Here is a 57,450-nt window from a genome sequence, read left to right as displayed (position 1 = left end):
GCGGTTTGGCACCTCGATGTCGGCTCGTCGCATCCTGGAGCTGGAGCAGGTTCCAAGGGTTGGGCTGTTCGCCCATTAAAGCGGTACGTGAGCTGGGTTCAGAACGTCGTGAGACAGTTCGGTCCATATCCGGTGCAGGCGTTCGAAACTTGAGTGGAGTTTTTCCTAGTACGAGAGGACCGGAAAGAACAGACCTCTAGTGTACCAGTTGTCATGCCAATGGCAAACGCTGGGTAGCTATGTCTGGACGGGATAAGCGCTGAAAGCATATAAGTGCCAAGCCCTCCACAAGATTAGGTTTCGTTTTAGATTCCATGTAGACTACGTGGTTGATAGGCTGGGGGTGTAAACGCAGTAATGCGTGAGCTGACCAGTACTAATAAATCGAAATTCAGGCGAGGAATTAATTCTTGTATATCAAGTTCCGGTAGCCATACCGAGAGGGTCACACCCGTTCCCATTCCGAACACGGTCGTTAAGCCTCTCAGGGTCAATGGTACTTCTTACCTTCGGTCTGAGGGAGAGTAGAACGCTGCCGGATTATATGAAAGCCTCTTCGAGAAATCGGAGAGGCTTTTTCATTTATTATTAATATTTAATTCCGAATGACGAAACAAATTCAAATATAATTTAATATTTTAATTTATAAATTAATATATTGTTTCGGGATTCGAGCTTTAGATTTAAATTCTTTTAACAATCGGAGGTTTTTTGTCGGGGGTTTGTGGAAATCCGTCTTTTGGGTACCCAAATATTATAGGGCCGTATACTTTTTCTCCATCTTTTAGTTCTAGCGCTTTCTTTATTTCTTCATCATTGACGGGGAACGATCCGAACAGCACCCAGCAACTTCCTATATCAAGCGATCTTGCCGCAAGCATCATATTTTCGCAAACCATTGGGCAATCAAGATCAACTGTAATTCCTTTGGTGCCGATCACAAAAATAATTAATGGTGCCGAATAGTAAATGGAATCCGTTGTTACTTCGTCAACTTTTTTTCTTCGTTCTTTAAAAGCATCAGACGCCGCTTCCATGTAGTTCTTATATTTAGGCATTGCTGCTTTAACCAGTTTTTCTCTGAAAGATTTATCTTGTACTACAACAAATCTCCAAGGCTGCATATTTGAGCCTGATGGCGTCATATTGCCGGCATTGATGATCTCTTGGATCAGATCTTCAGGGATAGGTTTGTCTAAGAATGATCTTATCGCTCGGCGAGAATAAATGTTTTCTATAATTTTGTTCATGAGGATATTATATATCAAAATTCGAATAAATTCGAATGGGATCGGCGTCGCTAATTGATCGAATTTCCGGAGTTTTCGCAAATTTCTCGAATTATTTTGACGATTTTATGTTTCAACTGACGAAAAGTGAAGCAAAACAACTGGTCGCAATCTGCGACTATGAACAGAGGATTGGCTTGATAATTGCTTAAAGTCTAATAGAGGTGTGATCATGAATAATTTGATACCGGTTGAGAGGATCGAAGGGAAGATATATTTTCTTCGCGGGCAAAAGGTGATGATAGATCGGGATTTGGCGGAGCTTTATGATATTCAAACTAGAGACTTGAATAAAGCGGTAAGCCGCAACTTGGACAGATTCCCTAAAGATTTTATGTTCCAATTAAATGAAAACGAATTCGACAACTTGATGTTCCATTTTGGAACATCAAAAATGAAGCCACAAAATAATAGATCAGGTTGGGGAGGAACACGAAAGCTTCCAAGGATGTTTACCGAGCAAGGAGTTGCGATGTTGTCTTCTATTTTGCGAAGTAAGAAGGCGGTTGAGGTCAATATTGTCATTATGCGTGCCTTTGTTAAACTTAGACAAATTATTACAAAAAACAAAGACCTGACTTATCTTTTTAGGGAGCTCAAGCATAAAGTCGATCAGCACGATGTTGAGATCGGGTTAATAATTAAAACGATCGAGAAAATGATCGTAACCGAGAAAAAACCGAGGAAGAAGATGGGGTTTGTTTAGATAGATCACGAATGGGATAGGCGTCGCTAATTAATCGAATTTCCCGAGTTTTCACGAATTTCACGAATAAATACAATTAATCCTTAATTCGAGCAATTCGAGATATTTCGAAATATTCGCAAAATTCGAGTCGCCACTCCCATTCGAGCCCAACCGTGGCATGCTAATTGCTATAACCTTGTTGTGGGTGTAGAATAAATCATCACCCCGAAGGAGAAAAGGCTATGACAGAAGAAGTACGAAGAACGGAAATCTTGCTTGAGGGAATCAGATGCGATTTTAGAGCGGTTGCAGAAGGGCATCAAATATTAAGAAGAGAAATGCAAGAAATACGAAGTGAATTAAAGGGTGAAATCAAAGATACTAATGATACAATCAAATTTGTGGCCAGCACACTTAAAGATGTTGCCAGAGAGCTGGGAGATAAAATTGATAAAGTTGGCCATAAACTAGACGCGCATATTCGTCAGCCCGCCTAATAATCGTCAAATCGAATGGGAAATCGTCGCTAATTAATCGAAGCCCAATTCGCGCAATTTGAAATATTTTGAAAGATTCGCATAATTCGAGACCTGCTTGCCGGCAGGCAGGCGCAACTTCCATTCGAGCCACAAGAAACGGATCGTTGTTAAGGTCTTAGGCGAGTAATCCTAATTAGTTAGTGCCTTTTTAAATCGCTTGTTTCGATCGGCTTGTTATACTAAAATGCGGTCATGGGAGTGATGAAATGAAAAAAAGCATTTTAGTTTTCTGTGCAATAGCCTGCTTTACTTTTCTGATGCCTATTCCGTGCCATGCAATAAAATTCCCATTTCTTGGCGGGACGATTGTGAGCGATCTTATTGTGGATGCGATGAGCATTTCGCTTTTGGACAACGCAGATTCAATATACGTCGGGACCATAAACAGCGATCGGCATATCGGTATCGGCAATGAAACCTCCTTATATTATCCTATAGGACCGAACCTGAACGTAGGGCCGCATTTTATTTTTGATTACAATAACCTGCAGGCTCTTTTGCCGGCGGATTGCAGGGCTTTATCTTCGGGATCGGAACCCACACAATGTTCACCGATACGATAGGGTTGGGCGCGCATTTTGAGATAGGCTCCGTGGCCCTGACCGGAATTAAATACAAAAATAGCAGCGGGCAAAATAACTGGATGAACGCATACGTTAATTTCAGCCAGGCCGGCGCTACAATATATTTCTAAGAAATCGAAAATAGTGCTATAATTTCTTCTAAGAATGAAGCCGGTTAAACAATTATTTGTTCCGATAATATTTTTTATTTTATCTGGTAAATCATTAAAATATGCCACTAACTCTTCAGGTAGCTTTGCGACATCGACTGTTCATACCGAATACACATTAAAAGATGTTGGCGTCGGCAGTTCTATCAAGGTTGACAGCAGCGGCAAGGTCTATATCAGTTATTATGATGCTACATATCCCGAAGGCGCTTTAAAATTTGCCGTCTCAAACTAAGTATTGTATAATATCCAAACATGTCAGGATTTGTACCAGATAAAATATTTTTAACTAAAGGCGTTGGACGCCACAAAGAAAGATTAGCAAGCTTTGAGATGGCGCTTCGCGATGCAGGAGTACAAGCCGTAAACTACGTGCAGGTATCTTCAATCTTCCCGCCAGGCTGCAAATTGATTTCAAAAGAACAAGGCGTTAAACTTATAAAGCCTGGCCAGATAGCATTTATTGTCATGTCCCGCAACGAAACAAACGAACCGCACAGATTAATATCATCATCTGTCGGCATGGCCATTCCATCCGATCCTAATTCATACGGATATTTGAGCGAACATCACGCATCAGGACTAACAGACGAAGAATGCGGTGATTACGCGGAAGATATGGCGGCTCAAATGCTAGCAACAACTCTCGGCCTTCCATTTGACGAAAACGCCAGCTGGGATGAGCGCCAAGAGTCATGGAAATTATCGAACGAAATAGTTCGAACGACAAATATCACCCAAAGCGCTATAGGACAGAGAGGCGTTTGGACAACCGTTATTGCATCAGCTGTATTGCTTATCGATTCCGATCAAGCTATCGGGAAATAATGAGGCCGGCAACTTGGGCCATTATAGGCCTTTGCATATTATCTGTACCAATCGCTGCTGAAGAGATTGCAAAAGAAAGATTGCCTTATAGCAAATACGAAAAAGTTAAGATAATCGCATCAACTTATTACGCGCATCTTTGGAGCGACACAGGCCGCTACAGAAGAGTTTCAAAAAATGGAAAACGCCTTGGCGACTTTGTGGCTCTTAACTTCCTTCCCGGAGGAAGCGTGATCATGATCCCGGAATTATTTAAGACCACAACGCTTGAAGTTGCCGATACTTTCGGAGGATCGGGATATACGACATTTAAAGGCAAGAAATATTGGAAAGTCGATATCTTGAGAAATAAAAATGAATTCTATGACGATTTCGATTATCCTTTGGATATGTATATTATTAAATTAAACAAGTGCGGCGCAGTAAAGAATAAAGAAGTCAGGCAAAACTGTATTAATTTTAGATCACTGGGGAAAGGTCTTTAGCCGAATCAACGATCGAAAAAAGTTCTTCCATGCTTTGGGCATTATTAATCTCTCCCCTGATCCTTGCCGCGTGCGGGAAAGATTTCATGTACCAGATAGCCATTTTTCTCATGAATCCAATTTTACAGAAAGTTTTCTTTTTGTATTTATCGATATAATAGAGGTGTTTTTTTAGCGTTAGTTTCTTTGTTTCGATATTTGGCTCCAGAATAACTGCTCCCGTTTTTAGATAAGCATCGATACTTTTAAATATCCATGGCCTTCCAAGAGCTCCACGAGCGACGAGAATTCCATCACATCCGGTTTTATTAAGCATTGATTTTGCATTTTCGGGGGACAATATATTTCCCGAGCCAAAAACAGGAATTGTTACGCTTTCTTTAATAACTTTGATCGCATTGTAATCGATCTCGCCTGAATATCCTTGCGCCCTTGTCCTGCCATGGACAAAGAGGGCAGAGGCTCCATTCTTTTGACAATTCTTTGCAATAGTTGCTATTTCTTTTAAGTCCACGCTTTCATAGCCGATACGGATCTTCACTGTTATCGGCAGAGAAAGGTTCGATGAAAGCTTTTTAATTATTTTGTAAAGAAGCTTGGGTTCTCGAATAAGATGCGCGCCTGATTTCTTTTTTGTCATCTTGTTGACGGGGCAGGCGGCGTTAATATCCATGAAAGATAGCTTTAACTTTTCAACAAGTATTTTCGCGGCCTTAAGCATAACGTCTGGATCAGAGCCTATCAATTGTCCCGCAATAGGCAAGTCTTCTTCAGTTGTATTTATTATGTCAGGATCTTTGTTCGGGCTATGTATTAAGGAGTTTGAATCGATCATTTCAAAGAAGCAGAATTTTGCGCCGTTTTCACGAGCTATCAATCGAAATGAAAGGTCAGTACAACCTGCCATTGGCGCAAGGAAGATATTTGTATCGATTTTGAAGCTACTGATTATTATTTGGGCTGATCTTCTTCCGCGACGAATTTTTTAATCTCTTCGATGCTTTCGAGGATCATTTTCGCCTTGGTCAATCCGAACGAAAAAGGGAATTTTTCATCTTCGCTTCTTTTCAACACGAGCATCGGCTTGCCTTTATACTCTGATCTTTCAGCAATCATTTTTTTCTCCTCTTTATTTATTTGAACTTGATGATTATATCAGTTATAATTGATTAAGACAACGTTATGGGCATAAACAAGATCATTATTGCAATTTTAATTATCATCGTTATGTTTTCGACAAAAGCCTTTGCAGTTGTGGAAGCATCAGATCCCGCTCTTCGTTCTCCAAATGCCAGGGTAGTAGGGATGGGCCGCGCATATGCTGGGCTCTCGGATGACACTTCCGGCATTTTTATCAACCCATCCGGGCTTGCCAGAAAGACCGATTGGCAGATATCGTCAATGTCTTCAAAATTTCTCGATGCGTATAATTATCTTTCCCTTTCAGGGTATTATTCCACAAATTTCGGAGTGATCGGCCTAGGCTTTGGAAGTTATAATATTGGCGGAGCTTATGCCACAACTATTGACGCAACTTCAAATCCTCTGGATCCGATCTACAAAGTTGATTTTACTAAGCCCAACATCAATAATTACAATAACGTCTTTATCTTAAATTATTCAAATACCGCAGACAGCCTTATCGGCAAATTTATTAAATTGGGATGGACAGACAAAATTGATGTTGGCATTAATTATAAACTGTTCAATGCGGGATTGTCCGGCGGCGGGCTCGCAGGGGCATCAGGGACAGGGAACGAGATCGATCTGGGGGCAATGTACCGGCTTTCTCCGTCGATGAAAATTGGCATAGCTGTGCAAGACATCTTGCCAGCCTCATGGGGCGGGAAGATCACTTATATGTCCGGCCATTATGAGATATATCCCGCGTTGTTTAAGCTTGGGACAACCATGGCGTTATTAGGAGAAGAAAATTCACTGTTGAAATTCAGGAAGCAGGAGCTTATTTTTGCTGCGGACCTTGATAATTATCTGATAGGCAAGGCCCCGTTAACTTATCATCTTGGGCTTGAATGGAATCCGAATATAGGGCTTAATTATCTTGGATTCAAATGGAACCCGTATAATATGCTTTTTGTAAGGCTTGGGATCGACCAGACAACAGGCGATGACGGCACGGGCCGCGTTGTCGCAATATCGTATCCAACGTTTGGTGTAGGGTTCTATTACGGGGGGTTCAAGTTCGATTATGCATATCATCCATTGCCAGTGGTCAATTTGGATAGTTCATATTTTTCGGTTTCTTATATTCCACCGCTTAAGAAGCTTGAAGCGCCAAAGGAAAAAGATAGGATGAGAATAGATTCTCCGAGCGATAAGAATATCGCTTTTGACCAATCAATAAAAATCAAAGGAAAAATATCGGATCTGCAGGCGCTTGAGATCAATAATAATAATGTACAATTCTCAACTTTGGGTTCATTTGAAGCAGAAGCTCCGGTTAATATCGGCAAGAACAAGATATCAATTAAAGGTTATTCCAGTAAAGCAAAGACCGGCAAGCCAACCGATGAGAAACTTTTACGCGTTTTAAGGCTTGCGGCATTTCCGGATGTTACCGAGGGCTATTGGACAAGGCAGCAGGTTTCATTGGTATCAATGCTTAATATTGTTACGGGATATCCTGACGGAAGTTTCAGGCCTGAAGGGAATATTACTCGCGCCGAAATGGCTGCACTGCTCATGCGGGCAGAAATTCCAAATCCAAATGGCAAAATCCAAAATAATGGAATTAAATTCATAGATATAAAGTTCAAACATTGGGCGTCAAAGTTTATAGCGGATGCCGCTGCGGCAAAAGTTGTCGAAGGTTATACCGACAAGACCTTTAGGCCGAATGGGAATATTACGCGGGCCGAAGGCGTTGCCATGATTTCTAGGTTCGCGAAAGTGCCGCTTGAAGCTTATGGAGGGCAGTTCCCTGATATTAATGATAAGCACTGGGCTTCATCGATCATTTCAGGCTCATTCAAAGCAGGATTGCTAGGGTATTTGAGCGGGAAAGCTTTTGAGCCGAAAAGGATGTTGACTCGAGCTGAAGCAGTTGAGATACTATACCGTACGCAATTTGTTAAGAATTTGCTTGATAAAGATCTGCTCGATTGGGAGAGTTACTGATGATTAAATTTTTCTTGCAAGTATAGCCAGAAACAGCGGGAATTCGTCTCTTGAGCGGTTATCCACTTTTTCATTGGTTCTCCTGTGTGTTGTCCATTCTTCCATTCGAACGATCGCCATATTATTTTGACCAAGCGCATTTATGTAAGTTGATATTGGGCGGTGGAAGGTCCATGTTATTTTCGATTGGTCATATCCAGGGTTCATTTGGATCGGTATCTTTTTCTCCGATAAATACATATCGACTCTTCTGTACTGTATTTTTCTGGTTTCATCAAATCCCCAGCCGGATTGCCTTGGTATCCTGAAGGCCGGATGGCTTATTACAATGAGAGCGCGTCCATTAACTTTTATCACGCGGCTCATTTCATGGATCACTTCAAATAAAAGATCCATGTTTTGCATGGCCATAATGCTTGTTGCCGCATCAAAACTTTTATTCTCGAACATATTCAGGTTTTGCGCGCTTGCAACAAGATACTTTATTTCCGGTGATCTTTTTTTTGCGGCATCGATCAAATTCTTTGAAGCGTCGATCCCAAGAACTTTAATGCCCAGCGTATGAAGTTCTCTGCAAAAAACTCCCTGTCCGCATCCGATATCTATTATCTTTTCGTTTTTTTGCGGCTTTAGAAGTTTTAATGCATTTGGGATGATGACATTTTGATGATAGTCGGAACCTTTTTCACCCACAAGTGAATCGTACCAGCTTGCGGATTTATTCCAGCTAGTATCCTTGCCGGTTTTTTTTCGTTTGTTGAAGTTCATGAGTTATATTATAATACAAATATATGCCAAAGATCGGTATAATCGGCGGGTCAGGATTCGATGATCCGCAAATACTAAAAAATCCTGCTTCCAAAGAAGCCGATAACAAGCATGGACAGCCGTCTTCTTCTTTGACCTGCGGAAAGATCGAAGGTGTTGATGTTGTAATTCTTGCCCGCCACGGAAAAGACCACGGCATCATGCCAACCAAAGTTAATTATCTAGCGAATATTTGGGCGCTTAAAGAAGAAGGCTGTACTCATATCCTCGCGGCAACCGCCGTTGGTTCATTAAGAGAGGATGTCAAACCGGGAAATATTGTGTTTCCGAACCAATTCATTGATTTTACCCGCCACAGGAATTTAACTTTTTTCCACGATAAAGTAGTCCACACACCGATGAGCGAGCCTTACGATGAGAACTTGACCGAAATATTGGCAAAGGCATGCGATGAATTTGGATACAAATATAATCGCGACGTCACTGTTGTTACTATTGAGGGACCCAGGTTTTCAACAAAAGCCGAAAGCCATATGTTCCGCCAATGGGGCGCGGATATAATCAATATGTCCACTTGCCCCGAAGTGATCCTTGCCAATGAAGTAGGAATCCCATATCAAACGATCGCAATGTCTACCGATTACGATTGCTGGAAAGACGATGAAGCTCCCGTCACTTTTGAAATGGTTTTGGAGCGAATGAAGGATAATGCGGATAAAGTGAAAAATCTTTTGATAAAGGTTATCCCGAGGATCAAATAATGTCAATTAAATCAAGAATTCGAACGGTTCCTCACTGGCCCAAAAAAGGGATCATGTTCCGCGATATCACGACTCTTCTAAAAGATCCTGTCGGCCTCAAATTATGTATTGACGATTTCTACATTCGATATAAAGATAAAGAGATCGATATCGTAGTGGGTATCGATTCAAGAGGATTTATCTTAGGCGGGGCTTTGGCTTATCTTTTGAATAAAGGTTTTGTCCCTGTAAGGAAAAAAGGAAAGCTTCCGGCTGAAACCATTAAAGAAGAATACGCGCTTGAATACGGAACGGATATAATTGAAATACACAAAGACGCGATCATTAAAGGCCAAAAAGTCCTGATAATTGATGACCTTCTTGCAACAGGGGGAACCGCGACTGCCGCCGCAAACCTAGTTAAAAAACTTCAGGGAGAAATAGTTGAATTGGCGTTCATTGTCGATCTCCCGGATATTGGAGGCCGAAAAAAATTGGAGCAAGCTGACTATTCCGTTTATGCGCAAACAGAATTTGAAGGGGATTAGAATATGGGCGGCAACCAGATATCTAAAAAAGGATATGACGAATTAAGCAGGCAGTTAAAGCATTTAAAGACCGGCAAGAGAAGGGAGATCGCAAAGGCGGTCAATGAGGCAAGAGAGCAGGGGGATTTGAGGGAAAATGCCGGCTATCACGAAGCACGCAAAGAACAGTCGCTTATCGAATCAAAAATAAAAGAACTCGAATCGCGGCTCAAAATGGCGGAGATCGTAGAAGACGAAGAAAAAGTAAAAGATATTGTTTCTCGGGGGTCAAAGGTCAAGTACATGATACTGGATACAAAAGATGTCAGGGAATATACCATTGTTTCAGAGCTTGAGGCTAATGCTTTAGAAAAGAAGATATCTGAAACGACTCCGGTTGGAAGCGCGCTTATGGGAGCAAAAAAAGGCGATGTGCTTGAAGTTTTGGCCCCAATGGGGGTCATGAAGATAAAGGTCATGGGTGTGGATTGATCGACTTTACGAAAAAGTAACCGATTATCGCTATGGTGAACAACGGTGATATTATTTCGGGTATTTCATGCCCAAATGACCGAGCAAGCATTATTATTCCCAGCACAAATACCGAATACATTGCGCCGTTCTTTAAAAAAACATAATTTTTGATCTTATCGATCCCTCTTATCGTTAACTGCCTTACTACGACAGCCCCAAGGCCGTTGCCTAAAAGGATCAAGGGTATTGAAAGTGTAAAAGCAAATGCGCCCAGAACTCCGTCGATCGAAAAAGTTGCGTCGATTATCTCAAGATAGAATATTTTGCTTATATTCGTCAGATTTGAGGTTAACAGTTTTTTTTCGTTCTCTTCGGCGTTCTGCTTGAACCCATGGGTGATGAAGAAAGCGGTCGATCCGATCGTTGCTCCCAAGGCCATTAATTTGTTTGTATTTAACGATTGCCAAACAACAAAAGTAAGAAGAATAGATACTATCGCGTAAAACCAGACGCCTTGTTTTAAGAAGAACTTTTCGGTCCGCGGGAGCCCAAAATGTTTTGGTTCAAGGAAAAGCCAGTGCAAGAACAGGAAAACCAAGAATATACCGCCGCCTGACAACAATATAGGGGCTGATTGCTCGATAGAATGTTTGACCGACGGGTCATTTGAGAATGTAGCCATTAAGGAATTGATCGGCCCAAGGGAAGGATTGACCGCCCAAATGATAAGCCAGGGAAGAAATCCTCGTATGACGAATACCGCGATAAAGATTCCCCAGACAAGGAACCATCTTCTGGCTTTTTGGCCCATGGTTGCAAGGATTTCGGCGTTGATGATCGCGTTATCGATGCTTGATATTATTTCAAATAAACAAAGCCCGAGAACAATGATTATTATTGTAAAGATATCCATTGGTATAAACCTTTATGGTCCGTACAAAAAAATGGCTCCCCGGGCAGGATTCGAACCTGCGACCAATTGATTAACAGTCAACTGCGCTACCACTGCGCTACCGGGGAATACCTTGTTTTTTGTAAGATATTAATATTTTAACAGAAGATAAATGGAAAATCTACTATGCGTATTTGCACGATGGTGCTTGCCCGCCTATGGAGAGTTAGGTATAATCAAAGAGATGGAGCGGCTTGCCCTGAGCGAACCTGTCCCGAGTTCCATCGAGGGAGCCGAAGGGCTGGTTGGAGGAAAAATCACTGGCCGAGCCATTCTTTGAGTACGAACCTTAACAAAATGATCTGCCTATTACGAAAAACGTCGCAAGGATAAGAATGGACGCGAAGTATAAAATATCAGAGTTTGGCCCCGCCACCACTTGATTCCCTGCCGTATCTTTTGATTCCATCTTATTCCCCTCCTGTTATTCATCGTCAAACAGAAGGCTGAATTTCTACAATATTCCTCAGCTCAATTTGTGTCATTATCGCAGATTTCCTAGGTTGCGTTTTAACTGTTTTTGCGGCAAATGATGCGGTCGATAATGCTAACAATATAACCATTAAACAGATAATTGATCTTTTCATTTTTTCTCCTATTTTACTAAATAAATCGAAGCCATAAATATAAGCGCGATAATTATACGATAAATTCCAAACGGAATAAAGGTATGTTTTTTAATGAAGTTCATTAGGAAATTGATGCTTAAAAGCGCCACTATAAATGAAATGATGAAGCCGATCGCCAAGATGCCAAATTGATCCATCGTGAAACTGCTGCCGCTTTTCACTATGTCCAGAACTGATGCCGCAAGCATTGTTGGTACCGCAAGTAAAAATGAGAATTCAACTATTGTTTGCCTCTTGAGATTTATAGCCAAACCCCCGATTATTGTCGCGGCAGATCTTGACACCCCCGGGAACATTGCAAGCGATTGGAAAAGCCCGATCGCCAAACATTTTGAATAGGGGATCGTGCTAATATCGTCGTGAGCCGTATCTTTTTCTTTATGGAACAATTCAAACGCGATAAGGACGATGCCTCCGATAAGAAGCGCCCAAATTATAATGATCTCGCTGCTGATCAGATATTTTTTGATAATTTTATAAAGAAGGAACCCAAGAATGGCGGTTGGAATGAATGCGACGATGATTCTCTTCAAACTTTCTAAGTCCAATAGAAATTGTTTCCAGTAAAGGACTATTACAGACAAGATCGCCCCGAATTGAATCATTATCTCGAAGCTTTTTACGAATTCGCTTTGGGCAACCTTGAGAATGTTTGCTGTAAGGACTAGATGCGCGGTAGATGAAATGGGAAGAAATTCTGTAATGCCTTCAACGACGCCTAAAATGATCGAGTGTAATAAGTTCATATGGCGTATTATAGCACGGAAACCGCGACGCTTGTCCCGATTCCCACATCGGGATTTAGTCGCTGGTTTCCGATTTGCTTATTAGACGAAAAATATATTATAATTAATATAATGCAGCTGAATTTCGCCTATTCTCCATGTCCAAACGATACTTACACATATTTTGGTATTATGTCGGGGAAAATAGTCCTTGAAGATCACAAAATAGAAATTCATCACCACGACATCGAAACATTAAATAAGCATGCAATTGCCGGCACTTACGAAATAACAAAAATGTCTTTTTTCACTTGGCTTAAATTGAAAGATAAATATGGGTTGCTTAGGGCGGGAAATTCTTTGGGCTTTGGATGCGGTCCGATATTGATCTCAAAGAAGAAAGAAATCAAGGCTTCCGATCTTCCGTTCCTGCGGATCGTGCTTCCGGGGGAATTAACAACCGCAAATCTTTTGTTCTCGCTATATAGCCCGAGATCAAAGCATAAATCCTATGTTCAATACGATCAAATATTCAATGAGATGAACTCTAGACGTGCCGATTGCGGTGTCGTAATTCATGAAAGCCGATTCCTTTATGAAAAAGAAGGGTTTTATAAAGTATGCGACTTGGGCGTGTGGTGGGAGGAAACTGCCAAGGTGCCGATTCCACTTGGAGCAGTTGGTATAAGATCTGATCTGCTAAAAGAATTGGATGGGAAGATCGAAGGGTTAATTAAGCAAAGTCTTGATCTATCCAAATCATCACCTCAAATAGCAATGCCGTATATCAAAAAAATGGCTATTGAAATGGAGGATCAAGTTATCGATCGGCATATTAAAACATTTGTTAATTCTTTTACTTACGATCTAGGCGATAAAGGAATGGAAGCTATTAACAAGTTGGAAGAAATGGCGAGATCGGCAGGAATTATTCAATGATAGGGATCATATTTGCGACTATTAGAGAAGCGCGTCCGTTTCTCGAGAAATTTGGCCAAAATGTTGAGGATATCGATCAGCATCCCTTACTTGTAGAAGTTTCAAACGAGAATCTCGTAGTTTGCATATGTGGTATGGGTATTGAAAGAGCGGCGAATGGAACCGAAGCGTTATTAGAGAACAAGAAAGTTGGCTCTATCATTAATGCGGGGATAGCCGGAGCTTTGAATAACAACTTTAATATTGGACACGTTGCATCAGTCTCCAAGGTTGTTAATAGGATCTCAAACAGTTATTATATACCTTGTGGAGCAGACCTCTGGACCGCCTTGCCGGCCGCAGTTCTCGTCACATCACCGGAGCCTGTTTTTGATGATACTGCTCGTATTGAGCTTTCAAAAATTGCCGATATTGTCGACATGGAATTTGCGGAAATAGCCAGGGTTTGTCGGGATCATAAAATAAAGTTTAGCGCGATCAAGGCGATATCAGATCTTGCCGGAGGCGGCGATAGGGCAAGGCTTTATAAAAATATCGATCGATTATCCGATATAATAGGAGAGCTTTTGTACCTGCGGCTAAACGCCGCGGTTAAGTAGAAGTATGCTAAATAAAATCACTAACTTTATAAAAATTGAACATACGATCTTTAGTTTGCCCTTGATATTTGCGGGAGCTTATCTTGGGGCAAGCAGGCATATTCCAAGCCTTTATACTCTAGCTTTGATCATAATGGCGGGTGTCGGCGCTCGTACATTTGGAATGTCGATGAACAGGATATTGGATAGGAAGATCGATTTATTAAATAAAAGGACTAAGGGAAGAGAATTGCCATCGGGGAAATTATCTTTGAATAATGCAATTGGCATTGCTGCGGTAGGCTTTGGCCTTTATATGTTAGCTTGTTATTTGCTTGGTCCATTTATTCTTATGCTTTCGCCTTTACCTCTTTTTATTTTAAGCACATATTCGTTGCTAAAACGCTTTACTTGGGCATGCCACTTTGGGATCGGTCTCGTTTTGGGTTCTTCTCCATTGGGTGCATATGTGGCGGTGACGCAAAGTTTGAATTTTACTCCGGAGATCCTATTGCTTGCGGGGTTTACTATCTTTTGGATGAGCGGCTACGATATTATTTACTCTCTTCAAGATATAGATTTTGATAAAAATAATAACATATATAGCATCCCAAGCAGTTTTGGCGGTAGCACTGCTTTAGTAGTCGCGGCGATTACCCATGTAATTTCATTCATATTTTTATTCTCTCTCTCTTATTTTTTATATTTTTTTATTATTTTGTTTTTTGCGCTTTTTGCTTGTGGGATTTTTTATTTACTTTCGCATATGCCTTTTGTTCCACTTGAAACAAGGTTCTTCCCACTATCCGCAATAACGGGGATATTGGGAGCAATGGTCGTCTTTTTATAATGGAGGGGGAAATGGATAATATTATATTGGCGGTAACTGGAGCTACGGAAGCTGCCGCCGCGAAAATCTTTATAGAAAAATCCCCGGCTCCTATTTCTCTGGTTTACAGCAAATGGGGGAAAGAGGTTTACGAGAGAGAATGCGGGCCGATATCCGATCTCGAAAAAAAAGCCGCAAAAGTATTTGATAACAACGATCTTGCAGCTTCAATTTCGTCAGGATCTGTAAAGTCTGCGGGTATGGTAATACTCCCAAGTTCCGCAAATACTTTAGCAGAGATCGCATCGGGTATTTGTTCAACCCTCATCACTCGCACAGCTCATTGCCAATTAAAAGAGCGGCGCAAATTGATACTTTGCCTTCGAGAGTCGCCGCTTTCTTTTATCGACCTAAGAAATGCGAAGATCGTTACTCAGGCGGGAGGCATAATCATGCCGATGAGCCCGCAATTCTATATGTTCGGGAAAAAAGACACAAAGGATATTAGCCTCTATAATCTATTGGATTCATTTACAGATCGTGTTTTTTCACTTCTTGGATTCCAAACCGGAAAAACTTGGGAGGATGTAGTTGATCTATAAGAATTTAAGAGATTATATCGATGATCTGGCAAAGCGGGGAGAACTTGTTCGCATAACCGAGGAAGTTGATCCCGATCAGGAAATAACTATTATTCAGCATAGGTTTTTGGCTGAAAAAGGGCCTGCTTTATTGTTCGAGAATTTGAAAGGCTATCCGGGCCGTCGGCTTGTTTCAAATCTTTATGGAACACAGGAGCGCACTAATTTGGTTTTTGGGAAACATCCGGGTGAGATAGGCAACGATCTTGTAAGCCTTGCAACAGACCTAATGCCCCCGACGATAGGGAAATTGTGGGAAAATCGAAATAAAATATTTAGAATAATAAATTCTAGAATGCGATCAGTTAGTTCATGCCCTGTACTCGAAAATATAGAAGAACCCGCACACTTAAACCAATTGCCTGTCTTAACTTGCTGGCCGCTTGATGGCGGACCGTTTTTTACTCTGCCTCTTGTTCATACCGAACACCCGGAGAACGGCACCGGGAATTTGGGAATATATAGGTTGCAAAGGTTTGACGATACAAGTGCCGGAATGCATTGGCAGATCGAAAAGGGCGGAGGTTTTCATTTTAAAGTCGCTTCCGCTTTAAATCGGAAACTTCCGATAAGTGTTATTTTAGGCGGACCACCGGCACTTACTATGGCGGCTATAGCGCCTCTTCCTGAAGGGATCGATGAGCGATTGCTTGCAGCACTCATTTTGGGCGCGCCGCTCAATATGATCAAAAGAAAACAGACAGGGCATAGAATTCCATCTCAAGCGGAATTTGTTTTAGAAGGAAGTGTAACTCCCGGAGATGTAAGAAAAGAAGGTCCGTTCGGCGATCATCTTGGGCATTATTCTCATTCCGCTAATTTCCCTGTATTTAGAGTTGATCGAATTCTAAGTCGCAAAGATGCAATTTATCCAGCAACAGTTGTTGGAAAACCTCCGCAGGAAGACTATTACATTGGATGCGCTCTTCAAGAAATGACGATCCCTTTGTTAAAATTCATGCACAAAGGAATTTCGGATCTTTGGGCTTATCCTGAAACAGGGTTCCATCCTCTAGCTGTTGCATCAGTTAACGAGCGTTATACACATGAAGCGCTAAAACATGCATTTGCGATATTGGGTGAAGGCCAGCTCTCGCTTACAAAAATACTGATGGTCGTAGGTTCTGATTGCAAAGATATAAAGGATTTTCGCAATGTCAGCCGAAGCCTTTGGCGGAATCTGGATCCTATAACTGGAATTCATCTTATTGCGCCAACGGCTCAAGATACTTTGGATTTTACAGGACCCACTATGAACATTGGGAGCCGGTTGATACTTATAGCTCCGGACCGTGGAAATCCGATCAGGACTAATCTGCCTCCAAATCCTCCAAAGGCAACTGATGTACATAAAAATATTAAAAAGATCGTGGCACTGGGCGAATCCTTTTTGATCGCCCAAGTTGACCGATCTTTTGATCGTGAGAGTGTTATAGCGGCTTTGAAAGCTAATGGCGCTTCTTTGAAATATCTTTTCCATGTGCTGGTCTCCGATGATGTTGATCTTGAATCTACTATGAGCATGCTTTGGGGATGGTTCACGCGCTTTGATCCTCTAAAAGATATTCACCCTGACGGAATAAAACTTGATGGCAATAGGGCGGTATTCCAATTCCCTATATGCATCGATGCTTCCTGGAAAACAGGGTATCGCAAGCCCGTAGAATTTGATCCCGAAATAGTTAAAAATGTCGATAAGAAATGGGACAAGATATTGAGTCAGAGTAAAATTAAATGATCGATCGCATCTTGGAAAAAGGATCAAAGGGCTTACGCTTGAGCCTAGATGAAGCTCTAAAGTTAGCCGCGTTTAAAGATGTCGATCAAGTCCATGCGTTAGGAAAAGCCGCCATGCGGAATAGATTGAAAAGATTCTCTCGGAATGCCACCTTTGTCTTGAATCTTATGGTTAATCCATCAAATATTTGCGACAGCCAATGTAAGTTCTGCCACTATCATGCGCTTGAAAATGATCCAACCGCTTATACAATGTCCAAAAAAGAAATATTGGGTCAAGTAAGTAAATACAATTTGAAAGAAGTCCACATTACGGGCGGGATGAATAAGCATTGGCCATATAAGAAATCGCTCGAACTTATCTCAAGTATTAATAAATTATACCCCGCTCTATATATCAAAGCTTATACTGCGGTTGAGATAGACAGATTTGCAAATGATGAAAAACGATCTGTTGAAGGCATATTGACCGAGCTTAAGCAAGCAGGATTGAATTCTCTGACCGGCGGCGGTGCTGAACTTTTTTCTACAAGAATGCGAGCTAAATATTGTCCAAACAAGATAAGCCCTGAAACATGGATCTCAATTCATCACCTCGCTCATAAGCTTGGTATCAGATCAAATGCGACCATGCTTTATGGGCTTGATGAAACAGATGAAGAGATCGTTGACCATTTGATCGCTTTAAGAGATGCACAAGACGCAAGCGAAGGTTTCTCGTGTTTTATTCCTCTCGCATATCAGCCTTCAACAAATGATCGGTCCGGAACAGGTCCTTCGCCGCTTGAAAACTTGAGGATGGTTGCTTTGTCTCGATTGCTACTTGATAATTTCGCACATATTAAAGCATATTGGCCGATGATAGGGGTTGATACTGCGGCTGCCGCATTGTCATGGGGCGCGGATGATCTTGATGGGACATTAGGGAAAGAGAGGATTGCGCATTCGGGCCTTGCATCAAGCCCTGAATCTCTTAGCCGAAACATGATGATCGATATTATAAAATTCGGGGGATTTATCCCTGCTGAGCGAGACGGGAATTTCAATGAACAATAATATATCTATCTATCATTACGCAAATCTATCGCCTGTAAGAGAACTTGGATGCCCCGAGGGATTCAATTTTCTATATCAAAATCCATTTGAAGCAGCAAAAGCATTTGAAAATAACATTGTTGTATCAGCTCCAGTACCTATCGGGGCAATGCCAGGCTTAACGGTTAAGTTTGAATATTTGGGAACATACGGTGTTGCGGCCAGTGAAAAAGTCGGGTCAGTAATGTTTTATTCAAATATTAAATTTGAAGAGTTAAACAAAAGTTCCAAGATCTATTTAACAGGGCAATCGGCTACATCTATTCAACTTCTTTTTGTTCTATTAATAAATCGGCTAGGCACCCCAAATCGCGTAGGCACCCCAAATCGCGTAGGCACCCCTTTAGGGGTGCTATGCACAGAGGCTAAAGCCTCTGCTGCGCGTTGTTATTCTAATTTGCCGCAGGTCACCAAAAATATTAACGAAGCCGATGCGGTCTTGATAATAGGTGATGAAGCACTGACTTTTAGAGATAAAGAAAATTATTCAAAACATTACGATCTGGTTACTCTCTGGCATAATGCATTTGGTCTTCCATTCGTCTTTTCAAGATGGATCGTAAGATCAGACGCCTCGCGGCCCGAAAAAAATGCTCTTACAAATTGGCTTAAAGAGCTCGATCTGCGAGACGATGAATTGATCCTTAATTCGGCAGGAATTGAAGCTCGTCGATTGAATATCAAAAAAAAAGAAATGGTCCAATATCTGAAAGGCATGAGAAGAAAATTGACAGAAGCCGATCTTAAAGGCCAAGATTTCTTTATGAATAAAATTAAAGAAGTGGATGATCAATTTAAGAAGTGGAGAGATTCTGGTATCCGCGTAGAAGGCCCTTTAGGGTCGTTCGGGGCTAAAGCCCCTCCTACGCGTAGAAAAGCTGAATGTATAAGCTTGTTAAAAGATCTCCCACTAGGCGAGATTATGAGGATGGGGCATGAAGAAAGAATGAAGCGCCATCCGGGCCGACTTGTTACATATGTAATGGATACAAATCTAAATTATACGAATGTCTGTACGGTTGAGTGCAGTTTTTGCGCCTTCCATAAAAGAGCCGGCGAGAAAGATGCTTATACGATGGCCCCTGGTGAACTTGCCGATCGAGTAAAGGTCGCGGAGGAAAAAGGAGCTTCGACCGTATTATTGCAGGGCGGATTGAATCCAAAAATAAAATTTGATCAAATATTATCTTTTATCAGGACAATAAGAGAAAGATCTCCGAATATCCATATCCATCCATTAAGCCCGTCAGAAATAGATTATTTGGGAAAGCTCGAAGGGAGATCGGCTGAATATATTTTAAAATCCATTTGGGATGAAGGTATTCACACTATGCCTGGCGGTGGTGCGGAGATCTTAGTTTCAAGTGTCCGAAAACAAATAAGCCCGAGAAAATGCAGTGCAGACCGGTGGATCGAAATAATGGAGATCGCGCATAAAATCGGATATAAAACCACAGCGACCATGATGTATGGGCATGTTGAAACGATCGAAAATATTGTCGATCATCTATTGGCATTGAGGGAATCCCAAGACAGGACAGGGGGATATTCGTCCTTCATTGCATGGTCATTCAAATCCGGTAATTCAAAGTTAGGTGAACAGGTTAAAAACCAAGCTCATCCTGCTTTTTATGTGCGATTGGTCGCGGCATCTCGTTTGATCCTCGATAACTTTGACCATATTCAATCTTCTTGGTTCTCTGAAAGCGAAAATGCCGGGTGTTTGGGCCTGATATCGGGTGCCGATGATTTTGGCGGCGTATTGGTTGAAGAAAGTGTTTTAAAAACTGCCGGGCATGAGCGAAAAACGACCGAAGATCGGGTAAAAACTTTGATAAGAAAAAGCGGCTTTACTCCTGCAAAAAGAGATTCCAATTATCAGATTGTGGAAGTTTATGAATAATCACAATAAAGCCTTGATGCGGCCTGCGAGCAATATATCTATGTTTGACAAGATATCCAAACGATACGATCTTTTAAATAAGTTGCTATCTTTCGGCCGCGATAAATATTGGAGGGAGCAAGCTGTCGATCTCCTGCGAATAAAAGATGGCGGATCGTATGTTGATGCAGGGTGCGGAACGGCCGACTTGTCGATCGAAATTGCCGGGCGATTTAAAAATAAGTCCGGCAAAGTTTTGGGTGTAGACCACTCCATGAACATGCTTGTTATCGGAAAATCGAAAATTGCGGATGCAAAACTTTCATCTTTAGTTACATTAGTTCATGGAGATGCATTAACATTGCCAAATGGATCGGGGTCAGTAGATGGGGTCATAAGCGGATTTGTAATTAGAAACATCGATGACAGGATAGGGGCCCTAAAAGAATGGTTTCGTGTGTTAAAGCCGGGCGGGCGCGTTGTCATATTGGAACTGTCAAAACCTGACAACGTCTTTTTTCTTTTGGGATATTTGTTATTAACTAAGCTTCTTGTCCCATTCCTAGGCCTATTCTTATCGAAACATCAGCCTTATAAATATCTAATTGATTCCATTGATGCATTCCCGAGCCCACAGATATTCATGGGAATGATGCGCGATTCGGGTTTTAATGATGTCGAGATGGGGCCTATGACTTTCGGCGTTGCGAAGACCTATTGCGGAATAAAACCTTGCAGCGCATGCTCCGGGCATAAACATAATCGTCATCGTCATTGCTTTCTTTCCACTATGTCAAAAGCTAAAGGCTTCGCTTGTATTGCCAATATATACTCTTCCGCCGGAACTTGTGGCCTCAAGAGTTCCGATCAATGTGCCAGCGCTGTTGAATAGCGATCCGGAAGGCAGACCTCCGGTTGAGGGATTCATTGAGACGGAAACTGTAATTGCCGGTGAACTTTCGGTTGTCGCAATGATCGTAACGCTGGTTGGCGGCCCCGACGAGCCAAATACCATGCTCATTACAGCATCAAGAGTTGCTACCGCAGTGGTCAGCTTGCCCGATCCCGAATATGTGCCGCTAGTCGGCCGGCCGGTAGGAGCTGTGTTAACATTAACGACTATTTCTCCTGTCGCTGTTTTTGAGAAAACCATTTTAACTGCCATTGATCCGATTTTATTGGATGCAGTTACTTCAGGAGTTATAAGATGTTTTCCGTTCATACTAGTGGCCGCCCCCCCCCCTGCAGATATTATGCTGGACTCCATCGAAGGAAAAATAAACGCCCAGCACAGATATTCCGCTTCTGTTGTTATTGCATGAAAAATGCTTGCGCTGGCATAAGCCTCTTGTGTACTGGCTGTACCTTCAAAATTGTCCATAAAACTCATCAATCCAGCATTAAAACCTGCAGGCATTGATCCTGGACTTCCAGATAAAATGCTCTTCGCGTCGACCGTTCCTATAATAGCAATTTTCTTTCCTGATAAAAAAGCAGCATCTATTGTAGTTCCGCCCACTGTGATCAACTTTATATATGGAGTCATATTCCCGCCAAGGCTTTCGGTTGTCGGTGAAATATAACCATCTGCAGGAAGCGGTGTAAAAAATGAATCTGGCGGGCCGCCGGCTGCAAGAGCCATGATTGAATTAATCGATAAAATTGAAAGAGATGAAACTGCTACGGATGTTCCTGAAGCATTTCCAACTGTTCCTGTTGATGTCCCGGCAGATGATCCTCCGTTCGCCAAAATAGAAGCTGCTCGCGCGGCGCTAACTTGAGTTGAGCTGATTGTAACCGTGGTAGTTGTTGTGGTTGTCGTTGTGGTTGATGATGTTGACGACGTTGAAGTTGTTGTCGTACTGGTTGTAGTTGTTGTTGCCGAAGTAGTCGTTTGGCCGCAACCGACCGCAAGAGCGGTAAATCCAAAAATCAAAATCCCAATGGCCAAATAAATTCCAAGACCCAAAGACCAATTTCCAAACATCTTTTTCATTTTAGCCTCCTGATAATATCCTAAACTGATGCAATTATTTACCTTTTGGGTTTTATTGTCAATAGGGCGAATAATTAATTTAGTAAAGCCTTGATTAATGTCCTTTTTCCAAGGACGGTCAACGCTTTGATAACTTGCCTCTTATTCTTTTCCAAATGAGGCTGGAGAAGCGCCTTTTGGAAACTGCGTTCTTCGCCTTTTGGCACATGGATTGCTTTCCCTGTAAAAGGATCGATCCCGGTATAATACATGCATGTTGACGGTGTCATGGGGGATGGCAGAAAGTTTTGCACTTGCTCTATCTTCATGTGATTTTTCTTTAGGAAGAGGCTTAACTCTAAGGCATGTTCCAATGTTGATCCTGGATGAGATGAAATGAAGTAAGGGATCAGATATTGTTCTTTGCCCGCGGCTTCGGAATGTTTATGGAATTCGTTCTTGAACTTTTCAAATACACCGATCTTTGGTTTTTTCATAAGCATCAAGACTTCTTCGCAAATGTGTTCCGGCGCGACCGATAATTGGCCGCTTACATGGAATTTTGCAAGTTCTTCTATGTATTCAGGATCTTCGAGCGCTAGATCGTATCTGACCCCCGAATTTGAGAATACGTGTTTTATTCCCGGAATATTCCTAATTGCTCTTAGCATCTTTAAGACTGGTTTGTGTGAAGCGTCTAGATTTTGGCATTTAGTCGGAAAAATACAGCTTATTCTTGTGCAGCCATCTTCTTTTTTGCATTTCATCTGGTACATATTTGCCGACGGCCCACCAATATCTAAAATGTTTCCGGTAAAGCCTTTTTGCTTCATGATGATATTTTTTATTTCATCTTCGATCGATTTTTGGCTGCGGCTGACGATATATTTTCCTTGATGCGAAGCTATTGCGCAAAACGAGCATCCTCCAAAACATCCGCGGTGCGAGATTGTTGAAAACTTTACGAAGTCCCATGCGGGAATAGGTTTTTTATAAACAGGGTGGGGTTCCCTCATAAAAGGAAGTTTAAAAATAGTTTCCAGATCTGCTTGCGTCATCATCTTTGCAGGATATGCCACGAGATATCGTCCTTGGCACGGCTCAATAGTAATTTTTGGTTCTTTCTTTTGGATCTCATTGCTATAAAGTTTGAACGCTTCAACGAATTTCTTTTTATCGGTCGATACTTCTTCAAACGACGGGAGCATAACGTAGTTTTTTAGAGCAGAGATATCTTTCAATATGACGCAGGTGTTGTTTACCCCCTCTATAATCTCCCCCTTGTTAAGGGGGAGATGGCGCGAAGCGGCAGAGGGGGTAGAAAGTTTTCGTGCAATTTGAACGATCGCATTTTCCGCCATGCCATAAACCAATATATCTGCTTTCGAGTCGAATAGTATCGATCGTCTAATTTTATTATCCCAATAATCATAATGAGAAAAACGACGTAGGCTTGCTTCCACCCCGCCCAATACAATAAAAGAATCGGGAAAAAGTTGTTTTATCTTATTTGTGTAAACAATTGATGCGCGATCGGGCCTGCCCGCCGAGGCGGGCCTATGGCCAGGCTCGTTGCCGGGGGTATACATATCGGTCCTTCGGACTTTTTTATCGGATGTGTAATTCGCAACCATGGAATCGAGATTTCCGGCTGCTATTCCAAAGAATAATTTGGGTTTGCCGAGTTTTAAAAAATCTTCGTCTTTTTTCCAATCCGGTTGTGCGATAATGCCTACCGTAAATCCATGAGATTCCAGATATCTTCCGATTAAAGCAGTACCGAAGCTTGGGTGGTCAATATACGCGTCGCCTGATACAAGGATAATATCGAGCGGTTCTTTGATCTCCGATTTGTTGATTGGAAGAAATGGCATGATTAATTATAGCATTAAGTATTTATATGCAGTATCTTCGCCTTATCGAACCCGTTGAAATTTGTAGCTGATGCGCTTGAATATGCGCCGATGTTCTTGACATAAAGAAGATCGCCGATGCTTAAATTCGGCAGCATTTCGGAAGTTGAGATCGAATCAAATGCGTCGCAAGTAGGGCCAACGACCGCGCATGCCGATCTTGCCCCTCGCTTGAATGAATTGAAATGATAGGGGATGTGATCAAAAATTACACCCGATAACGTCCCGTAAACCCCGTCGTTTACATAATATACTGTTTTTCCGTCCCTATCCGATTTCCCGATTATTTCAACAACAAGCGTTGCAGATTCTGCAACCATAAATCGGCCGGGTTCCGCGACGATCTCGATTTTCTTCGGGAATAGGCGGTCGATCTCTTTCCTAAGTTTTTCGGCAAGTTGTTTAAATGAAACATTTGCGCTATCATATGGGACAGGGAAACCGCCGCCGATATTCAATAATCTCAACTGATGCTCGCGCTTGCCGACCTCCTTGAATATTTCAGACGATGCGTTTAACGCGTTTACATAATTATCGATATTCAGGCATTGGCTTCCTACATGGAAACTTATTCCTTCAACGCTTAGCCCCATGTTGAATGCGGATGAAATAAGATTTACCGCATTTCCCGGTTCAACGCCGAATTTTGACGATAATTCAACGACCGATCCGACATTCGCGACTTTTATTCGGCAAATGAGCCCCGCGTCAGGGCAATATTTTTTGATTTTCCTTAGTTCTTCCGGATTATCGAACGTCATGAGGGTTTGCTGGTTTGCCAATTTCTTCAAAGTATCGATCGGCTTAATTGTATTTGCGAGAATGATCTTGTCGTAAATAAAATTTTTGTAATCCTTTTTTTCTTCGTCGGGGACGTTATCTATCACTTGGAGGAATTCATTATATGACGCGACATCGTAACCGGAATTCATAGGCGCCAAGGTTTGTATTATTTCCACTTCGGGATTCGCTTTTATCGCGTAATAGAGACCAATCCGAGGCAAATGCTTTCTCAAAGCCTTATATTGCCTGCGAATAATATTGTGGTCGATTATTAAAAGAGGGGTCCCGAATTCTTTAGCGAGTTTTTTTAAGTTAGGCATTTTTCTCCGGCTTCACGCCGAAAACTTTTCCATAAATTTCCGGGTATGAATCTTTCCCGCCGATAGTTAGCATTGTGAGAGGCATTATTTCTTTTGCGAGCCTCGACATTTCTCGCGAGATGTTTTGTATGTCCCATTGCGCGTGCCCGTCTTCGCGGAGGCGGCTTATATGATAGAGCTCTCGCGCATTGCATTTAAACAATACTCTCTTGCGATGAGCGTTCGTTAAAACATATGGAGCTGCAATTTTATTTTTTGCTAAAATTTCTTCATACGCTTTTTCTGTTTGGCGGATAACTTTCATAAATTCTTTCTTCAAGCCTTTTTCGATAATAGACTTTGGAATAGTCACTCCAAGCTTTGGATCGTATGCTTGAGAAGTAGTTGTCGCTATCCTATGCCTTTTTAACTGGCCGAAGCACGCGGCGGAGATCGTCAGCTCAAAAATCATATCCGCATATTCAAATTCCCTTATAGGTGAATCGTAGAATTCAAGATTTTTAAGAGAAGTTTTGATCAATGTTTCTTTCTGTTCCGGCGTCATTGACTTAACCATTTTTTGGCACTGTTTGAAATTGTTTGAAGTTGTTGTATGGAGCATCGCGGCGAGAGTTAACTCATCAGACCTCTTATTGAAATCAACAAGCAAAACTTCATTTTTTGGTTTTTTAAATCCCTGCTTCTCCATGCTCCTCCCTGCTACTCCTTCTATTTCCCTGTATGTATCCCTGTCAAGCGGCGTTGCTTCAGTAAATAGGATGATCGATGGCGCGATGTTCTTTACTTGATCGTAAATTCCGCGTCCGATCTGTTGGATCTCTTGGAGCGGATGAGAAGCAAATCTTCTAAATAGAAGTTCCAGATTTCGCGCATTTAGGGTCATTCCAACTTGGCCAAGGGTCGCAAGGGAGGTTATATATCTTGCGTCTTCTGGCGGAATTTCTTTTGAAACCATGTCCTGATAGAAATTGTTTTGCGCTTCGATCGTTTTTGTAAATAGAACATCAAGTCCGATAGCTTTTATTTCTTCCGGTACTAGATCATGGTTTTCGAGCTTTTGGTACCTTTGAGATTTTTCCGTATAAGAACACAGCCTGAATTTTTCTATTTCTTCAAAAGAAAATCTGGTTACATCGATGATATCGAAATTGAATACGGCATGTTCTGCAACTGAATGATGTCCCATTTTGAAAATTATAGTGGAGTTCGATTTCCTTGCTTTCTCAACTTCTCGCCTTGCGTCGGCGCGTAATTCGTCGATAGGGCGGGAATCGCGGGAAATTCTGGCGTATGATGCGGATAAAACTTCAGGAGTGACATCCGACCTGTTCGTTTCCCCTTTCTTTAATCCTTCGATAACTGTTGAATCCAAATTATATCCGGCTAATAATATCTTCATATGTTATTTTTTTCTTTTATGCTCGGAACCTGCTCATGAATTCACCCTTCGCAGCAGCACTGCTGCGGAGAACGGGCTTCGCGGTTCCTCGGATTATTAAACTCAAGCCATTCTATCAGATGATTAAATCTTTTTCATCACCAATTGTTGTGGGGTCGCCGTGCCCGGGATAAACTCTGGTTTCGGGCGGGAGTTTTTGTAATTTCTTAAGCGACTCTTCCATTTGATCTTGCGAACTTCCGGGAAGATCGATTCTCCCATAATCATTTTTAAAAAGTGTATCGCCGGAAAATAAAACATGTTCTTTTTTATTATAAAGGCAGATGCCGCCTAAAGTGTGTCCGGGAGTGTGAATAATGTCAAATGTCAAATTTCCAATGACAAATGTCGAATTATCTTTCAAAAATTTGTCCGCTCTAAGTCCAGTTGTATAAGCCATCATGGCGTCATCGTCTTTGTGAATATAGATGGGAAAGTTGATGCCTTCTTTTAACTTGAAGGCTTCTGTAACATGATCATAGTGGCCGTGGGTTAAGATAATTGCCAACACTTTTACATCGCCTAAATGAGGCAAAATTTCTTTCGCTTCAAATCCCGGGTCAATGACTAATGCCTCATTGCCGTCTTTTACGATATAACAATTTGTCTGCAGGTGTCCGACTTTTATTGTTTCTATTTCCATAAGTTTGAATTATAATATAAAGATGCAATTCAATCCATCAAAAATAATTTGCGTAGGTTTAAATTATAGCGATCACGCCAATGAGATGAAAGAAACGCTTCCTGAAGATCCGATAATATTCTTGAAACCGCCAACTTCTCTTATTCAAGATGGAGATCCGATAATTTATCCATCAAGTCATATTTGAATGGCGAGTTGAAGCAGAGTTCAAACACTTCAAATATGATCTATAAAGTTGATCATTTGGTATCTTTTATTTCCCAAGTGATGACATTAATGCCCGGAGATATAATTTTGACCGGGACCCCTCCCGGGGTTGGGCCTATGCAAATTGGGGATACTATTGTTGTTGAGATCGAAAAAATAGGAAAACTGACGAATTTTATTGTTTAAGCCCATAAATTTGATATAATATACACAGGTGATAAAAAATGGTTCCAGAGCAAAAAAGGATACATAAAGATTTTGTTTGGTTAAGCAAGAATATGGTTAAGCTGCAAAAAAAATATGCCGGATTATTTTATGCGATTGTAAATGAAAAAGTTAGTGTCGGAAAATCAGCGGTTCAAGCATATAATAAATCAAAAAAGTTATTCCCCGATAATGAGCCCCTAATGGGAACGATCCCTACGATGGATTCCTTGATACTGTGATCGAATGCCGCTGGCTTGAAGAATACTCTGAGTCGTTTGGATCGGTTTATCGCCCTGTCGCTGAAGTTTATATGAAAGACAAGTCGAAGGTTTGGCGAGCGATCAACATGTATGTGGATTCTGGCGCAGATATCAGCATAATGACGAAAGATCATGGCGAATTGTTTGGCCATGATATAAATAAGGGAAAGAAAATAAGATTAAAGGGGATCGGATCAGGCCATATAAATGCATATATCCACAAAATGGAGCTGTTAATTGGCAAGCATGAAATTGAGGTGGATGTTGCTATCGCTGAAAACAATGAAGTGCCAAATGTTCTGGGCAGGAAAATAATATTTGATCTTTTTGAGATCCAATTCAAAAATATAAAGAAACATACTTGTTTTATAAGGAAAGCATGACAGAAATAACATTAGAAATTAAAGTAATAGCGAACGCGAGCCGAAATGAGCTCAAGGGCAATAGGTTGTACACGACAGCACCCGCTGTCGATAACAAAGCAAACGTTGCCATGATCGAAATGCTTGCCGAAGAATACAATGTCAAAAAGAACAGGATCAAGATCATGCGCGGATTGCACTCTAACCTCAAAGTGGTAAAGATCTTGTAATTTTACTCTTCAAATAAATATTCCTCAAAAGTGAAATTTTCCCTAATACCTCACGAGATATTGGCAGAAGGTGGAACGATGGGTATGCGAATGGATTTTACGAGAAGTGTTCGATCGATTGGAATGGCTCTTCCACGGCTTGCTCTAGCAGGGTCAACTCTTCTTCCACATTTTGGGTGCGGTAATTCGGCGATAAGCGGAATTTCTGCCAGAGCTACAATTGACGCAAAAGCTGAAGCGGGCGATCTTTTGCGCGCACAAGATTCAATTATTTTTAAGCCGGAAATATCTGGAGTGGACATTCCTACGCCTGTTGATATCAGATCAGATGTGCCAGCTGATATATCTATGCCAATAGACGCCAGCATTGCTGATGCTTCAGGTGATGCGGAAAATCCGCCTGTCTGCAGTTTGTACATCCCTCCCAAATGCCAAAATATCGATGGCATAGATATAACAACAATGTTTGACGGGAAGCCATCTCTTAATACAAAAGTTTATAATAATGGCTCAACGATAGAAAAAATCGATAATCTTGGCAATTCATATGTTTTTGATATTGCATCGGGAACTCTCGCAATTTATGATTCGAAAGGTAAAATTACTGCTGTTTACACGCCAAACCAAAATGATTTTGCCGGCAAAGTATCTAATAGTTTGTTGTTGTGGCTTTATGGAGAAGCCGAAATTGATCCAAGTAAAAAAGCCCTACTTGGAAAAGTAAATAATTGTTTTGAATGGTTGATCAAGCCTAAAACCGATCTTGATATAAATGCCGCCCTAAAAGATGCGATCCCCGATTGCCTCGAAGATTTTATTTGTACCACAGGGTATGGCGTCTATGCTGTGGCAACAAAATTTCAGAATAATTCAATTACTTTTTTTCAGGGAGGATCGGGAGGGACAGGCGGCGGGGGATGGACTATTAGCTTTGGCCTGTATTCCGGGGGAATACAGGAAATACACAACGGATTTGCGCCAAGCGAAGGGCAAGAATGTGAAAAAGCTTGTGATCTTATTAAGGGCGATCCAAAGTTTAAACAAGAAGTGCAAAAATTAATTGATTCTATAACTGGACAAGCGAAAAAAACGATCCCGCTTACTAATTTTACAAATTTGATCAGAGTGATAAAAAAGTTGATCGACTATCAAAGTAGTTTGTAGGATGAAAAAAACTTAGGAGGCGGTTAAGATGGCGGAAATAATAATCGATTCGGCTCCGGAAAAATACAGAAAATGCTTCAGGGTCGGCGATGCCCACGATGGTAAAACGGGGTATGACGGAAAGATAAATGATGAAAATGAGGCGAGAAAAGCGGCCGCTTGCTTTCGTGCAGAATCCCCATCCGATTATAGGGATATACTGGATTATTTTGAAAAATCCGGATATGCATTGCTTGATCTAAGAGAGAAAGTTGTTGAAAAGGCAGCCGAAACGCCGGCTGCAGATACTATTGAAGAAAAAGCAAAAAAAGCCATTGCCGACCTCAATAGCGAGAATAACGAAATTGCAATGAATGCTATCAAGAATTTGCGGGAGATACTTAAGATTGGTCTTAAGATTGGTATTAAAGAAGAACTGCAAAAAGCAATAATAACTGCATTGCTTCAAAAACTGGGAAGCGTTGACAAAAATGTGCAAAAAACCGTACTGCAGGTTTTAGAGGATATAAATTATGAACAATCACCGAATAGGCTTGGAACTCAAATATTTGACGCAATATCCGCTTTCGGGAGAAATATTATATTGTTAAAGGCCGATAAGGAATTGTTTGGAGGTGATAGGGACAGCTTAAAAGATGGCGCCCTCGATACATCATTATCGATTTCATTGAAGATAATCAAGGCAAATCCCGATGCGGAGACAAGAGGGAAAATTGTCGGCTTTTTTGGCTATGCGGTTGAAAAATATGATGGACTGGATTTTCGAAGCGCAAATGCATTGGAATTGACAGCAATTATCCTTAAGTCGGTTTTTGACGTGTTAGAGAATGCGCGAGAGCATGATTACGGCTTTGAAAGTGAGAAAAAGATTCTTGGTCGGCTTATTGCCTCCAATCTGCCAAAAGAAGAAAAAGGCAAATTAGCCGGTGCAATAATAAATATATTGCAGAAAAAGAAGGCTGTAGATGTTTGCATATTTTCATTGGCAAAGCTTGCCGCTTCTTTCGATGTTGGAGCGCATGATAAGATGAAGATATATGGAGCCGCGAAAGCTCTTTTTGGCGATAAAGAATTCCGTAAAAAAGCAGTAGAAGTATTGAAGGAGCTTCTAACATCCGAGGAATTTCCCAAAAATGAAAAACAGGATATCGTCAAATTATTTTTTGACTCGTTAGAAAAAAAAGATAACGATTATTCCGATAAAGATTACGGCATTTTAACCATTGCGGCCGATTTTGTTGAAAACGAGAACCCCGTTGGGCTAAAAGTGGAAATAGTCAAAAGGTCTTTAAAACTTGATCTTAATAGGTATTCCATAGAAATGATCGCAGGAATTCTATCCGCGGCGATCGCGTCGGATATGCCGTTAGATAATCGAAAACAATATACGGCGCTGCTCCTAAAAAATATAAATGGGCCGGCGATAAAAGACCCTCCCGCCACTGATTATAAAAAGGCGCTGCGCATGTTTTTGTCCGCTAGCGTTTTTGCAAAACTTTTAGAAAGCGAACTCCCTGAAGATTTGCCCCAAGGACTGCAGGATAAAATAAATGGCGCGCTTTATAGATTCGTATTAATAAACAGGAGTTTAAGATTTAATTGGAGCAAAGATCTGCATACTAAATATGTTTTGCGCGATCTTTCGCCGGAATTAATATCAGAGCTGTTTTATCCGATTTTTGTTCCGATTTTATGCGGCACAAATTGGGAAATCGAATATAGTGATTTGGAAAAAGCTTTAAAAGAGAAACTTGGCGCTTCCGATGTTTCTTCAAAAAATAAAAAAGCAATAGAGAAGATACTTGATATAAAGAATGGGTTAGATGCTCCTGAAGTTGTTTCTGTAAGAAAAACAGGAGTGGCAGGCAAAAGCGCCGGTTCTGCTAAATTTTTAGCCATTTTCGAATTTAGTGATATTCCAAAAGGCGCAGTTTTCGCGCAAGCAGTATTAGGCAGTAATGAGGACTTTGACGGGTGGGCGCAGGGGAAAGGGAAAATATTAAACGGCAAAGCAACAATCCCTGTTTGGCTGGATGAAAGGACAGAGACCATCAATTGTTTTGTTGTTTTCTTTGATGCAAAGGGCAAATATGTTGGAATGTCTGAAAATTTTGAATTGGAAAATCCGGAGAATAAATAATGGCAGAAATAATAATTGAAACCGCGCCGGAAAAATATAGGAAATTCTTGAGGATCGCCGACGCCCATGAAGGGCTTACAGGGTACGATGGGAAAATAAATGACAACAGCGAAGCCTTGAATGCGGCAGAGAACTTCTGCTCCCAAGATCGGCCAAGGTGTTCTGAATTTTTAGAGTTTCTTGAAGGATCGGGATATGCCCTGCCGCAGATCCGTGCCAAAATAGACGCGGCGGATAATGCCTTAGAGAAAGATATCAAAGCCCAAATAGAGAAATTATCAAGCAGTGAATATAAGGCGCCAGAAGAAGCTCTCCCTAGATTGATTGAATGGCTTATTGATGCCAAAACCCCTGATATGCTTAAGGGAAGGATCATTGACGCTTTTATCGAAAGATTATCCAATGCTAAAGATCTCTTGGATAATTATGATTTTATTAGAGAGATCATTGTTGCTTTGGGTAATGCAAAAAACAAAAAAGCGACACAAGTATTGCTCAAATTTGCAGGATATACAGGATATATGCATTCCAAGCCATTTTCTAAGGTATCTGCAGAAGCGCTCGGCAAGATTGGCGATGCCTCGGTCGCCCCTATCTTAATTGGCCTTTTACTTAATGATTTTGATGTCGTTGAAGGATTGAAATATTTTAAAGGGCAAGCAAAGCCTGCTCTTATCGGATTGCTGGCCAAAGAAAAAAAATCTGAAAAAAAAGTTTTGATAATTGAGGCTTTGGGGGAAGTGGGGGACGATTCATTGTCTTTAATCCTTATAGAATGCCTAAAAAATAACGATCCTAAAATTCGGATTGCCGCTATTGATGCGTTGGGGGACCTTAAAATTATTGCCGCCAAATCGCGTCTGTTGGAGTTATTAAAGAGTAAAAACAGTGAAATTCGCCATGCCGCAAGAGAAAGCCTTGGAAAAATATCGGGAGAAGATATTGAAGAAGAACTTTATGCGCCTCCTCGGAAAATAAGCTTGAAATTGTCTGAGGCGCTTAGATTGTTGGAAAAAGCTAAATCAGACAAGGAAAGGAGCGCAATTTGGAGAAAGACGCGAACTCTCTTTTGCCAAAGGGCTGGAGATGAATATGTCGCAACTTTTATTTTTAGGGAAATTCCAAAAGGCGCGGCAACCGCACAATTATTTCTGGAAAACAGCAGGCAAGGCAAAGGGGCTATCAAGGGCGGCAAACTCACTGTTAGTTTATGTAAGGAGGCTATAAAATGTTGATTATGTTTAATCCGGCTAGGGGAGTTATTGCGGCATCAAGAGGAATAACTCCGAAGGTCTTATGGACTAGGGCAGTTGAAATTGCGAAAACCTTTGATCCAGGAAGAATGATGGATATTAGGGCAATGTCGCCTTCCGGGCTTTTCGGATTGCAGATTCCAATAGTTATGATGTCATAAAAACCGATCTCCCGCTATTGAATTCATTGCTTAGGGATATCGCATATGATTATCCACTTCCAGACGAAGTCGCCGCCGAATTAGCAAAAGCAAGATCAGCTAAAATTACTGTGTCAAAAATTTTCATACGCAGTGGATTCCCAATCGATTCGGATGATGTCGCGACGTATTTGCTAAGAGAAGAAAATTTATCGGCTCAAGAGATCAAAGCCTTATTTAGATGTATTCCCAAAAAAGAAAGGAAACTTTTATTCCGCAAATTAAATATGATAAATATTTTGTATGGCGAATTTTCACTTAAATATACCTTAAACGAAAAAGAATGGAGAGGGCTTCGTTTGCGCGGCGAGTTTTCAGCTAAACGCACCTTAAAAGAAGAAGATTTTAGAGAACTGCGCCAGTACGTTTCAGGTTTTCCTGACGGAGAAGCAATCATCTCTGAGCTAATGAGCTATGAACTCTCACCAAGTGCCCAAGTTATGCCTTTAGATGCCGCTGAACAGATTCAAGCAGTTCTTGATTTCTTGCTTCCTTCTTCGAGATCTTACCTTTCATTGCAAAATATTATCGAAGGATCCAAAAAATTATTGCCATTATCTCGCGAACAACAGCCGGTGGATTCGGCAAAAGATATGATTTTGCCGGCAGGAAGAACTTTTATTGAAGAATTTCGAGCAGTCTGTGCGGATGATGCAAAATTAATTGGTTTTATGGAGCAAATACTTGATGAAACGGTTGAAATCCCAAGTGTTGAGGAAGTGCGCGAGATGATCCCGATCCTGCAGGATTTAGTGGATAATCATCAAAGCAGTCGAATAAGAGGATTAGTGCTTGATTTGGCAATGGAGATTGCGGACGTGCTGGAAAGAATGGAAGCAATGGAAGCAAAAAGTGCAAGGCATAACGCTTTTATGGGTGAACTTGCAAAATTCTCAAGAGGATATGTTGAAAATGGCGCTTTTATAAATGATATTAGCCTCGAAACGCAAAAGAAGATTATTGAGGCGCTGGAATCCGCAGGCATTAAAGAAATAAAAGTGAAAATTTCTTCGCCGATGAATATGGTAGAAATTGAAGAATCAGTCCGTTTACTGCTTGATTTTCTTCTCGGCCTTGATGACAATCAGCGAAAGACAATATTAAGGGAAAATGCCAATATACTTAAGTTCTCAATAGAAAATTATAATGGGAAGCGGTTAAGTTGTGTCGCTATTTATAATAATGAAGGGCTTGCCCATGAAGATAAAAACGATACTGGCAGTTGGTCTGCCATTGAAAGGATTTATTATGGCGGTAAAGTATTTTCTAATTGGTTGGAGTTTATGAGATATAAATTTGGTCGAAAATAGGGAATAGATACATTTAAAGCTCATGCGCGCATTGCGAAGCTCTTTGCCCCATGGTACAATTATCCTCAAGAGAGGTAAACAAAAATGAAAAAGAAAATAAAAATTTTAAAGTATACTGCAATTTTTGAAGCAGCCGAAGAGGGAGGATATACTGTTACTGTTCCAGCATTGCCAGGCGTTGTTTCAGAAGGGGATACATTTGAACAAGCCGTGGATATGGTCAAAGATGCCATAAAGTGCTACTGCGCAAGTTTAATTAAGCATGGCGAATCGATCCCCAGGGAACCGGAGGAAGAATTTATTGGCATCGTTGAGGTGCCGGTGGTTGTTCCTGCATGAAGCTTCCTAATATAAAACCAAAAGAGATAATAAAAATATTGCAAAGAGCAGGATTTTATATTGACCATCAATCCGGCGGGCATATTACATTGTTAAATGATAAGGCCCAAAAACGAGTTACGCTTCCATCACATCCAAAAGAAGTTAAGAAGGGAACGCTTCATAGCATAATTAAGCAGTCAGGATTAAGCCGGGAAGAATTCATTCAATTAAGATAATAATCTCGTAAATTAATTTCTCTCGTAGTATAATCTCTTCATAATGACCCATCAGCCGATTTATCTTGCACTAGTATGGCACATGCATCAGCCTTACTATAAAGACCTTGTAACAAACGAATATATCCTTCCTTGGGTGCGCCTTCATGGTATCAAAGACTATTACGATATGGCCGCGCTTCTGGACGACTATCCCAACATGAAAGCGACTTTCAATATGGTCCCGTCTCTTGTCCTTCAAATTGATGATTATGTAAATAATAACGCGAAAGACCGAAGTCTTCTTCTTTCCGAAAAAGATCCTATGCATTTAACCGATGAAGAAAAAGTATACATCCTGAAAAATTTCTTCATGGCTAATTGGGATGTCATGATAAAACCGTACAAAAATTATCATGATCTTTTGCTTAAGAGGGGAAGATTTGCCCCAAACTTCGAATTGGAAAAAGTTGCCAATAGATTTACGAAACAAGAATTTATGGATCTTCAAGTTTGGTTTAACCTTACTTGGTTTGGGTTTAATTATAGAAATCACGACCCGATCGTTTCAGCGCTTATCGCAAAGGGGAAAGGTTTTACCCGTGAAGAAAAGCTCGCATTGCTAAATAAACAAATAGAATTGCTTGGAAAGATCATCCCGAAATGCCGCGAACTTCAAGATAGGTCTCAAATTGAGGTCACGACTTCACCTTTTTATCACCCGATACTTCCTTTGGTTTGCGATACAAATGTCGCGCATGAATCAATGCCTTATGTGAAACTTCCATCAGTCCGATTCCGCCATCCTGAAGATGCCGAAAGCCAAATACAGGAAGCCGTAAAATTCCACGAACAGCATTTTGGAAAGCCTCCGTTTGGAATGTGGCCGTCGGAAGGAAGCGTCAGCGAAGAAATGATCCCATTAGTTGGGAAAGCGGGGATAAAATGGATTGCTACCGATGAAAGTATTTTATCGAGTTCGCTTTCAAAATCTCCATCCGCGTCCGAATTATATAAGCCATATCATGTTGAAAAAGACGGAAACCAAGTCTCAATGATATTCAGGAACCATTTTCTATCCGACCAAATAGGCTTTGTTTATCAGAGGTGGAGAGTTAAAGAAGCCGTTGCCGATTTCAAGAAACATTTATACAACATCCGTGCGGCTCTGCCGGATGATGGAAGAAAATATTTGGTCTCTGTCATTCTCGATGGGGAGAACGCGTGGGAATATTATCGCGATGGAGGAGAAGAATTCTTAAGAGGACTATATCAAGGGTTGTCATCCGACCAAAGTATTATCCCAACAAGGGTTTGCGATTTTATTGCCGAAAACCAGGTGGATTCCAAGATCCATAGGTTATTTCCTGCTTCGTGGATCAACAATAATTTTAAGATCTGGATCGGACATGAAGAAGATAATCTCGCGTGGGATTATCTGTCACGAGCAAGGGCTGCTCTCGAAGGTCAGGAGAACCAATTGGCTTGGCAAGAGCTTTATGTAGCTGAAGGTTCCGATTGGAACTGGTGGTACGGGGACGACCACTCGTCGGAGAACGACGAAGTATTCGATGCATTATTCAGAAAACATTTGAAGAACATTTATCACCTATTAGGTAACACTGTGCCTCAATATTTGGATAAGCCGATAAAACAGCTAAGGGCGCTAAAGCCGACGCGCGAACCCGCTTTTTATATTGAACCAGCTTTGGACGGGGTTGTGACAAATTATTATGAATGGTTATCGGCAGGATGTTTTGATATCGAATCAAGCAAAGGCGCCATGCACCAGATCGAAACCGTAATTAAAGCTCTCTACTATGGTTTCAATAAATCAACTCTGTTTTTCAGGCTGGATTGCGCCCTTGATCTTTCCACCGGAGGCGGATCCGCCTCTGGCGGACAAAAAAATGAATGCCAAGGATTTTCATTCTCTATATTAATTTATCATCCAGTCGAATATAGGTTGAAGCTTAATTGCGGTGAAAAAGATTGCGGCCCCAAACTTACTCTATATAAAATGAACGAAAACGAAGTTTGGGAAAAAATAAAAGAGATGGATAGTTTTGGCATGAACAAGATAATAGAGGTTGGCGTGTCTTTTTCAGATATTGAAGCAAAAGCGGGAGATATGGTCCAGTTCTCGGTAATAATCGAGAAAAATGGCAACGAACTTGAAAGATGGCCGCGCGGGGGCATGTTGTCCGTCAATGTCCCGACTCCAAGCTACGAAATGGAGCAATGGTCTATATGAAGAAAGTGAATTTTTTATTCGGCATACATTGCCATCAGCCTGTCGGGAATTTCGATCATGTTTTCGATCAAGCATACGGGGATTGTTACCTTCCATTTATTGAAACTATGGAGCGGCATCCCAGGATAAAATTCAGTGTCCATTACAGCGGGATCCTTTACGATTGGTTCTTGGAAAAACATCCGGAGTTTTTGGAACTGATCGCGAAATTGGTCAAGCGCGGCCAGGTTGAAGTTATGACGGCAGGGTATTACGAACCGATAATTCCCATAATTCCCGATGAGGATAAGCTCGGTCAGATCGCGATGGAAACAATCTTTATCAAAAGGCATTTTAAGACTAGCCCTCAAGGCATGTGGCTGACGGAGCGAATTTGGGAGCCAAATCTTCCAAAAATATTGAACGACGCGCAGATCGAATATTTAACCGTAGATGATTATCATTTTATTTCGGCAGGCGTCGAAAAAGATAAATTGTTCGGATATTATTCGACCGAAGACCAAGGCGCCGCGCTCAATGTTTTTCCGATCAACAAAGAACTTCGATATTTGGTCCCATTCAGGATGCCGCACGAAACGATAAAATATATGGCGGATATAGCAACGGAAAAGGGCGATGTCGCAGCCATTTTAGCGGATGATGGGGAAAAATTCGGAGTTTGGCCCGGCACCAAAAAATGGGTCTACGATGACGGATATCTTGAAAATCTATTGACCGAAATTGAAGCAAACCTTGAATGGATAAGGCCGATGAAGTTCTCCGAATACGCCGAAGAATATAAACCGATAGGAAGAGTTTATCTTCCAACGGCGTCATATTTTGAAATGATGGAGTGGGCGCTTCCAGCCAAAGCAACCGCGCGCCTTGAAAAAATAATGAGGGAAGCGGGCGCTCAAGGGACATACCTCCGAAGACCGCGATAAGCTTTTGCTTCAAGCCGAAATGGACCTTTATAAGGGCCAATGCAATTGCGCTTATTGGCATGGGGTTTTTGGCGGACTATATCTTGCGAACTTGAGGCATGGTATCTACGAGCATTTGATAAAAGCCGAAAATGCTCTTCAAAAACTTCAAAGAGGGGATAAAAAGTACACCGAACTATTGCTTTCGGATTTTGACAAAGATGGAAGTGAGGAAGTTATTCTTTCAAACCCATATCTTAACCTTTATTTCTCGCCGAATCACGGTGGAACCCTTTTCGAACTTGATTACAAACCGGCGGATTTCAATTTGTCCAATGTTTTGACGAGAAGGGAAGAGGCTTACCACAAAAAAATAATGGACGCCAAGGTCCAGGGGACTTCCGCCTCGCATGGGACACAAAGCATCCATGATATCGTAAATATCAAAGAAAAAGATATCGATAAATTCCTCATCTATGATACCTGCAGGAGATCGTCCCTGCGCGACAGGTTTTTCCAGCTTGGCACAAGCCTTGAGGAGTTAAAAGGCGAAAGATACACCGAACTTTCCGATGGAGTTGACAGCCCATATAGTTTTTATCCTTTAAGAAAGGGAAACGAAGCGCAGGTCAGTCTTTCAAGAAATGCCCAAATATTAGGCAAACATGTCAAACTTACAAAAACGGTTTTGATTTCATCGGGTCAGAGCATCATCAACATTGATTACGAAATAATTAATCTATCTGACGGATCGCTTGAATTTGCATATGGGTCCGAATTTAACATGACATTGCTTGCGTCTGACGCACCCGATAGGTATATCAAAGTTTATGGAAAAGAGAGGATGAACAGCGAGGGGACAGACAACAATATAAATGAATATAAGCTTGTTGACGAGTGGAAAGGTTTTAGTGTATCATTTGAGTCTGAAAAAGAATGTGAATTGATAAGATATCCGATCGAAACCGTGTCACAATCCGAATCCGGTTTTGAAAGGAATTATCAGGGCACATGCATGGTAATGGTTTGGAATTTAGCTTTGGCTCCTCAAAAAAATTGGAAGAACAGGGTCTCAATAAGATTGGAATCCTAACTAAGGAGAAAAGAAATGCCTGAATTGCGCAAAGATCCGATTTCCGATAGGTGGGTCGTGATTTCGACCGAACGTGGGCGAAGGCCTTCAGATTTTGGAGGCGTTTCAGTTGGCGAGCCGGTAGATGATTCGAGCAAGTGCCCATTATGCGAAGGACACGAGGATAAAACCCCGCCTGAAATTATTGCTTGGCGCAAAAGCGACTCACTCCCAAATACTCCAGGATGGCAGGTAAGGGTTGTCCCTAATAAATTCCCTGCTTTAGTGATCGAAGGTGATGTTAACCGTTCCGGCATAGGCATCTATGACATGATGTCCGGCATCGGCGCGCATGAAGTACTTATTGAAACCACAAAACATCATTTGTCTTTGGCGGATATGGAAGAATCAAATATCGAAAAAGTATTGTGGGCGTACAAACAGAGATTAGTTGACCTTGGCAAAGACCAAAGATTCCGATATATGCTCATATTTAAAAACTATGGGAGTGCGGCCGGTGCGTCACTAAATCATCCTCATTCGCAATTGATCGCTACTCCTATCACTCCTCGATATGTGAAATTGGAATTGCATAATGCAAGGGTGTATTTCCATGAAAAAGAAAGATGCTTATTCTGCGATCTTATAAGGCAAGAACTTGGATCGGGTGAAAGGCTTATTTACGAGAATGAATACTTCGTAGGTTTTGCGCCGTTCGCTTCAAGATTCCCTTTCGAAACATGGATCTTGCCAAGGCGCCACCACTCAAGCTTCCAAGCACAGTCTGACGAAGAAAGGATGCAGCTTGCCCGTTGTTTGAAAGATATTTTATCAAGGCTCAAAAAGACCTTGAACGACCCCCCGTATAATTATGTATTGCATACTTCTCCAAATCCAGTGTTGCGCCCGGGAAAACCGGATTATTGGGGAACGATAGAATACGATTTCCACTGGCATATAGAAGTGATACCAAGGCTCACCAAACAAGCAGGTTTTGAATGGGGATCCGGACTTTATATCAACCCGACATCACCCGAAGAGGCCGCAAAATATTTAAGAGAAATAATTTAAAGAGGATTGTTTTATGCGTATCAAAAAGAAAGCGACAAGATCGCCAAAGGCAAAAAAAAGCCCAAAAACTTTTAAGGGAAAAGTAAAACCTGCCGTAAAAAAACAAGCTAAGAAAAAGGCTTTCCCTATCTCGATTTCGACTATTCCTGAACAGAGAATAGAAGAAAGTAAATATATACCGAGCTTAAGCCCCGTCATCCAAAAATTCGAACAGGAGAAGGGATTTGAATTTCCACAAGGATATAACGACAACCAGATCGTATTGATGATCAGGGACCCTTATTGGCTCTATTCTTATTGGGAATTGAACAATAAGCGCATTGATGAGATAAAGAACGAATTGGGAAATAAATTTTCGCGAGCGGCTTTGATACTGCGAGTTTACGATGCGTCAAAATGGAATTTTTTCGATATAAATATCTATGGATATACAGGCAACTGGCATATCAATGTTGGCCGTCCAAATACTTCTTTCTTGGTAGATATAGGCTTTTTAACGCCCGATGGATATTTTATTTGCGCAGCGAGGAGCAATATAGTTGTGACGCCGCGCGATAGGATGTCCGAAGTTATAGACGAAGAATGGATGATCCCCGATTGGGAGCGGATGTATAAGCTGTCCGGCGGGCATGCCCCGTCTTCGTGGATAACATCATCCTTGCGAAGAAGGTTATAGTCGCTTGAAAGGATACTTCGCTTTAATTTTGCACGCCCACTTGCCATTCGTTAGGCATCCCGAGTATGATGATTTCCTTGAGGAAGACTGGCTATATGAAGCGATAACCGAAACATATATACCGATCTTGAACGCATTCGAAGGCTTGTTGCGCGATAATGTCGATTTCAGGATAACCATGTCTGTTACCCCGACTTTAGCTGCGATGTTATCGGATGAATTGCTCCAGAATCGCTACATCAAACATATCGAATCACTAATTGAGCTTTCGTATAAAGAAATAGAGCGAACAAGATGGGAACCGGCTTTCAATTATTTGGCGCATATGTACAATAATAAATTCATCGAAGCGCGCGTTGCGTATGTCGAAAGATATAACCGCAATTTGATAAATGGTTTTAAGAAATTCCAAGATCTCGGAAAACTGGAAATAATAACCTGCGGCGCGACACACGGGTTTTTGCCGCTTATGGAAAAAAATCCTACGGCTGTTCGAGCGCAGATCAAAGTTGCCGCAGCTGATTATGAAAGGCATTTCGGGAGGCGTCCACAAGGGATATGGCTTCCCGAATGCGGTTATCATCCGGGGCATGATCAAATTTTAAAAGATGAGGGGATCAGATATTTTATTCTTGATACTCATGGGATACTCCATGGGTCGCCACGGCCTAAATATGGAGTATTTGCCCCGGTTTATTGCAAGAGCGGAGTCGCGGCGTTCGGGCGCGATATGGAAACGGGGAAAGCTGTCTGGAGCGCCGAAGAAGGTTATCCCGGAGATTATGTTTATCGGGAATTTTATAGGGATATCGGATTCGACCTCGATTTCGATTACATCAGGAAATATGTGAGCGTAGATGGGACCAGGGTTAATACAGGGATAAAATATTATAGGATAACAGGTCCCGGTAACCATAAAGAACCGTATAATCCTGAATGGGCAATGTCTCGTGCGGCGGACCACGCGGGAAATTTTGTTTTCAATCGGTCAAAGCAGATCGAGCATATAGAATCATGGCTTGGGAAGAAACCTATTATTGTATCTCCGTATGATGCAGAACTTTTCGGCCATTGGTGGTATGAGGGCCCGGATTGGATAAATTATGTCTTAAGAAAAGCTCATTTCGATCAGGATGCTTTTCGCATGACAACTCCGGGAGAATACTTGAGAGAAAATCCAAAGAACCAAATTTCGACTCCTTCAATGTCTTCATGGGGACATAAAGGATACGCGGAAGTTTGGCTTGAGGGGAGCAATGATTGGATATACAGGCATATGCACAAAGCTGAAGACCGAATGGTAGAATTGGCTAACAGCATAAGATCGGCAGACGGCTTACAGCTTCGGGCGCTCAATCAGTTAGCTCGAGAATTATTGCTGGCTCAATCATCAGACTGGGCATTTATTATGAAAACAGGAACTGTTGTACCTTATGCTATCAAACGATTTAAAGACCATATCGAAAGATTTACAAAACTATACGAAAGTATTCGGTCCAATAATATTGATGAAAATTTCTTGAGAGATATTGAATATAAGGATAATATTTTTCCAATAATTGATTACAAGGTATACCAATCATGAGCGTGGAACTGGAGAATGGAACCTGAGAATGAATTCTCGGTTTCGTTTTGTGGGATGCAATATAAAACCTGCGAATAAATTCGCGGTTTTATATCAGGGATGCAAAAATAAATTTTCGCATCCCCTCTGTGTAATTGAATTCTTAGATGGGGATTAGTAGTTTGAATTCTACTACTTGTTAAGTAGGGGGCATTATAGGGGAGTATTATGAAAAAAAGTTTTGTCGGGTGTTTCGTTTTTATTTTGTTCCTTTCCATTCTTTTCCTGACCTCGTTTGCTGGCGAATCTAAAAAGGATGTTTCTAGGAAGAGTGGGGCGGCAATGTTTGCCAATGTTCTTCAATCTTCTCTCGGCAAATACAAGACAACTGCTTCACTTTGGGAATTGAGAGCAAGCATTGCTCTCGTAAAGATGGATCAACTAACAAAAGAGATGGATGATGTCTACAAACGAACAAAAGCTGATAAGAATAAGCCGACTATTGATGTCATAGGCAAAAAATTGTCTTATGAAACAATACTGGAGTTTGCCTATGCTTCCCACGCCGACCCAAGACAAGCGGACATTGTTCACAAGAAAGACAATGGCTCAGACTTCTACAAAATAATCTTGAACATTGGTGGGAAAGATAGAAGCGCAAAAGATTCTTTATTTGCATTGAATTACATCTATGATAGCAAAACCGATCAGTTTATCGCCTCAAAAATTGAATTATTACCGAAGGGCTGGTATGTGAATTTTATGAAGGGCGCAAAGGATTTATTTCTCTTAGCGGATAAAGATGGGGATGGGTTTGCTTTTCACTTGACCAATCCGTTCCTTTCGGGAATTGTCGTTGATAAATAGGACGACTACGAAGGTCTGAGAAGAGATTCTCAAGCAGAAAGTTCAAAGAGAATTTATTCTCTTTGAACGCTTATTTACCGCGAATTTATTCGCAGGTTGAAATTAGGATAGAAGATATGCTCTATCATTATACTTTTAGAACTTATAAGGGATTGCCTTTGCTCGAGGACAAAAAGCTAATAGGGTTTCTCATGAACACTTTTCACGAAATTGGGAACGAGAAGGGGTTTAAAATAGTTGAGTGTGAAATATTATGTGATCATGTCCATGCATTAATCGAACATAATTATATACTAAGTTCTTCTTTGGTAATGAAGAACTTAAAAGGTATTTCAGCGCGAAGGTTGTTTCAAAAATATCCAACTAATAGATTTGATATCAGAAAGTTGTGGGGCCGATCTTTTCACGCTCGAAAGATTGGCGCCGATGAAAAAGATAGCGTAATAAGTTATATAATAGGGCAAAGAGATGAAAATGGGATTGATAAAAGATTTTAACAGGGGTGCGAGAATTTATTCTCGCGGAACCCCATTAAGGAACCGCGAATTTATTCGCAGGTTCCGGAGGATATAGCGTGTCATGAAAGCAATCGTTTTAGCCGGAGGCTTAGGCACTAGGCTCCACCCATTAACAATAAATGTCCCAAAACCAATGGCTCCGGTCGCTAACCGGCCTCTAATGGAATATACGATCGAACTGTTGGTCAAGCATGGCATCAAAGATGTTACGGCGCTTCTTTTCCATAAGCCGCACATAATCAAGAATCATTTTGGCGATGGCAAAAAGTTTGGCGTTAAAATGTCATATGTAGAAGCGACGCAGGATTACGGCACGGCTGGAGCGGTGAAGTTTGCCGCGGATAATTTTAAGGAGCCGTTCATTGTAATTAGCGCCGATCTTATAACGGATTTCGATTTGAAATCCGCAATTGAAAACCATAAAGCCAAAGAAGCCGCTTTAACAATCGTTTTAACTAGAGCAAGCAATCCACTCCCTTATGGTATCGTGATCACAAATAAAGATGGCAAGATTAAAAGATTTTTGGAAAAGCCTTCTTGGAGCGAAGTTTTCTCCGATACTATAAATACCGGGATCTATATTGTCGATCCCAAAGTCATGGAATATATACCGAAAGAAAAAAATTTTGATTTCAGCCACGATCTTTTTCCCCAGCTTTTGGATAAGAAAGAAAAACTGTTCGGATATGTAATGGAAGGAATGTGGAAAGATATCGGAAGCCTCGAAGAATACGGAAGGGTGCATTCCGAATTGCTGAAAGATCTTTCACCCATAATCGACGCAAAAGCTAAGGTCTCAAAAAATTCTCGCATGGAAGGCTATGGCATGGTAGGCGTTAATACTTTTATCGCCGATGATGCGGCTATTACAAACAGCATTGTCGGTGCGAACTGCCAAATAGGCCGCGGCGCCCGCATACGCGACAGCATAATCTGGGATAACGCTATTATTGGCTCCAATGTTTCATTTGAAAGGGTAATAATCGGGAATAACTGTAATATAGACGATAGGGTTAGGCTCGAAGATGAAGTAGTAGTATCTGATGATGTCAGAATAGGTAAAGATGCCGTAATAAAACCAAGAGTAAAAATCTGGCCAAGCAAAGTGATAGAAGAGGGATCGGTGGTGTCGCGAACTATGGTCCTGCGCGAGAGATATCCAAAAACCATTTTCGGGCCGTTTGGCGTTACAGGGATCGTGAATGTCGAATTGACGCCCGAATTCGTATCAAATCTTGGTGTCGCATACGGGAATTTTCTCGGGAAAGGCGCGCATATTACGGCATCCCGCGACGCGCACAAAGCTTCCCGAATGTTATACAGGGCTTTTATTTCCGGCGTGCTTTCAGCCGGCGTAAACATCTTTAACTTGGAAAATGTCCCCATTCCTGTAACAAGATATGATCTTAGAAGTTCAAGGAGCTTGGGCGGTTTCCATGTTAGAAAATCGCCTTTTGATTCTGAAGTCATCGATATCAAGTTCTTTGACGAGAGCGGAATGGATATTACCTCAACCAAAGAGAAAAAGATCGAACGCTTGTTCTTTGGGGAGGAATTCAAGAAAATATCGGTTTCGGATGTTGGCGAGCTGACTTTCCCGTTCCATAGGGTTTCGGAGCAATATAAAGAAGGCATATTATCGCAATTGAACCTCGACGTCATTAAAAGAAAAAGCTGTCGCATAGTTATCGATTATGCATACGGCGCCGCTTCACAGCTATTCCCGAATATCTTGGGTGAGCTTGAGTGCGATGTGGTCGCCCTTAACGCGCATGTCGACGAAAGTAAGATCACAAAATCAAAAGAAGAATTCGAAAGATCTCTTGTTCGTTTATCCCAGATCGTAAAATCTGTCGAAGCCGATATGGGGATAATGTTCGATGCCGGAGCCGAAAAGCTGTTCTTATGCGATGAGAAAGGGAGAGTATATTCGTCCGATAAAGCATTGGTTGTTGTAACCCATCTGCTTCTTGGCCATGAAAAAAAAGCAACGATTGCTGTCCCTATCAATACCAGTTCCGTTATTGACAAGATAGCAAAGCAATTTGGCTCAAAGCTTATAAGAACAAAATCGACGCCAAGGGATATGATGGAAGCAGCGCTAAAAGATGGCGTTAAATTCGTAGGGGAGAGGACGGGTGGATTTATTTTTCCCCAATTCCAGCCCTCATTTGATGCGATGTTCGCTACGTGTAAACTTATTGAATTTTTAAACCAATCAGATACAACTTTATCAAAAATAGCCTCTGAGGTCCCTGATAGCCGTGTTTTGCGCCGCGATATTTCCTGCTTACCGGAACTAAAGGGGAAAGTAATAAGAACGCTTTCAGAAGAGTTAAAAGATGAAGAAGTTGATCTCGTTGATGGGATAAGGGTCAATTATGGCGACTCATGGATATTGATCCTTCCTCATCCATTGAGGCCTGTGATCGAACTTTTTGCTGAAGCTCCCAAAGAGAAGGATGCCGAGCGCTTGCTCCATGAATATACAAAAAAAATAGACGATATCATCACATGAAAATACTATATGCGTCCTCTGAAGTTGTCCCATTCGCAAAGACAGGCGGCTTGGCTGATGTAGCCGGAGCACTGCCAAAGTCGTTGGAAAAACTCGGCAATGATGCCCGCGTTGTAATGCCAAAGTATAAAATGATCGATGCCAAGAAGTTTGGATTGAAAAAGATCGTTTTCGACCTTGCTGTACCCGTTTTGAACAGCGTCGAAAAGTGCACGGTTTTTGAGACAAAGATACCGGATTCAAAAGTTACAGTCTACTTTATCGCGAACGACAAATATTTCGATAGGGACGGGCTGTATCAAGATAAAGACGCCGATTACCCTGATAATTGCGAAAGATTTTCATTTTTCTGCCGCGCAGTATGCGAGTTCATAAATAATTATTCTTGGAAACCGGAAATTGTTCACTGCAACGATTGGCAAACGGCGCTTGTCATTCCTCTTATAAAGATAAAATACCAATGGCACGATATTAAAACTATTTATTCCGTGCATAACATGGGTTATCTTGGCCTTTTTCCTAAGGATCAAATATTCTTGACGGGTTTTGGATGGGAAATGTTTACACCAGAAAAGCTTGAGTTCTTCGACAAGCTCTCGCTTGCGAAAGCTGGATTTGTTTATGCCGATGTTATTAGTACTGTATCGGAAACTTATGCAAGAGAAATACAGACCCCTGAATTTGGATATGGGCTGGATGGACTCCTACGATTCAGGAAAAATGATGTCTATGGCATTCTTAATGGGATCGATTATGACCTTTGGAATCCGGTAAAAGATAAATTTATTGCGAAAAGATATGGGATCAAGTCGATAAAACTCAAATATGAAAACAAAAAGGCTTTGCAGAAGGCAAATAAACTGCCAATAAAAGCTTTTGTCCCGGTCATTGGAATGATAACAAGATTAGCCGACCAGAAGGGTTTTGATATATTTTCCCAAGCTCTTGAGAAGATCATGCATTTAAATTGTCAGATCGTAATATTGGGAACCGGTGAGCCGAAATATCATGAGCTCTTAAAAAAGATCAAATTGCAATATCCCGAACATATCGGATTAAATTTGGGATTTGATTCGGCTCTTGCACAACTCATTTATGCGGGCTCGGACATGTTTCTTATGCCTTCACATTATGAACCGTGTGGGTTAGGGCAGCTAATATCATTTAAATATGGAACGATACCGATCGTGCGAAAAACCGGCGGCCTTGCCGATACGGTACATAATTTTAATCCAAAAAAAGATTCGGGTGACGGGTTTGTTTTCGAAGAATACAAGGCAGAGGTTTTGCTCGATGCAGTTACCCGTGCAATAAATGCATTCAAGAAGAAGAAGCAATGGCTCGAGCTTATTGAAACCGTAATGGGTTATGATTATTCGTGGGAGACCTCCGCCAAAAAATATGTTGAGTTATATAGGCTTGCGTTTGAGAAGAGATAAGGTGAGGGTGAGGATGCGGGTTTTGTGGGTGGGTTGCTGCCGATAAATCGAAGATAAATTTCATCTTAAATGTTATAATATTCTTTGAAATGGGCAAATTAAGTTTTTTATCTGATCCACAAATCGATAAATTGATGGATTGGCTGATAAATCCCGTTGCCGATAATAGCTTTGACGAAAAAGCTCAATGCGAAAGCAGAGATATTTTTCAAGCAAAGCTCGACACTTTTTACAACGAAAGCCAGAATTCTTTACTAACAGCAGTTATTGGAGAGATCGGCAACAATTCGTTTGATCATAATTTGGGTAATTGGAGGGATATCTCTGGTATTATTTTTATTAATGAGAAAGATTTAGTTGTTCTTGCAGATCGAGGGCAGGGGGTTAGAAAAACATTAAGTAAAATACTTCCTGATATAAAAGATGATCTGGCAGCTGTTAAAATTGCATTTACCCAAAAAATATCCGGCAGAAGCCCTGAACAACGAGGCAATGGCTTGAAGTTTGTGGCATCTGCAGTCCAAAAAAATAATTGGGAATTGTATTTTCAATCCGGAAATGGCGCGGTGCATTTAAACAAAGGCGAGATGAATTTCTTAGCAGCTAATAATATTGTTAATGGATGCGTAGCAGTCATTAAAATTAATCGAGGTGATAATGTATGAAGCTTCTAATCAGTAAGTTCGGAAAAATGTTAATGTCAAGGCCTGCAGGAAAAGAAGCTCTTGCAGCTGCAAAAGCGTACGTATTGCCAAAAACAGCTGAAAAAGAGATTGTTTTGGATTTTTCCGGAGTAGATGTCCTGTCCCCATCATGGGCAGATGAGTTTATTTCAGGCATAAGGAACCTATATCCTGGTGTTATTGTTTCATTTGTAAATACAAAGAATCCTTCGGTTGAAGAAACATTGAATATTTTATCCAAGTGAAGATATCTTCTATCTGTCCTCACTTTGGCGAAGAGCCGATGATCTCGGGAACAAAAGGTTCCGGGACAATTTTCTTTTCAGGCTGCACTATGAGGTGCGTTTATTGTCAGAACTATCAGATATCGCAAGGGCAGGATACAGGATACTCGATGCTGGATACTGTAGAATTGGCTGATGAGATGATTAAGCTTCAGGACGTAGGCACCCACAATATAAATTTAGTTTCTCCAACACAATATGCGAAACAAATAGCCGAAAGCTTAGAGATTGCTAAGAGCCGCGGGCTCAAAATCCCAATAGTTTATAACACGAATGGGTACGATAAGGTTTCAGTTCTTAAGATGTTTGACGGCTTGGTTGATATTTATTTACCCGATATTAAATATTCAAACGATCAGATGGGTGACGATTACTCCGGTGTGAAAAATTATGTTGAGCGCAATCACGAAGCAATAATTGAAATGTATAGGCAAGTGGGGAACCTAGTTCTAGACGATAGCGACCTGCCTTCGCTTAAGCTTCCATCCTCCGCAGTAGCACTGCTACGGAGGACGGATCGGCAGGCAGGCATAGCTACAAAGGGACTTTTGATTCGTCACCTAGTTCTGCCTAACGGAATTGCGGGAAGTTTTGACTCTCTTAAATTCATTGCATCGATCTCAAAAGACATCTGGCTCTCTATCATGGCGCAATACAATCCATGCAATAAAGCAGTAGGGCATCCTCTATTGGGACGGCGAATTACAACACAGGAGTATCAACAAGTATTAAATTGGGCGGAAGAACTTGGTTTTGAAAATGTCATGGCGCAGGAGCATGAGAGTGCAGAAATTTATTTACCAGATTTTAACAAAAACAAGCCGTTTGAATCTAGTTCCGATATTTGATAAAATTGACGCATAATGTCAGGACACAGTAAATGGGCCACAATTAAGCGTGCTAAAGCTAAAACTGATGCGGCGCGAGGGAAAGTCTTCACAAAGATCATCCGTGAGATTACAACTGCCGCCAAGATCAGCGGGCCTGACCCTAAAGGTAATCCGCGTTTGAGGCTTGCAGTTGAAAAAGCAAAAGCCGCCAATATGCCGAATGATAACATCAAAAGGGCGATCGATAAGGCTGCTGGGCCTGATGCCATTGCAATGGAAGAAATTACTTATGAAGGCTATGGGCCAGCCGGTGTCGCTATCCTCGTTGAGACTCTTACCGATAACAAGAACAGGACAATAGGGGAAATAAGGAACGCTTTTACAAAAGGCGGGGGCAATTTAGGCGGTTCCGGGTCGGTTTCATATATATTTAAGAGATCAGGTTCTATTACATATGATAAGTCAAAAGTTGATGAGGATGCCATTTCCATGGAAGCGATCGATGCCGGAGCCGATGATATTAAATCCGAAGAAAGTGAAATAGAAATTGTAACTTCCCCTGAAAACTTTGAAAAAGTTAGGGATGCGCTGAAAGCCAAAGGGTTTGAACCATTAAACGCCGAGATCACAATGGTCCCGTCAACGACCGTCAAGGTTACAGGCGACGAAGCACATAAGCTTATGAAATTGGTTGAAGCCTTGGAAGACTTGGGCGACGTCCAAACGGTTCATTCAAACTTCGATATCCCGGACGAGATAATACAGCAAGAAGCAAAGTGAAAAAACTTCCAATAATTGCAGACTTCCATGTCCACACAATATCTTCGGGCCATGCTTATTCGACCCTTCAAGAATATGTAGACCAGGCAAAAAAGATAGGGCTTCGATATATCGCGATCACGGATCATGGGCCTGCAATGCCGGGAGGCCCACATATTTACCATTTCAACAACATGAAAATGATACCAAAAGAAATTGATGGCATCAAAGTGTTGCGCGGGGTAGAAGCGAATATAGTAAATGATAATGGAGATATCGATCTTACTGAAGCCGATATCGATTATGGGGGCTTGCAAATTGTAATGGTCGCGCTGCATCCGTATTTAGGTTATGAGCACCAGGGCGAAGAAAAAAATACTAAAGTCTTGATAAAAGCTCTTAAAACCAAACGTATAAATATTATTGCCCATCCCGGAAATCCCAAATATCCGATCAAAGTCAAAGAGATGGTTGCCGCGGCAAAAGAGCATGGCGTCTTGATCGAGATCAATAACAGTTCCGACCATTCACGGCCGGGCAGTTCCGATAAGTGTTTGGAATTCGCGAAAGAAGTAAAAAGAGCCGGCTGGAAGGTTATTTTGGGTAGTGATTCCCATATTGCAAGCATGGTAGGAAAGTTCGATTTAGCTCTTAAACTTTGTAAAGAAGCAGGGCTTGGTCCTGATGATATTATTAATACTTCGGAATATCTGATCAAGAAATATGTTTTGGAGAGAAAATAATGCTTAGCAAACGAATAATCCCTTGTCTCGATGTAAAAGAAGGCCGTGTCGTTAAAGGTACAAAATTCATCGATCTAAAAGATGCAGGAGATCCGGTCGAGTTGGCGGCCTTATATGACAAAGAAGGCGCGGATGAGCTTGTATTTCTTGATATAACAGCTTCGCATGAAAAAAGATATATCATGCTTGAGGTAGTTAAAAAAGTTTCCGAAACTATTTATATTCCATTCACGGTCGGCGGCGGGATCTACGATATCAATACAATCAGGGAAATAATTTCTTCGGGTGCCGATAAGGTTTCGATAAATACGGCGGCCGTCAAAAATCCAAATTTTATTAAAGAAGCTTCGGATATTTTCGGCGCGCAATGTATTGTCCTTGCTATCGACGCAAAAAGAGTTGGAGGTTTGAAATTGGATTGGGAAGTCTATACTCATGGAGGAAGAACGCCTACAGGAATTGACGCAGTTTTGTGGGCGAAAAAGGGTGAGGGGTTGGGTGCCGGGGAAATACTTTTAACCTCAATGGATCGCGATGGGACAAAGATCGGATATGATACCGAATTAACTGCAGCAATAGCTGACGCGGTACAGATTCCGGTTATTGCTTCCGGTGGCGCTGGAACACTTGACCAAATTCATGAGGCATTTACTAAAGGCCATGCCGATGCGGCGCTGCTCGCGTCACTTCTGCACTATAAAGAATTATCGATCAAACAGATCAAAGATTTTTTACAGAATAAGGGAATAGTGGTGAGAAGATGAAAAATCAAATAAATAAAGCACTTCTAAAATATCTTCCAAAAGACAAGTCGTCACTTTCAAAAGCCATGAGGTATTCGACGATGGCGGGAGGGAAGCGCTTTCGCCCGATCTTATGTTTGGAAGCGGCAAAGCTATTTGGATCGGATCTAAAGAAGATAATTCCGGCTGCTGCCGCGATCGAGATGATACATACTTTCACTTTGATACATGATGACCTGCCCGCAATGGATGATTCGGATCTTCGGCGCGGTAAACCTACTTGCCACAAAGTTTTCGGAGAAGATATTGCGATCTTGGCGGGAGACGCTTTGAATACTCTTGCTTTTGTTGTCATCGCTCAAAATTGTGATCCGAAAAAAGCATCAAAAGTAAGCGAAGAATTAGGAGTTGCACTTATAAGAGTGGTCGAAGGCCAGGCTATCGATCTTGAATCTGAAGATAAAATTATAAGTTATAAGAAACTCGAAGAAATGCATCTCTTAAAGACATCATCTCTTATCGAAGCTTCTCTAAAGATCGGAGCTATTCTTGCGGGAGCGTCCAAAAGACAAATTTCCGCATTGGCAAAATATGGGCGACATTTGGGATTGGCTTTCCAAATCACCGATGATATACTTGACGCAACGTCTAAGACCAAATCTTTGGGTAAACCCGCTGGACAGGATGTTGTTAATAATAAGTCGACATATGTGTCTCTGCTAGGGTTAAGCGAGGCTAAAATAATCGCAAAAAAGCATTACAAATTGGCAATAAATGAATTAAAGATATTCGGCAATAGGTCGAAGAATTTGATCAATATCGCTGATTTCGTTTTAAGGAGAACCGCATGAATATTGTAACGTCATTAGTATCAAATGTTCCATTGGTAACGGGTGGGATTGCATTTCTGCTATCGCAAACGTTCAAGGTCGTTTATTATTTTATCAAAGAAAAACAATTTAATCTGATCCATCTTTTTGAAGCGGCTGGAATGCCATCGACGCATTCGGCGATGTCCGCTTCAATGACCTTAATGATAGGGTTGACCGAAGGATTTTCGTCTTCGCTTTTTGCTGTTGCCGTTGTTTTTACGATCATTGTCATGTACGACGCGATGGGGGTACGTTTTGCCGCAGGCCAACAGGCCGTTGTTTTAAATAAAATAATTGAAGATATTTATTCCGAAAAAGTATCCGAAAAAGAAAAGATGAAAGAATTGATAGGCCATACGCCGACCGAAGTATTTGCCGGTTTTGTGGTCGGGATATTGACCGCGACGATCGTGTATTTTATCGTCTATTAGGAATAAATGGATAGATTAATCGATGAAATTAAATTACCAGACGCCTTAAAACAACTTTCCGCAAAACAGCTGGAGCAAGTTTCACAAGACGTCAGATCTCTCATAATAGATGTTACATCTAAAGCAGGAGGGCATGTAGCCGGAAGTTTGGGAGCAGTTGAGCTCGCGGTAGCTCTCCATGCATCGTTTGAATCGCCGCGCGATAAGATAATTTGGGATGTCGGGCATCAAGCTTATGCCCATAAAATATTAACCGGCCGCAAAGATAATTTTAATACTCTGCGCCAATATAAGGGAATAAGCGGTTTCCCCAATATCGATGAAAGCCCTCATGATATTTTTACGGTTGGCCATGCTTCAACTTCGATATCACAAGCATTAGGTTTAGCTCACGCCCGCGATCTAAATAATGAAAACAATTCTGTCGTAGCTGTAATAGGCGACGGTTCGCTTTCGGGCGGGCTCGCTTTTGAAGGGATGAACAACGCAGGCGCCCTTAAAACAAATATGATCGTGATCTTAAACGACAATGCTATGTCTATCTCAAAAAATGTCGGCGCTTTATCGAATTATTTAGTCGCCGTTAAAACTTCAGATATATATATTGATCTAAGAGACCGCATTGAAAAAGTTGTTAAAAGGCTTCCGAAAGGCGGTTCTTTGATCGATGCTACTAGAAAATTAATTGACCGCACACGGCATATTGTTATGAGCTTCAAAGTTGATGTTATATTTGAGGAGCTTGGTTTTAATTATTTCGGACCGATCGATGGCCATAATATCCCTCTTCTTTTGAGCACTTTTCATCACGCCAGAGAGATCAAAGGCCCTGTTTTAATCCATGTACTTACAAAAAAGGGTAAAGGATATAAGCCGGCGGAAGACGATCCAACACGTTTCCATGGGACGGGGCCGTTTGATATATTGACCGGAAAACCTGTCAATGGAAAAACGAATGCCCCAACTTATACTCAAATATTTGGGCAAACAGTAACAAAACTTGCCGAAAAAGATCCAAAGATCGCAGCTGTCACAGCGGCGATGATCGATGGTACGGGGCTTGACGAGTTTGCCGGAAAATTTCCAAAAAGATTTTTTGACGTGGGAATTGCCGAAGAGCATGCAGTAACATTTTGCGGCGCGCTTGCTCGCGGCGGCCAAAAGCCGGTTGTCGCGATCTATTCAACTTTTTTACAGAGGGCATATGATGAAATGATCCATGACGTTTGCCTGCAAAAAGCGCCTGTTGTGTTTGCGATCGATCGCGCGGGGATCGTCGGCGATGATGGGGCGACGCATAACGGAGTATTTGATATGGCATTTTTAAAAACGGTCCCAAATCTCACAATGATGGCTCCTTCCGACGAAAATGAATTACAGCACATGCTTTTTACCGCTTTCCAAATTAATGGTCCCGTAAGTATAAGATATCCTCGAGGAGAAAGTGTTGGAGTTAAACTAGATTCAGAATTGAAATCTATTGAAATTGGAAAAGGAGAAATTTCATTTATATCCAAAATCCAAAATTCGAAATCCGAAACAAATTCGAATCACCAAAAGACTAAATCCAAAATTTGTATAATTGCAATCGGATCGATGGTGTATCCTTCGATTGAAGCCGCTAAACTTTTGGAAAAAGATGACATTGATTGCACTGTCATCAATGCAAGGTTTATTAAACCTCTCGATGAAAAATTGATCTTAAAAACGATCAAATTATCCGATAAGGTTGTCACTGTCGAAGAGGGCGTTCTAATCGGTGGATTTGGGTCATCGATCTTGGATCTGCTTTCGGATAATAAGATAAATATTCCAGCCATGCGAATAGGCATTCCTGATAAATTCATTGAACATGGGAAGAGAAGTATTATTTTAGAAAATCTAGGGCTTACAGCGCAAGGGATATATAAAAGCATTTTTGAAGGGATCAAGGCATTATGAAAACCGACATTGAAATAGCACAAAGCGCAAAACTTAAACTTATCGTAGAAGTTGCAAAGCATGCAGGCATTGATCTAAACGATGTCGAGCTCCACGGATGCTATAAAGCAAAGATCAATTTGAATGCTCTAAAAAGAAATCAAAAGAAAAAAGACCTGCCTGCCGGCAGGCACGGCGGCAAACTGATACTTGTAACCGCAATGTCTCCAACTCCTCAAGGTGAAGGAAAAACTACAACAACTATCGGATTGTCCCAAGCAATGGCAAAAATTAGAAAGAGATCATTTGTTTGCATTCGCGAGCCATCACTTGGTCCTGTCATGGGAATGAAGGGCGGGGCGGCCGGAGGCGGATATTCGCAAGTCCTTCCAATGGAAGATATCAATCTTCACCTAACTGGCGATATGCACATGATAAATTCTTCCCATAATTTGCTCGCTGCAATGCTTTACAACCATATCTATCAAGGAAACGCGCTAAATATCGATGAAAATAAAATAGTTTGGAAACGCGCGATGGACATGAACGATAGGGCGCTTCGCGGGATGTTTGATATAACAGCCGCTTCCGAAGTTATGGCAATCTTGTGTTTATCAAAAAGTGTGACAGATATGAAGGAACGACTTGGAAAAATAATTGTAGCCTATGATAAAAATATAAAACCGATTACCGCATCCGATCTTAAAGCAAATGGAGCAATGGCGCTTCTGATGTATGATGCCCTAAAACCTACACTTGTTCAAACGATCGAGAGTGGGCCTGCTTTTGTTCATGGCGGGCCGTTTGGCAACATTGCCCATGGATGCAATTCTATTCTAGCTACTCGTCTTGCACTTAAATTATCCGATTACGTAATTACTGAAGCCGGCTTTGCGACAGACCTTGGCGCTGAAAAATTCTTTGATATAAAATGCAGAATCGCAGGTTTAACTCCATCTGCTGCGGTTCTTGTTGTCACAAAACAAGCGATCGATCGCCATGGATATGACAATGTCAAAAAGCATATCGAAAATATTGAATTGTTTGGCATTCCGGTTGTTGTTGCTATCAACAAAAAAACTAACGATTCTGATCAGGAAATTGCTGAGATCTGTTTTCAGTGTTCAAAGCTCGGTGTTCCTGCCTTAACGTCAAACATTTGGGAAAAGGGCGGCAATGGTGGTAAGAATCTTGCTAAGGCTGTTGTTGACGCGGCCGACAAAAAGTCCACCTTCAAGCCTTTATATGAAACAAATAAACCTATTAAAGAAAAGATAAATACGATCGCGACAAAGATCTATGGAGCGGATGGGGTTAATTATTCCGATAAGGCTTTGGCTGATATTGAGTTGTTAAATAATATTGGAATATCTGAAGTTCCGATTTGTATCGCAAAGACCCAATATTCTTTATCCGATGATCCTAAAGCATTCGGCAGGCCAAAGGGATTTAAGATAACTATCAGGGAATTAAAACCTTCGGCTGGAGCTGGCTTTATTGTTGCCTATGCCGGCGACATTATGACAATGCCTGGACTTCCAAAACATCCAGCTGCGGAGAATATGGATATTACAGACGATGGCAAGATCGCGGGGTTGTTTTAATGGTTTTTTACGAAAAAGAATTGAAAACTTTAAATAAAAGTAAAATAAAGTATTTAGTTGTCGGCGGATTGGCTGTAAATTTACATGGATTGCATCGAATGACGATGGATCTGGATTTAATGATAGACCTTTCAGAAGAAAATTTCGCAAAGTTTATTGAAATAATGCATCATATCGGCTATGAAACAAAAGTTCCTAAACGTGAATGGAATAAGCATTCGGCAATTGCTTTTAGGACAAAAGAAGATGAAGACAAGCGAATTGATATATTCCTGGAAAATCCTATTGACTTTGATCGCGCGTATAAGAAACGAAAAGTCTTTAGTGCGGATAAGCTTCGAATTTCGTGTGTTGGCTTGGATGATCTGATCGCGATGAAAAATAAGGCTGACAGGGTGCGAGATTGGATAGATATTGGTTCTTTAAAGCGAATTCAGGAATTGAAAGATAAAAAATGAAACATAAAATTACAAAGAAAAAAGTCATGGAATCTTATTATTCGGATGAAGAGTTGGGAAGCTCTTTGCACGTCTCACTTAAAAG

At 41.3% G+C, this 57,450-nt stretch carries 61 protein-coding genes, 1 tRNA gene, 2 rRNA genes and 1 pseudogene (1 of these 65 running past the window's edge); 53 read left to right on the top strand and 12 right to left on the bottom strand.

Annotation, left to right across the window (positions count from 1 at the left end; translation table 11 throughout):
- Together HZC34_02995 and rrf are read left to right on the top strand one after the other, a co-directional pair.
- Positions 1-392: ribosomal RNA gene (locus HZC34_02995) — 23S ribosomal RNA — on the top strand; the annotation flags it as partial.
- Between the two features lie 31 nt (positions 393-423).
- Positions 424-541, top strand: a 5S ribosomal RNA gene (gene rrf, locus HZC34_02990).
- 142 nt (positions 542-683) lie between these two features.
- Here the strand turns inward: rrf and HZC34_02985 are convergent.
- Complete coding sequence (locus HZC34_02985; protein ID MBI5700798.1) at positions 684-1,250, bottom strand: nitroreductase; 567 nt, start codon at positions 1,248-1,250, stop codon at positions 684-686.
- 211 nt (positions 1,251-1,461) lie between these two features.
- On the opposite strand from HZC34_02985, the gene HZC34_02980 reads away from it, so the two are divergent.
- The 6 genes from HZC34_02980 to HZC34_02955 all read left to right on the top strand — a co-directional run bounded on the left by HZC34_02980 (position 1,462) and on the right by HZC34_02955 (position 4,562).
- Positions 1,462-1,995 (top strand): ORF6N domain-containing protein, encoded by a 534-nt coding sequence (locus HZC34_02980; GenBank protein MBI5700797.1) that lies wholly within the window; start codon positions 1,462-1,464, stop codon positions 1,993-1,995.
- A gap of 224 nt (positions 1,996-2,219) precedes the next feature.
- Positions 2,220-2,474 (top strand): hypothetical protein, encoded by a 255-nt coding sequence (locus HZC34_02975; protein ID MBI5700796.1) that lies wholly within the window; start codon positions 2,220-2,222, stop codon positions 2,472-2,474.
- Positions 2,475-2,722: 248 nt separating this feature from the next.
- Positions 2,723-3,079, top strand: a complete 357-nt coding sequence (locus HZC34_02970; GenBank protein MBI5700795.1) for a hypothetical protein — start codon at positions 2,723-2,725, stop codon at positions 3,077-3,079.
- 165 nt (positions 3,080-3,244) lie between these two features.
- Positions 3,245-3,484 (top strand): hypothetical protein, encoded by a 240-nt coding sequence (locus HZC34_02965; GenBank protein ID MBI5700794.1) that lies wholly within the window; start codon positions 3,245-3,247, stop codon positions 3,482-3,484.
- A 20-nt stretch (positions 3,485-3,504) separates the two neighbouring features.
- Positions 3,505-4,077, top strand: coding sequence for an arginine decarboxylase, pyruvoyl-dependent (locus HZC34_02960; protein MBI5700793.1), 573 nt, complete (start codon positions 3,505-3,507; stop codon positions 4,075-4,077).
- Positions 4,077-4,562, top strand: coding sequence for a hypothetical protein (locus HZC34_02955; protein ID MBI5700792.1), 486 nt, complete (start codon positions 4,077-4,079; stop codon positions 4,560-4,562). Before HZC34_02960 ends, HZC34_02955 begins: the two co-directional genes overlap by 1 nt.
- Here HZC34_02955 and dusB read toward each other — a convergent pair.
- A complete protein-coding gene (gene dusB / locus HZC34_02950; protein ID MBI5700791.1) occupies positions 4,537-5,469 on the bottom strand; it encodes a tRNA dihydrouridine synthase DusB in 933 nt (310 codons plus the stop codon). The genes HZC34_02955 and dusB overlap by 26 nt on opposite strands.
- A 44-nt stretch (positions 5,470-5,513) precedes the next feature.
- Complete coding sequence (locus HZC34_02945) at positions 5,514-5,678, bottom strand: hypothetical protein (GenBank protein ID MBI5700790.1); 165 nt, start codon at positions 5,676-5,678, stop codon at positions 5,514-5,516.
- 111 nt (positions 5,679-5,789) lie between these two features.
- Here HZC34_02945 and HZC34_02940 point away from each other — a divergent pair, with 111 nt between their 5' ends.
- A complete protein-coding gene (locus HZC34_02940) occupies positions 5,790-7,700 on the top strand; it encodes an S-layer homology domain-containing protein (GenBank protein ID MBI5700789.1) in 1,911 nt (636 codons plus the stop codon).
- Between the two features lie 3 nt (positions 7,701-7,703).
- Here the strand turns inward: HZC34_02940 and HZC34_02935 are convergent, their stop codons facing one another.
- Positions 7,704-8,468 carry a class I SAM-dependent methyltransferase gene (locus HZC34_02935; protein ID MBI5700788.1) on the bottom strand — a complete coding sequence of 255 codons (765 nt, stop codon included), beginning with the start codon at positions 8,466-8,468 and terminating at the stop codon, positions 7,704-7,706.
- Between the two features lie 23 nt (positions 8,469-8,491).
- Here HZC34_02935 and mtnP point away from each other — a divergent pair, with 23 nt between their 5' ends.
- From mtnP to greA, 3 genes are read left to right on the top strand one after another with little or no spacing between them, the layout of a single operon-like run.
- The gene (gene mtnP, locus HZC34_02930) at positions 8,492-9,229 is read left to right on the top strand and encodes an S-methyl-5'-thioadenosine phosphorylase (GenBank protein ID MBI5700787.1); all 738 of its coding nucleotides are present in this window, start codon (positions 8,492-8,494) and stop codon (positions 9,227-9,229) included.
- Positions 9,229-9,756, top strand: coding sequence for an adenine phosphoribosyltransferase (locus HZC34_02925; protein ID MBI5700786.1), 528 nt, complete (start codon positions 9,229-9,231; stop codon positions 9,754-9,756). The genes mtnP and HZC34_02925 overlap by 1 nt, the downstream gene beginning before the upstream one ends.
- Positions 9,757-9,759: 3 nt before the next feature.
- A complete protein-coding gene (gene greA / locus HZC34_02920) occupies positions 9,760-10,227 on the top strand; it encodes a transcription elongation factor GreA (GenBank protein ID MBI5700785.1) in 468 nt (155 codons plus the stop codon).
- Here greA and HZC34_02915 read toward each other — a convergent pair.
- The 3 genes from HZC34_02915 to HZC34_02905 form a co-directional block, all read right to left on the bottom strand.
- Positions 10,211-11,122 carry a DUF475 domain-containing protein gene (locus HZC34_02915; GenBank protein ID MBI5700784.1) on the bottom strand — a complete coding sequence of 304 codons (912 nt, stop codon included), beginning with the start codon at positions 11,120-11,122 and terminating at the stop codon, positions 10,211-10,213. The genes greA and HZC34_02915 overlap by 17 nt on opposite strands.
- A gap of 32 nt (positions 11,123-11,154) precedes the next feature.
- Positions 11,155-11,229: transfer RNA gene (locus tag HZC34_02910), tRNA-Asn, on the bottom strand.
- 527 nt (positions 11,230-11,756) lie between these two features.
- Positions 11,757-12,536, bottom strand: a complete 780-nt coding sequence (locus HZC34_02905) for an undecaprenyl-diphosphate phosphatase (GenBank protein MBI5700783.1) — start codon at positions 12,534-12,536, stop codon at positions 11,757-11,759.
- Between the two features lie 111 nt (positions 12,537-12,647).
- Here HZC34_02905 and HZC34_02900 point away from each other — a divergent pair, with 111 nt between their 5' ends.
- The 8 genes from HZC34_02900 to HZC34_02865 are packed head-to-tail and all read left to right on the top strand — an operon-like array spanning position 12,648 to position 21,108.
- Positions 12,648-13,454 carry a 1,4-dihydroxy-6-naphthoate synthase gene (locus HZC34_02900; protein ID MBI5700782.1) on the top strand — a complete coding sequence of 269 codons (807 nt, stop codon included), beginning with the start codon at positions 12,648-12,650 and terminating at the stop codon, positions 13,452-13,454.
- The gene (locus HZC34_02895; protein ID MBI5700781.1) at positions 13,451-14,053 is read left to right on the top strand and encodes a hypothetical protein; all 603 of its coding nucleotides are present in this window, start codon (positions 13,451-13,453) and stop codon (positions 14,051-14,053) included. Before HZC34_02900 ends, HZC34_02895 begins: the two co-directional genes overlap by 4 nt.
- A gap of 4 nt (positions 14,054-14,057) precedes the next feature.
- Positions 14,058-14,882, top strand: coding sequence for a 4-hydroxybenzoate octaprenyltransferase (locus tag HZC34_02890; protein ID MBI5700780.1), 825 nt, complete (start codon positions 14,058-14,060; stop codon positions 14,880-14,882).
- Positions 14,883-14,893: 11 nt separating this feature from the next.
- Positions 14,894-15,463, top strand: a complete 570-nt coding sequence (locus HZC34_02885; protein ID MBI5700779.1) for a UbiX family flavin prenyltransferase — start codon at positions 14,894-14,896, stop codon at positions 15,461-15,463.
- Positions 15,453-17,240, top strand: coding sequence for a UbiD family decarboxylase (locus tag HZC34_02880; GenBank protein MBI5700778.1), 1,788 nt, complete (start codon positions 15,453-15,455; stop codon positions 17,238-17,240). Before HZC34_02885 ends, HZC34_02880 begins: the two co-directional genes overlap by 11 nt.
- Complete coding sequence (locus HZC34_02875) at positions 17,237-18,295, top strand: CofH family radical SAM protein (protein MBI5700777.1); 1,059 nt, start codon at positions 17,237-17,239, stop codon at positions 18,293-18,295. Before HZC34_02880 ends, HZC34_02875 begins: the two co-directional genes overlap by 4 nt.
- Positions 18,285-20,237: a CofH family radical SAM protein gene (locus HZC34_02870; protein ID MBI5700776.1), complete on the top strand. Its 1,953-nt coding sequence runs from the start codon at positions 18,285-18,287 to the stop codon at positions 20,235-20,237. Before HZC34_02875 ends, HZC34_02870 begins: the two co-directional genes overlap by 11 nt.
- On the top strand, positions 20,230-21,108 hold the full coding sequence (locus HZC34_02865) for a ubiquinone/menaquinone biosynthesis methyltransferase (protein ID MBI5700775.1): 879 nt from the start codon (positions 20,230-20,232) through the stop codon (positions 21,106-21,108). The genes HZC34_02870 and HZC34_02865 overlap by 8 nt, the downstream gene beginning before the upstream one ends.
- Here the strand turns inward: HZC34_02865 and HZC34_02860 are convergent.
- From HZC34_02860 to HZC34_02840, 5 genes are all read right to left on the bottom strand, one after another.
- Positions 21,010-22,212 (bottom strand): hypothetical protein, encoded by a 1,203-nt coding sequence (locus tag HZC34_02860; GenBank protein MBI5700774.1) that lies wholly within the window; start codon positions 22,210-22,212, stop codon positions 21,010-21,012. The genes HZC34_02865 and HZC34_02860 overlap by 99 nt on opposite strands.
- Positions 22,213-22,286: 74 nt before the next feature.
- Complete coding sequence (locus HZC34_02855) at positions 22,287-24,065, bottom strand: YgiQ family radical SAM protein (protein ID MBI5700773.1); 1,779 nt, start codon at positions 24,063-24,065, stop codon at positions 22,287-22,289.
- Positions 24,066-24,079: 14 nt separating this feature from the next.
- Positions 24,080-25,207 carry a type III PLP-dependent enzyme gene (locus HZC34_02850; protein ID MBI5700772.1) on the bottom strand — a complete coding sequence of 376 codons (1,128 nt, stop codon included), beginning with the start codon at positions 25,205-25,207 and terminating at the stop codon, positions 24,080-24,082.
- Entirely contained in the window at positions 25,200-26,606 is a 1,407-nt protein-coding gene (locus HZC34_02845; GenBank protein MBI5700771.1) for an FAD-dependent thymidylate synthase, read from the bottom strand. Before HZC34_02845 ends, HZC34_02850 begins: the two co-directional genes overlap by 8 nt.
- 115 nt (positions 26,607-26,721) lie before the next feature.
- Complete coding sequence (locus HZC34_02840; protein MBI5700770.1) at positions 26,722-27,288, bottom strand: MBL fold metallo-hydrolase; 567 nt, start codon at positions 27,286-27,288, stop codon at positions 26,722-26,724.
- Positions 27,289-27,310: 22 nt separating this feature from the next.
- Between HZC34_02840 and HZC34_02835 the strand changes: the two are divergent.
- The 33 genes and pseudogenes from HZC34_02835 to HZC34_02675 form a co-directional block, all read left to right on the top strand.
- A pseudogene (locus tag HZC34_02835) lies at positions 27,311-27,681 on the top strand (fumarylacetoacetate hydrolase family protein).
- Between the two features lie 38 nt (positions 27,682-27,719).
- Positions 27,720-27,941 carry a hypothetical protein gene (locus tag HZC34_02830; GenBank protein MBI5700769.1) on the top strand — a complete coding sequence of 74 codons (222 nt, stop codon included), beginning with the start codon at positions 27,720-27,722 and terminating at the stop codon, positions 27,939-27,941.
- Positions 27,938-28,345, top strand: coding sequence for a hypothetical protein (locus HZC34_02825; protein ID MBI5700768.1), 408 nt, complete (start codon positions 27,938-27,940; stop codon positions 28,343-28,345). The genes HZC34_02830 and HZC34_02825 overlap by 4 nt, the downstream gene beginning before the upstream one ends.
- Positions 28,342-28,554 (top strand): DUF167 domain-containing protein, encoded by a 213-nt coding sequence (locus HZC34_02820; protein ID MBI5700767.1) that lies wholly within the window; start codon positions 28,342-28,344, stop codon positions 28,552-28,554. Before HZC34_02825 ends, HZC34_02820 begins: the two co-directional genes overlap by 4 nt.
- 30 nt (positions 28,555-28,584) lie before the next feature.
- Complete coding sequence (locus tag HZC34_02815) at positions 28,585-29,718, top strand: hypothetical protein (GenBank protein MBI5700766.1); 1,134 nt, start codon at positions 28,585-28,587, stop codon at positions 29,716-29,718.
- A 28-nt stretch (positions 29,719-29,746) separates the two neighbouring features.
- Positions 29,747-31,858, top strand: coding sequence for a hypothetical protein (locus HZC34_02810; GenBank protein MBI5700765.1), 2,112 nt, complete (start codon positions 29,747-29,749; stop codon positions 31,856-31,858).
- The gene (locus HZC34_02805) at positions 31,858-33,093 is read left to right on the top strand and encodes a HEAT repeat domain-containing protein (protein MBI5700764.1); all 1,236 of its coding nucleotides are present in this window, start codon (positions 31,858-31,860) and stop codon (positions 33,091-33,093) included. Before HZC34_02810 ends, HZC34_02805 begins: the two co-directional genes overlap by 1 nt.
- A complete protein-coding gene (locus HZC34_02800; protein ID MBI5700763.1) occupies positions 33,087-33,272 on the top strand; it encodes a hypothetical protein in 186 nt (61 codons plus the stop codon). The genes HZC34_02805 and HZC34_02800 overlap by 7 nt, the downstream gene beginning before the upstream one ends.
- Before the next feature lie 110 nt (positions 33,273-33,382).
- The gene (locus HZC34_02795; protein ID MBI5700762.1) at positions 33,383-34,621 is read left to right on the top strand and encodes a hypothetical protein; all 1,239 of its coding nucleotides are present in this window, start codon (positions 33,383-33,385) and stop codon (positions 34,619-34,621) included.
- 84 nt (positions 34,622-34,705) lie between these two features.
- On the top strand, positions 34,706-34,960 hold the full coding sequence (locus HZC34_02790) for a type II toxin-antitoxin system HicB family antitoxin (GenBank protein ID MBI5700761.1): 255 nt from the start codon (positions 34,706-34,708) through the stop codon (positions 34,958-34,960).
- Positions 34,957-35,178 carry a type II toxin-antitoxin system HicA family toxin gene (locus HZC34_02785; GenBank protein ID MBI5700760.1) on the top strand — a complete coding sequence of 74 codons (222 nt, stop codon included), beginning with the start codon at positions 34,957-34,959 and terminating at the stop codon, positions 35,176-35,178. Before HZC34_02790 ends, HZC34_02785 begins: the two co-directional genes overlap by 4 nt.
- A 43-nt stretch (positions 35,179-35,221) precedes the next feature.
- The gene (locus tag HZC34_02780) at positions 35,222-37,411 is read left to right on the top strand and encodes a glycoside hydrolase (protein MBI5700759.1); all 2,190 of its coding nucleotides are present in this window, start codon (positions 35,222-35,224) and stop codon (positions 37,409-37,411) included.
- Positions 37,408-38,334 (top strand): hypothetical protein, encoded by a 927-nt coding sequence (locus HZC34_02775; protein MBI5700758.1) that lies wholly within the window; start codon positions 37,408-37,410, stop codon positions 38,332-38,334. Before HZC34_02780 ends, HZC34_02775 begins: the two co-directional genes overlap by 4 nt.
- A gap of 4 nt (positions 38,335-38,338) precedes the next feature.
- Positions 38,339-39,406, top strand: coding sequence for a DUF1926 domain-containing protein (locus HZC34_02770; GenBank protein MBI5700757.1), 1,068 nt, complete (start codon positions 38,339-38,341; stop codon positions 39,404-39,406).
- A 15-nt stretch (positions 39,407-39,421) separates the two neighbouring features.
- A complete protein-coding gene (gene galT, locus HZC34_02765; GenBank protein ID MBI5700756.1) occupies positions 39,422-40,456 on the top strand; it encodes a galactose-1-phosphate uridylyltransferase in 1,035 nt (344 codons plus the stop codon).
- A 13-nt stretch (positions 40,457-40,469) separates the two neighbouring features.
- Positions 40,470-41,132 (top strand): DUF4912 domain-containing protein, encoded by a 663-nt coding sequence (locus HZC34_02760; GenBank protein ID MBI5700755.1) that lies wholly within the window; start codon positions 40,470-40,472, stop codon positions 41,130-41,132.
- Positions 41,133-41,136: 4 nt separating this feature from the next.
- Positions 41,137-42,717, top strand: coding sequence for a DUF1957 domain-containing protein (locus HZC34_02755; protein MBI5700754.1), 1,581 nt, complete (start codon positions 41,137-41,139; stop codon positions 42,715-42,717).
- A 207-nt stretch (positions 42,718-42,924) separates the two neighbouring features.
- Positions 42,925-43,563, top strand: coding sequence for a hypothetical protein (locus HZC34_02750; protein MBI5700753.1), 639 nt, complete (start codon positions 42,925-42,927; stop codon positions 43,561-43,563).
- Between the two features lie 62 nt (positions 43,564-43,625).
- Positions 43,626-44,060 (top strand): IS200/IS605 family transposase, encoded by a 435-nt coding sequence (gene tnpA / locus HZC34_02745; protein ID MBI5700752.1) that lies wholly within the window; start codon positions 43,626-43,628, stop codon positions 44,058-44,060.
- Positions 44,061-44,142: 82 nt separating this feature from the next.
- Entirely contained in the window at positions 44,143-46,599 is a 2,457-nt protein-coding gene (locus HZC34_02740) for a mannose-1-phosphate guanyltransferase (GenBank protein ID MBI5700751.1), read from the top strand.
- A complete protein-coding gene (gene glgA, locus HZC34_02735; protein ID MBI5700750.1) occupies positions 46,596-48,038 on the top strand; it encodes a glycogen synthase GlgA in 1,443 nt (480 codons plus the stop codon). Before HZC34_02740 ends, glgA begins: the two co-directional genes overlap by 4 nt.
- An 89-nt stretch (positions 48,039-48,127) precedes the next feature.
- Entirely contained in the window at positions 48,128-48,703 is a 576-nt protein-coding gene (locus HZC34_02730; protein ID MBI5700749.1) for a hypothetical protein, read from the top strand.
- Complete coding sequence (locus tag HZC34_02725; GenBank protein ID MBI5700748.1) at positions 48,700-48,966, top strand: STAS-like domain-containing protein; 267 nt, start codon at positions 48,700-48,702, stop codon at positions 48,964-48,966. Before HZC34_02730 ends, HZC34_02725 begins: the two co-directional genes overlap by 4 nt.
- Complete coding sequence (locus HZC34_02720; GenBank protein ID MBI5700747.1) at positions 48,963-49,853, top strand: radical SAM protein; 891 nt, start codon at positions 48,963-48,965, stop codon at positions 49,851-49,853. The genes HZC34_02725 and HZC34_02720 overlap by 4 nt, the downstream gene beginning before the upstream one ends.
- A gap of 15 nt (positions 49,854-49,868) precedes the next feature.
- Positions 49,869-50,615, top strand: a complete 747-nt coding sequence (locus HZC34_02715; GenBank protein MBI5700746.1) for a YebC/PmpR family DNA-binding transcriptional regulator — start codon at positions 49,869-49,871, stop codon at positions 50,613-50,615.
- Entirely contained in the window at positions 50,612-51,337 is a 726-nt protein-coding gene (locus HZC34_02710; protein ID MBI5700745.1) for a PHP domain-containing protein, read from the top strand. The genes HZC34_02715 and HZC34_02710 overlap by 4 nt, the downstream gene beginning before the upstream one ends.
- Positions 51,337-52,101, top strand: a complete 765-nt coding sequence (gene hisF / locus HZC34_02705) for an imidazole glycerol phosphate synthase subunit HisF (protein ID MBI5700744.1) — start codon at positions 51,337-51,339, stop codon at positions 52,099-52,101. Before HZC34_02710 ends, hisF begins: the two co-directional genes overlap by 1 nt.
- The gene (locus tag HZC34_02700; GenBank protein ID MBI5700743.1) at positions 52,098-52,931 is read left to right on the top strand and encodes a polyprenyl synthetase family protein; all 834 of its coding nucleotides are present in this window, start codon (positions 52,098-52,100) and stop codon (positions 52,929-52,931) included. The genes hisF and HZC34_02700 overlap by 4 nt, the downstream gene beginning before the upstream one ends.
- Positions 52,928-53,383 (top strand): divergent PAP2 family protein, encoded by a 456-nt coding sequence (locus HZC34_02695; protein MBI5700742.1) that lies wholly within the window; start codon positions 52,928-52,930, stop codon positions 53,381-53,383. The genes HZC34_02700 and HZC34_02695 overlap by 4 nt, the downstream gene beginning before the upstream one ends.
- Positions 53,384-53,389: 6 nt before the next feature.
- Positions 53,390-55,324 (top strand): 1-deoxy-D-xylulose-5-phosphate synthase, encoded by a 1,935-nt coding sequence (locus HZC34_02690; GenBank protein MBI5700741.1) that lies wholly within the window; start codon positions 53,390-53,392, stop codon positions 55,322-55,324.
- Positions 55,321-56,907 carry a formate--tetrahydrofolate ligase gene (locus tag HZC34_02685; protein MBI5700740.1) on the top strand — a complete coding sequence of 529 codons (1,587 nt, stop codon included), beginning with the start codon at positions 55,321-55,323 and terminating at the stop codon, positions 56,905-56,907. The genes HZC34_02690 and HZC34_02685 overlap by 4 nt, the downstream gene beginning before the upstream one ends.
- Positions 56,907-57,365 carry a nucleotidyltransferase gene (locus HZC34_02680; GenBank protein MBI5700739.1) on the top strand — a complete coding sequence of 153 codons (459 nt, stop codon included), beginning with the start codon at positions 56,907-56,909 and terminating at the stop codon, positions 57,363-57,365. The genes HZC34_02685 and HZC34_02680 overlap by 1 nt, the downstream gene beginning before the upstream one ends.
- Positions 57,362-57,450: the beginning of a hypothetical protein gene (locus tag HZC34_02675; GenBank protein ID MBI5700738.1), read on the top strand. 100 nt of this gene lie beyond the right edge of the window; only the first 89 of its 189 coding nucleotides appear in the window; its start codon is at positions 57,362-57,364; its stop codon lies beyond the right edge, outside the window. Before HZC34_02680 ends, HZC34_02675 begins: the two co-directional genes overlap by 4 nt.

It is taken from the genome of Candidatus Saganbacteria bacterium, assembly GCA_016223245.1.
Lineage (GTDB): Bacteria > Margulisbacteria > WOR-1 > XYC2-FULL-46-14 > XYC2-FULL-37-10 > JACRPL01.
Note: the sequence above shows the minus strand (reverse complement) of the source record. Positions and strands in the feature narration are given on the sequence as shown.

Bases quoted from the DNA above. Each gene is read 5' to 3' on its own strand.
- HZC34_02985 (MBI5700798.1), bottom strand. From the start codon at position 1,250: ATGAACAAAATTATAGAAAACATTTATTCTCGCCGAGCGATAAGATCA.
- HZC34_02980 (MBI5700797.1), top strand. From the start codon at position 1,462: ATGAATAATTTGATACCGGTTGAGAGGATCGAAGGGAAGATATATTTT.
- HZC34_02975 (MBI5700796.1), top strand. From the start codon at position 2,220: ATGACAGAAGAAGTACGAAGAACGGAAATCTTGCTTGAGGGAATCAGA.
- HZC34_02970 (MBI5700795.1), top strand. From the start codon at position 2,723: ATGAAAAAAAGCATTTTAGTTTTCTGTGCAATAGCCTGCTTTACTTTT.
- HZC34_02965 (MBI5700794.1), top strand. From the start codon at position 3,245: ATGAAGCCGGTTAAACAATTATTTGTTCCGATAATATTTTTTATTTTA.
- HZC34_02960 (MBI5700793.1), top strand. From the start codon at position 3,505: ATGTCAGGATTTGTACCAGATAAAATATTTTTAACTAAAGGCGTTGGA.
- HZC34_02955 (MBI5700792.1), top strand. From the start codon at position 4,077: ATGAGGCCGGCAACTTGGGCCATTATAGGCCTTTGCATATTATCTGTA.
- dusB (MBI5700791.1), bottom strand. From the start codon at position 5,469: ATGGCAGGTTGTACTGACCTTTCATTTCGATTGATAGCTCGTGAAAAC.
- HZC34_02945 (MBI5700790.1), bottom strand. From the start codon at position 5,678: ATGATTGCTGAAAGATCAGAGTATAAAGGCAAGCCGATGCTCGTGTTG.
- HZC34_02940 (MBI5700789.1), top strand. From the start codon at position 5,790: ATGTTTTCGACAAAAGCCTTTGCAGTTGTGGAAGCATCAGATCCCGCT.
- HZC34_02935 (MBI5700788.1), bottom strand. From the start codon at position 8,468: ATGAACTTCAACAAACGAAAAAAAACCGGCAAGGATACTAGCTGGAAT.
- mtnP (MBI5700787.1), top strand. From the start codon at position 8,492: ATGCCAAAGATCGGTATAATCGGCGGGTCAGGATTCGATGATCCGCAA.
- HZC34_02925 (MBI5700786.1), top strand. From the start codon at position 9,229: ATGTCAATTAAATCAAGAATTCGAACGGTTCCTCACTGGCCCAAAAAA.
- greA (MBI5700785.1), top strand. From the start codon at position 9,760: ATGGGCGGCAACCAGATATCTAAAAAAGGATATGACGAATTAAGCAGG.
- HZC34_02915 (MBI5700784.1), bottom strand. From the start codon at position 11,122: ATGGATATCTTTACAATAATAATCATTGTTCTCGGGCTTTGTTTATTT.
- HZC34_02905 (MBI5700783.1), bottom strand. From the start codon at position 12,536: ATGAACTTATTACACTCGATCATTTTAGGCGTCGTTGAAGGCATTACA.
- HZC34_02900 (MBI5700782.1), top strand. From the start codon at position 12,648: ATGCAGCTGAATTTCGCCTATTCTCCATGTCCAAACGATACTTACACA.
- HZC34_02895 (MBI5700781.1), top strand. From the start codon at position 13,451: ATGATAGGGATCATATTTGCGACTATTAGAGAAGCGCGTCCGTTTCTC.
- HZC34_02890 (MBI5700780.1), top strand. From the start codon at position 14,058: ATGCTAAATAAAATCACTAACTTTATAAAAATTGAACATACGATCTTT.
- HZC34_02885 (MBI5700779.1), top strand. From the start codon at position 14,894: ATGGATAATATTATATTGGCGGTAACTGGAGCTACGGAAGCTGCCGCC.
- HZC34_02875 (MBI5700777.1), top strand. From the start codon at position 17,237: ATGATCGATCGCATCTTGGAAAAAGGATCAAAGGGCTTACGCTTGAGC.
- HZC34_02870 (MBI5700776.1), top strand. From the start codon at position 18,285: ATGAACAATAATATATCTATCTATCATTACGCAAATCTATCGCCTGTA.
- HZC34_02865 (MBI5700775.1), top strand. From the start codon at position 20,230: ATGAATAATCACAATAAAGCCTTGATGCGGCCTGCGAGCAATATATCT.
- HZC34_02860 (MBI5700774.1), bottom strand. From the start codon at position 22,212: ATGAAAAAGATGTTTGGAAATTGGTCTTTGGGTCTTGGAATTTATTTG.
- HZC34_02855 (MBI5700773.1), bottom strand. From the start codon at position 24,065: ATGCCATTTCTTCCAATCAACAAATCGGAGATCAAAGAACCGCTCGAT.
- HZC34_02850 (MBI5700772.1), bottom strand. From the start codon at position 25,207: ATGCCTAACTTAAAAAAACTCGCTAAAGAATTCGGGACCCCTCTTTTA.
- HZC34_02845 (MBI5700771.1), bottom strand. From the start codon at position 26,606: ATGAAGATATTATTAGCCGGATATAATTTGGATTCAACAGTTATCGAA.
- HZC34_02840 (MBI5700770.1), bottom strand. From the start codon at position 27,288: ATGGAAATAGAAACAATAAAAGTCGGACACCTGCAGACAAATTGTTAT.
- HZC34_02830 (MBI5700769.1), top strand. From the start codon at position 27,720: ATGGTTCCAGAGCAAAAAAGGATACATAAAGATTTTGTTTGGTTAAGC.
- HZC34_02820 (MBI5700767.1), top strand. From the start codon at position 28,342: ATGACAGAAATAACATTAGAAATTAAAGTAATAGCGAACGCGAGCCGA.
- HZC34_02810 (MBI5700765.1), top strand. From the start codon at position 29,747: ATGGCGGAAATAATAATCGATTCGGCTCCGGAAAAATACAGAAAATGC.
- HZC34_02805 (MBI5700764.1), top strand. From the start codon at position 31,858: ATGGCAGAAATAATAATTGAAACCGCGCCGGAAAAATATAGGAAATTC.
- HZC34_02800 (MBI5700763.1), top strand. From the start codon at position 33,087: ATGTTGATTATGTTTAATCCGGCTAGGGGAGTTATTGCGGCATCAAGA.
- HZC34_02790 (MBI5700761.1), top strand. From the start codon at position 34,706: ATGAAAAAGAAAATAAAAATTTTAAAGTATACTGCAATTTTTGAAGCA.
- HZC34_02785 (MBI5700760.1), top strand. From the start codon at position 34,957: ATGAAGCTTCCTAATATAAAACCAAAAGAGATAATAAAAATATTGCAA.
- HZC34_02780 (MBI5700759.1), top strand. From the start codon at position 35,222: ATGACCCATCAGCCGATTTATCTTGCACTAGTATGGCACATGCATCAG.
- HZC34_02775 (MBI5700758.1), top strand. From the start codon at position 37,408: ATGAAGAAAGTGAATTTTTTATTCGGCATACATTGCCATCAGCCTGTC.
- galT (MBI5700756.1), top strand. From the start codon at position 39,422: ATGCCTGAATTGCGCAAAGATCCGATTTCCGATAGGTGGGTCGTGATT.
- HZC34_02760 (MBI5700755.1), top strand. From the start codon at position 40,470: ATGCGTATCAAAAAGAAAGCGACAAGATCGCCAAAGGCAAAAAAAAGC.
- HZC34_02750 (MBI5700753.1), top strand. From the start codon at position 42,925: ATGAAAAAAAGTTTTGTCGGGTGTTTCGTTTTTATTTTGTTCCTTTCC.
- HZC34_02740 (MBI5700751.1), top strand. From the start codon at position 44,143: ATGAAAGCAATCGTTTTAGCCGGAGGCTTAGGCACTAGGCTCCACCCA.
- glgA (MBI5700750.1), top strand. From the start codon at position 46,596: ATGAAAATACTATATGCGTCCTCTGAAGTTGTCCCATTCGCAAAGACA.
- HZC34_02730 (MBI5700749.1), top strand. From the start codon at position 48,128: ATGGGCAAATTAAGTTTTTTATCTGATCCACAAATCGATAAATTGATG.
- HZC34_02725 (MBI5700748.1), top strand. From the start codon at position 48,700: ATGAAGCTTCTAATCAGTAAGTTCGGAAAAATGTTAATGTCAAGGCCT.
- HZC34_02715 (MBI5700746.1), top strand. From the start codon at position 49,869: ATGTCAGGACACAGTAAATGGGCCACAATTAAGCGTGCTAAAGCTAAA.
- hisF (MBI5700744.1), top strand. From the start codon at position 51,337: ATGCTTAGCAAACGAATAATCCCTTGTCTCGATGTAAAAGAAGGCCGT.
- HZC34_02700 (MBI5700743.1), top strand. From the start codon at position 52,098: ATGAAAAATCAAATAAATAAAGCACTTCTAAAATATCTTCCAAAAGAC.
- HZC34_02695 (MBI5700742.1), top strand. From the start codon at position 52,928: ATGAATATTGTAACGTCATTAGTATCAAATGTTCCATTGGTAACGGGT.
- HZC34_02690 (MBI5700741.1), top strand. From the start codon at position 53,390: ATGGATAGATTAATCGATGAAATTAAATTACCAGACGCCTTAAAACAA.
- HZC34_02685 (MBI5700740.1), top strand. From the start codon at position 55,321: ATGAAAACCGACATTGAAATAGCACAAAGCGCAAAACTTAAACTTATC.
- HZC34_02680 (MBI5700739.1), top strand. From the start codon at position 56,907: ATGGTTTTTTACGAAAAAGAATTGAAAACTTTAAATAAAAGTAAAATA.